Genomic DNA, 56,546 nt, shown 5'->3' with positions numbered 1-56,546 from the left:
GCCGCGCAGTCCGGCAAGAACCTCGCCGCCGTCGAGCTCACCCTGGACGCCTCCGGCGAGGTCACCTCGGTGACGCAGCAGATGCTGGAGCGCTCCACCCAGGATCCCGCCGAGGCAGCCGCCGAGTCGGCCGTCACCGCCGAGGTCTACGAGATCGAGCAGGAGGCCGTGAAGGTCTTCGAGGAGATGCAGTCCGAGGTCGTCGCCGACCTGGACGGCTCGATCACCACCGACTACCGGAAGCTCATCGAGGCCGGGAAGCCGTGGAAGGCCGGCGGCACCCGCATGGCCGAGACCACGCTGGGCAACTGGGTCGGCGACGCCGTGAAGCACGCCGCCTCCGCCGTCAACCCCGAGGTGGACCTCGGCGTGACCAACCCCGGCGGCCTGCGCTCCGAGCTGCTCGAGGACCAGTTCAACGACGGCGGCACGTTCACCTCCAAGGGCGACCTCACCGGCCAGCTGACCCTCGGCGAGCTGCTGGACGTCGCGCCGTTCGGCAACACCATCGCCTACTTCGACATCCCGGGCTCCTCCATCAAGGAGGCCATCGAGCAGAACTGGCGCGACGGCGAGCGCCGCTTCACCCTCGGCTGGTCCGAGAACCTGACCTGGACCTACGACGACTCCCGCGCCCAGGGCGACAAGGTCACCGGCATCTGGATCGACGGCGAGCCGATCGACATGGACGCCATGTACACCGTGGCCACGCAGTCCTTCCTGGCGGACGACACCTGGGTGGCCCTCGGCGACCCGGCCAAGGCCCCCGACGGCTACTCCGCCTTCGCGCAGGGCCGTGAGAACTTCGTCAACACGGGCCTGCTCGACTCCCAGGCGGTCGAGGACTACGCGCGGGCCCAGGCCGCCGAGGACGGCGCCGTCGCCCCCGACTACGCGAAGAAGAGCGTGCCGGTCACTGGCGCCCCGGCCACCGTGACCGCGGGCGAGGAGATCGTCCTCACCCTCGGCGACCTGGTGATCGACTCCGACGGCGCCCCCGCCGCCACCGCCGTGGACGTCGCCTTCGTGGGCACGGACGGCACCGCCGTGGAGCTGGGCACCGTGGAGGTGCCCGCCGGCGCTGAGACCGTGACCCTCTCGGGCATCACCGCCCCGGCCACCGCCGGCGCCGGTGAGCTGCGCATGACCGTGCGCTACGCCGACGGCACCGAGACCGTGGTGCGCCACGCCCTCGAGGTGCTGGCCGCCGAGGTCCCCGCCGAGCCGACCGACCCGACCGACCCGACCGAGCCGACCGAGCCGACCACCCCGGCTCAGCCGGCCGAGCCGGCCGTCCCCGCGAACCCCGGCAAGCCGGGCGAGCCCGCCGAGCCTGCTCAGCCCGCCAAGCCCGCGCAGCCCGGCCACCCGGAGAAGCCGGCCAAGCCCGCGCAGCCCGGCCACCCGGAGAAGCCGGCCAAGCCCGCCAAGCCGGCCGAGTCCGACACCGCCGAGCACACCGTCCCCACCAAGGTGCAGACCGGCGATGAGGCCGCGTGGTGGCTCGCCGGGATCGCCGCGCTCGGTGCGGGTGCGCTCGTGCGCTTCCGCAAGGCCTTCGGCACCGCCCCCACCGGCCGCTGAGACGACGACAGACTGAGAAGAGAGACAACGATCATGCCGATCTCCCTGCGCCGCACGCGCCCCGCCGCCGTCTTCGCGGCCCTCACCCTGCTGGCCCCCGCCGTGGTGGCCGGCCCAGCCATGGCCTCCCCCTCCGGCGACAGCCTCGTGATCAACGAGGCGTACACCAACGGCGGCTCCGCCAACGCGGTGTACACCGACAAGTTCGTCGAGCTCTACAACCCCACGGACGAGCCCATCTCGCTTGAGGGCTGGTCGCTGCAGTACCGCTCCGGCACCGGCACGGGCGCCACCAACAACACCGTCGCCCTGAGCGGCGTGGTCCCGGCCCACGGCCACTTCCTGATCCAGGGCGGCTCCAACGGCACCTCCGGCGAGGCGCTCCCGACGCCGGACCTCAACGCGGGCGGCTCGTTCAACCCCGCGGGCACCAAGGGCACCATCGTGCTCGCGGACCAGGCCGGCACCCTGGCGGGTCTGCCCGTCGGCTCCGTGACCGACGAGACCGCCGGCGTCGCCGACCTGCTGGGCTACGGCGCCACCAACACCTACGAGACCGCTCCCTCCGGCGCCCCCTCGGCCAACACGGACCCGAAGTCGCTGACCCGCGCGGACGGCGTGGACACGAACGACAACTCCGCGGACTTCACCGTCACCGCCGACGTGACGCCGATGAACTCCACGAGCTCCTCCACGGAGCCCACGGATCCGACCGACCCCGTCGATCCGGTCGACCCGGTCGAGCCCGCCCCGGTGGAGCGCGTCACCATCGCCGAGATCCAGGGCACCGGCGCCGTGTCCCCGCTCGAGGGCCAGTCCGTCGCCACCACCGGCGTCGTCACCGCGGTGTACTCCACGGGCGGCTACAACGGCTACTACATCCAGACGGCGGGCACCGGCGGCGACGCCGTCGACGCCACCCCGGGCGCGTCGGACGGCCTGTTCGTGTACTCCCCGGACACGGTCGGCACCGTCGCGATGGGCGACCACGTGCAGGTCACCGGCACGGTCTCCGAGTACTACGGCCTCACGCAGATCCGCGTGGACGCCGGCGGCGTGACCGCCCTGGCCGACGGCGCCGGCGTCGCCCCCACCGCGGTGGAGTTCCCCCTCACCGAGGCCCAGCGCGAGGCCCACGAGGGCGAGCTGCTCGCCCCGCAGGGCGAGTGGACCGTGACGGACAACTACAGCCTGAACCAGTACGGCTCGCTCGGGATCGTGCCGGGCACCGATCCGCTGGACAACCCGACGTCGGTCGCGCTGCCCGGCGCCGACGCCCAGGCCGTGGCCGCCGCGAACGCGGAGAAGCTGATCGTCCTCGACGACGGCTCGACCGTGAACTTCTTCCGCTCCCCCGGCAATCAGAACCCGCTGCCCTACCTCGACGCGGACCAGCCCGTCCGCGTGGGTGCCGGCCTCGAGTTCACCACCGGCGTCATCCTGGACTACCGCTTCGGCGCGTGGTCCTTCCAGCCGCTGGGCCACCTCACCGACGCCACGGCGTCGACCGTGCAGCCCGTCTCCATCGAGAACACGCGCGTGGAGGAGGCGGCCCCGGAGGAGCTCGGCGGCAACGTGACCGTGGGCAGCTTCAACGTCCTGAACTACTTCACCACCCTCGGTGAGGATGTGCCGGGCTGCTCCGCCTACTACGACAACGACGGCGACCCGGTGGCCACCAAGGACTGCCTCCCCCGCGGCGCCTACACCGATGAGGCCTTCGCTCGCCAGCAGGCCAAGATCGCCACCGCGATCAACGGCATGGACACCTCCGTGGTGGCCCTCGAGGAGATCGAGAACTCCGAGAAGTTCGGCCTGGACCGCGACCACGCGCTCGCGCACCTGGTGGACGCCCTCAACGAGCAGGCGGGCTACGAGAAGTGGGCGTACGTCGCCTCCCCCGCGGACCGTCCCGCCGTCGAGGACGAGGACGTCATCCGCAGCGCCTTCATCTACCAGCCCGCCGAGGTCACCCCGGTCGGCGAGTCCGTGATCCTGGACGACCAGGTGAACTTCGACAACGCCCGCGAGCCCATGGCCCAGGTCTTCCGCGTGGCGGACGCCTCCGGCGACGGCGTCGAGGGCACCGAGTTCATCGCGATCACCAACCACTTCAAGTCCAAGGGCGGCTCCGGCGCCACCGGCGAGAACGTGGACTCCGGCGACGGGCAGGGCGCCTACAACGCGGACCGCGTCGGCCAGGCCGAGGCCCTCGTGGCCTTCGCGGAGCAGATGAAGGTGCTGGCCGGGACCGACAAGGTCCTGCTGATGGGCGACTTCAACTCCTACGAGAAGGAGGACCCCATCCGCGTCCTCGAGGAGGCCGGCTACATCTCCCAGGGTGCGCTCACCGACGAGTATTCGTACGTCTTCGGCGGCAGCGTGGGCAGCCTGGACGGCATCTACGCCTCGCCCGCGGCCTCGGCCGCGATCACGGGCCAGGACATCTGGATGATCAACGCCAACGAGTCCGTGGCCCTCGAGTACGCGCGCCACGACTACGTGGAGGAGGACTTCTACTCCCCGGACCAGTGGCGCTCCTCGGACCACAACCCGATCCTCGTGGGCATGCAGCTCGACGCCCCCGCGACCGAGCCGGTCGACCCCGTGGACCCGGTCGATCCCACGGATCCCACGGATCCCACCGATCCGGCCCCGGGCGGCCAGTGCGAGGACGTCACGCACCCGTCCAAGGGCAAGGGCAAGGGGAACGGCGGCTTCTCCGCCGCCGAGTGGATGCGCTGCACCGGCATGCACCCCGGCAAGGGCCACGACGGCTCCCACCCGGGCAAGGGCAAGGGCCGGGTCCTCGTGCCCGCCGCCGGCTGATCGGCTGACCCCTCGCACGACGGCGGGGCCGCCCGGGAGATGATCCCGGGCGGCCCCGCCGTCGTCGTCGGCCCGCCCCACCGCGTCAGCGCGGGGACCGGTCCCCCGTGCTCACCCCGCGGGTCGGCCTCCGAGCAGGACGCGGGCCGCCGCATCCGCGTCCCCGAGGAAGAGGGCGCGGCCGTCCGGGTCCGCACCCGCCTCCGCGGCGATCGCGGTGCCCCACTGCACCCCGGAGAGCTGCAGGCCGAGCACGAGGATGCGCTCGTGCACGCGGCCGTCAGCGGCGCGGAGCCGGTGGGGCCGTCCGGTCACGTCGAACCCTGTCGAGGGGAGCCGGGCGCCCTCCTCGTCCTCCCAGACGCCGGTGGCCGCCACGCCGTCGGCCAGCATCTGGCGCACGAGGGGCGTCGAGGCGGAGCGCACGCGGTTGGGCGGCATCATGGCCTCCACGAGCCACGTCCCCGAGGCCGCCGCCGGCACGCGGGAGTCCGCGGCGCCCACCTGAGGGCTGTGCACGCGGAAGGCGTCCTCGCCGTCGGCCTCGACCGTGGGCCACGGCCCCGACCAGGTCAGCAGGCCCGCCCGGTGCACGGCCAGCATCTGCTCCACGCGCCACAGGGGCGGGCCCGAGGCCAGCCCCTCCACGAGGGGCTCGAACCAGCCCTGCACGTCCTTGATCCTCGACGCCTGGGTGATCCGCCCCTGCGCCACCCACTGCTTGATGCGCAGTCGCCCGGCGTGCAGAGCGCCGACCGCCATCATGAATGGGGAGCCCTCGCCGCGCGCCGCCTCCCCGCAGGCCTGCCCCACGTAGTGGGACACGGCCGCCTGGTACTCCTCGTCGCTGTCGAACACCTGGTCCCGGAAGGGCTCGGCGTACGCCAGGATGTCGAGGAAGCCGCGGCCGGGCGCGTACTGGCGGAGCAGGTCCGCCGCATGCATCGACGTGACGGGGGCGCCCCGCCCGGCCTCCTCCAGCAGGCCCACGAGCTCCCCGAGGAAGCGGCGGGCCGCCACGGGCCCGCCGAGGATCTCCGGCTGCGTGCGCGCCATCGTCGCGTAGTAGTGGCGCACCACGTCCCGGTGAAGCAGCGGCCAGACGTGCTCGGCGAGGTCCAGCTCCCCGTGCTCGGCCAGCAGGCCGTCGACGACGGCGTCGGAGAGGTAGGAGAGCGCCACTCCGCGCGGAACGAACGCGTCCACCTCCGCCTTCGGCAGGTACGGCACGCCGCGCCGCGACATCAGGCGCAGGGAGGGCTCGCGGCCCGAGGGCTCGTAGCGCAGCGCCAGGCCGGCCCCGTCTCCGGTCCGGTGGAACGCGCCGCCCCGGCCGAGGGTCAGCTGGGCCATCAGGTCGAAGGCGTTCAGGCCCATGCCGCGCACCAGCACGGACGCACCGGGCTCCACCGCGGACCAGTCCACGTCCGAGGGGATCTGCGGGCCCTGGTAGTGCAGGTGCGGCGATGCCTCGGCGGCCTCCGCCATGCGGCGCTGTCCCGCGCTCAGCTCGGCCGGCTGGTGGCCCAGGCACAGCACGACGGCGTCCGCCTCGAGCCGGCTCTCCTCGCCGCCGGCATGGCGCAGGGTGAGCTGCGCCCCGCCGTCGGGCCGCGGGTGCAGGGCGGTCGCCTCGGCGCGGTGCTCCCGGACCTCCACCACCTCGGGGCGGGCCCGCAGCATCTCCACCACCGTGTCGTAGAGGTGGCGCAGATAGCGCCCGTACGCGGCGCGGGCAGGGTATTGGTGCCGCTGGACGCCACGACTCTCCTGCGGATTCACCCGGCGCCACTGGTCGAAGGAGAGGGCGGCCGTCGAGGGCCGCAGCCCGGGGTTGTCGGCCGCGCTCGCCGTGGGGTAGAAGGCCGGCGTGTTCATGAAGTAGAGCTCGGACTGGTCCGTCCGCCATACCCGTCCGGGTCCCGGCCGGTACGGGTCCACCACATGGATGCTCAGCGCGGGAGAGCGGTGGAGGCTCCCCTGCTCGAGGTGCGCCAGCAGCCGCTCGAGGAGCATGACGCCGCGCGGCCCGGCGCCCACGATCGAGAGGCGACGGACGCCCTCTCTAGAATCTTGCACACTGCCTCCTGGGATTCCTTCCGGACTCGTCCGAAGCCTCGCCCGCGTAAAACCACACCCTATCGCCTTCCGTCAAGGCGTGGGATCCGCCGATCCTCGAGGTCGAGCCGAGAGGCGATCTCGCGGCGAATCCTTGACAGATCGCGGAATGAGGGGGGTGCTTCCCTCCCGGCTGTGAGAACCCTGGGAATAACCGCAAGTCGTGGATCGACGGTTGACGCGGAGGACGCTCGTGAGGAATTGTTCTTGTCGTACGGGAAAGAAAAAGCCCAACCCAGAAGGAGAAATACCATGGACCGCAACATGCTTGATCAGCTTCAGAACGCTTCCGTGTACGCCACCGATGGCGACAAGATCGGTTCCGTCGGCCAGGTCTACCTGGACGACGTCACCAACGAGCCGACCTTCGTGACCGTGAAGACCGGCCTCTTCGGCGCCAACGAGACCTTCATCCCGCTGCAGCAGGCGCAGACCACCGCCGACGGCATCACCGTCCCCTACGAGAAGGCCTTCGTGAAGGATGCCCCGAACGTGGACGCCGACGGCTCGCTGACCCCGCAGGAGGAGCAGCGCATCTACGAGTACTACTCCATGGAGTACACCGCCACTGAGGGCCACGTGGAGGACCGCCGCGACGTGGACACCACCGCCGGCGTCGTCGGCGACCGCGACGTCGTCGACACCGACCGTGACGTCGTCGACACCGACCGCCGCGAGGTGAACGACGCTGACGGCGTCGTCGTCCGTGACGAGCACCTGAACGTCGGCACCGAGCGCAAGGCCTCCGGCCGTGTGCGTCTGCGCAAGCAGTCCTACACCACCACCGAGACCGTGGAGGTGCCCGTCACCCGCGAAGAGGTCGTCGTGGAGCGCGAGTCCGTGGATCCCAACTCCGCCGAGGCCCGTCGCGCCGACGCTGACGGCGAGGTCTCCGTGACCACCTACGAGGAGACCCCGGTCGTCGAGAAGACCGTGGAGGCCGAGAAGGTGTCCCTGGGCAAGCGCCAGATCCAGGAGACCGAGACCGTCTCCGAGGAGCTGCGCCACGAGGACGTCAAGATCGACGGTGACACCACCACCGATCGCGCCGACCTGAACGATCGCAACGACCGCATCTGAGTCACGCGACGCCCGGCCGCTGAGGTCGAGTGAGGCCGAAAGGGCCCCGGATCACCACGGTGATCCGGGGCCCTTTCGCCTGAGCCCTCTCTGTCCCGGCAGGGGAACGGGCGCCCGGCGGCGGTGCAGACGGTGCACGACGATCCCCGGCGCAGAGCCTTTGCCCTCTCTCCCCCGCGCAGGCTAAGCTGACCGGGTTCCCTGAACGCCGTCACGGCGCCGACGGAACGGATGGAGACGTGCCAGAGCGGCCGAATGGACTTCACTGCTAATGAAGGGCTCGGCGAAAGTTGAGCCGGGGGTTCAAATCCCCCCGTCTCCGCCAGGAAGGGCCGGAACCCGCATGGTTCCGGCCCTTTCCGCATGTCCACGCGGATTCTGGCCGGTCCCTCGTGTGGCTTAGACGTTCACGAGTGGTCACAACGTACCATAGGTGTAGACCACTGGAAGACTAGACTTGAGAGGGGGGCGCATGGCGGACCGTCGAAAGCTGCCCCAGGGCATCACCCGGAACCCCGGAGGCATGTACCGGGCGCGTCTGGGCGTTGACGGCGTGCAGCACTCGCTGGGCACGTTCGCCACGCTGGGAGACGCCCGCGCCGCCCTGGACATCGCCCGCGCCGAGAAGGCCCGTGACACGTTCATTCCGCCGGCCGAGCGTCGCGCCCAGCTCAAGGCCGAGCGGGAGGCCCGGCGCGCCCAGGCGGCGGCTGACGCCCGGACCGTCCGCGAGCTCGCCGAGGCGTGGTTGTCCTGGCAGGAGGCCCGAGGGCTCAAGCTCGGCAGCGTCTACACCTACCGGCGCCACCTGGAAGCGCACTTCCTACCCACATTCGGAGAGCGGCCCGTGGGCGACGTGACCGCCCTGGACCTCAACGCATGGCTGGACCACCTGGAAGAGTCCAAGAGTCCCGCCGGTGCCGCCCAGGTCCACCGGGTGGTGGCCGCCCTGTTCAAGTGGGCCACCGGCGACGCCGCCGAGCTCCCCCGCACGTTCACCCCGTGGCTGCTGACCTCGCCCGTACCCCCGCTGGCCGCCCGACGTCTGCGCCGCCCGAACCTGCCCCAGCGCAACCGGGAGACGTTGACGGACGCCGAGCTGTCCGCCCTGGCCGACCTGATGCCCGAGGCCGACCGCCTGGCCGTGCTGCTGTCCGGGTGGTGCGCCCTGCGGATCGGGGAAGTCCTCGCCCTGCGCCGTCGTCACGTCACCACGGAGGCCGAGGGCACCACGTGGATTCGCGTCGAGTCCCAGGTCCAGGCCCGCGGGTCCGGGGTGCGCGAGGAGTCGCCCAAGTCTGAGGCCGGCCGCCGGGAGATCCCCGTGCCGACCGTGATCGCCTCCGACCTCGAGGCGCACCTCGAGGCGCACGCCACCGAGGGCGCGGATGGGCTGCTGTTCCCCCGCGTGGGCGGCGGGAACTGGCTCAACAACCCGAACACGATCCGCAAGCGGTTCAACGCCGCGCTGGCAGAGCTCAACGCCCAGCGCCAGCGGGACGGGCTGCCGACCGTGGAGAACTTCACCTGGCACGGGCTACGGCACACCGCCCTCACCCGTCTGGGCCAGGCCGGCGCCACCACGGCCGAGCTCAAGGCCTACGCCGGCCACAGCGACGGCAAGTCCGTGGAGGTCTACCAGCACGCCGAGCGGCGGCGCCTGGCCGCGCTGACCGCTGAGCTGGGAGCCGCGCCCCAGTGAGCACGTAATGGCGCACTTGAAGGGCGATGGTGCCGCATGTATCCTTAGCTCTACGGCGTAGTATGCGCCGCGCGTAGCAGAGAAAGGCATCGCCTGTAAGAGTTCACGACGGTCCACCCGGACCGGCGGCCTAACGGCCCCACTTCCATCATGGAAGGCATGTCGTGACTTTGCGAGCCTCTGCACACTCCCAGGGCCGCGGATCGAGTCCCCTCTCTCCGCTCACTGCCCAACTCACCATCTCTGATGCTGCCGCGTTGCTGGGGGCGTCTCCCAACACCGTCCGCCGCATGATCGCGCGCGGCGACCTCCGCGCCTACCGGTACGGTCCCAGGCTCATCCGCATTGATCCTGCCGACCTACACGCCCTGCGCGTGCCGGTCACCTCCCTGGCCGAGCTGCGGGGAGCTGATGCCCGTTGAGCGCCCCCACCGAACTTCAGACCCGCGTCACGCGCGGGGCCGGGCAGGGGGTGACCCTCTACGCCTTCCAGCACGAGTTGAAACAGCGCGACAAGCGCGCGGCCGTGGACGTCATCTGCGCCACGTTCCCCAGCGTCAGCCGCTCGTGGGCCAAGCGCCACTTGTCCCGCATTCAGACGATGGACGGTGCCGCCCTGGCCCAGTTCATCGCCTGCACCGATCCCGTGACCTACGTTCGCCGGCTGGGCTGGATTGATCCGACCGGAGACACCGCCGCACGCAATGTGGATCGTGAGCGCCGCACCGCCATGAAGGCAGGTGCACGCGCGTGAACCTGGACATGAAGAAGGGCCGCCCCGTCGCCCACGGAGCGGCCCCCTCGAAGAAGATCACCACCGCCATTCTACCCCGACCCGCCGACCTTTTGAACGGCGTTTTCGTGGTCCTCGTGGCCCGACAGAGCGCCGGAGAAGTCCGCTATCGCCGTTCGGTCTACTTCAACCTTCCCGCCGCCCAGCGCGCCCAGGATCGGGCCGTCATGCGCGGACAGGCCGCGTCCATCACCCTGTGCAGGTTGACCCCTGCCCACGAGTTCGACGGGGGGTGGGCCTCTTGAGCGCCGCACTGATCGACGCCGCCCGCGAGCTCCACGCGCACGGCGTGAACGTGATCCCCGTCCGCGACGACGGCAGCAAGGCCCCGGCCCTGCGCGCCTGGCAGACGCACACCACGACCGAGGGCGACCTCGTGCAGTGGTTCGGCGGGGACGATCCCCGCTACCGGGCTCTCGGGGCCGTCTGCGGGGCGCCCTCCGGCGGTCTGGAGCTGCTGGAGATTGAAGGCCCCCACGTCGGGGAGCTGGAAGCTGTGGGCCGCGCCGCCGGTGCTGCCGGTCTGCTGGCCCTGTGGGAGCAGGTGAACGGCGGATGGTGCGAGAAGTCGCCCTCCGGTGGGGTCCATTGGCTCTACCGGGTGCAGGGCATGGACGTGCCCGGCAACACCAAGCTTGCCGCCGACGCGGACCGCGCCACCATCGCGGAGACGCGCGGCACGGGCGGGCAGGTGGTCCTCGCCCCCACGGGCGGGACCGCCCACCGAACGGGCAAGCCCTGGACCCGCTTGGACGGTGGACCGGCCACGGTGCCGACGCTGAGCGCCGAGGAGCGGGACGCCCTGCATGGGCTGTTTCGCACCCTGGACCGCACCCCCCAACGCCAGCCGGCCCCTGTACCGGCCACGCTGCCCCAGCGTGCCGAGGGTCCACGCCCGGGCGATCTGTGGGCGGCCCGCACGACGTGGGCCGAGCTGCTGGGCCCGCACGGCTGGCAGGTGCACCACACGGGCGGGGTAGAGACGCATTGGACCCGTCCGGGCAAGTCCACGACGGAGGGGCCGAGCGCCACCACGCGCGAGGACGGCGGGCTGTACGTGTTCAGCACCTCGACCGCATTCGACGCCGAGACGCCCTACAGCAAGTTCGGGGCGTATGCGGTGCTGGAGCATGGCGGGGACCATTCCGCCGCCGCCCGTGCGCTGGCCGCTGAGGGCTTCACGGACCGCCCGATAGGCCCGGCTGCCCCCACGGTCTGCGAGACCGTCACGGAGGCACCGGAAGCCCTCACGGAGGCCGAGCCGCCGTCCCGGCCCTCGTGGTCCCCGGTAGACCTCTCGGCCTACCTGAACGGGACGGCGACCGCTGTTGAGCCGACCCTCATGGCACGGACGGACGGGGTGAAGCTGCTGTATCCGGGGCATGTGCATTCGGTGGCCGGAGAGTCCGAGTCGGGGAAGTCCATGCTCATGCTCGCCGTGGCCGCTCAGGTGCTCACCGACGGCGGGCGGGTGCTGTTCATGGACTACGAATCGGACCCGGCGACCGTGCTTGACCGTCTCGTGAAGCTGGGCGCGCCTGTGGACGCGGTGGCCGAACGGCTGGACTATGTGCAGCCCGAGGCAGACCCCGAGAACGGGGGATGGGCGGACGTGTCCGCGTTCCTGGCGCTGCTGGGGCGCCGCTACGCCCTGGCCGTCCTGGACGGGGTGACGGAGGCGCTGAGCGTGTCCGGTGTGCCCTCGATTGACAACGATGAGGTGACCGGGTGGATTCGCCGTCTGCCGCGTCGGATCGCCCGCACCACGGGCGCCGCCGTCGTGATGGTGGATCACGTCACGAAGTCCACGGAGGGGCGGGGACGGTTCGCCATTGGCGCCCAGGCCAAACTCTCCGCTCTCGACGGTGCCTCATTCCTCGTGGAGCCGCTGGCCCCGCTGGGAGTGGGCATGGCGGGCAAGCTCGCTGTTCGGATCGGCAAGGACCGGCCCGGACGGGTGCGCCCCCACGGTGGCGCGTGGCGCAAGTCGGACCGAACACAGGCCGTCGCCGTTGCGCTGATCGACTCGACGGACCCGAGGCGGATCGCTTTCACCTTGGAGGCGCCCGCCCGAGAGGTGGACCCCGAGGTCCACGCCGTCCAGGTGGACGACGGGCGACGCCGGGCAATCGTGGAATGGATCGCGGATCGACCCCAGCCGCCGACGTTCAACCAGATCGCTGAGGCAGTTGCGGCCCGTCGCCCGGCGGTGCGGGAAGCCCTTGACGCGCTAATCGCTGACGGGACCGTGATCGCGACACCTGGCGCGCGCAACTCGACGTTGCACCAGCTCGCACCAATCCCCGCTGCCTGAGCGGTCCCGCGACTGGTACCGGTTCCCACTCTAAAGAGTGGGACCGGGAACCAGTCACGGGAACCAGTTCCCACTAATACCGGAACCACTGGGAACCAGTGGGAACCAGTCAGACCCCATTTAGACGGCCCTGGACTCACACGAGTTTGGGGCCGTCCTCATGCCCCCTGAAGGACGTGCAGAAATGACCGCCATCACCACCCGCCCCGAGCCCAAACACGCCGCGTGCACCCCGGCCGAGAGGTTCACAGCATCTCTCGACGCCGTTGAAGCCCGCCTCGACAGCCTGCGCCGGCTGATCGCTGACCACCGGGAAGGACTGCGATGAGCACCCCCACCACGGAGGAGAACAAGACGTTGGACAACGCCCTCCAGCAGGTCCGCTTCCACATGGACCGCGCCGAACGCTTCCAGCGCCGTGCTGAGAAGGCCGAGGCCGAACTCGCCCGACTCAAGGACGGCGACGCATGGTGAGCCGCCGCCGCCCGAACTACGCGCGCGAGGACGTGGCCGTCTTCCTGGCCGCCCTGCAAGCCCGCCACGGGCTGACAGACCCCGAGCCCGTCACGACGCGCCCACGGCCCACCCTGACCGCCGCAGACGGCACCCATGAGCCGCCCCTCCCCGCGTCCGATCCCAGCGAACCGGGGGACCAATGAGGCTGCTCCGTTTAGACGCCGTGCGCCCCTGGCAATGGCGCATCGGCACCCGCACCGAACCCGGTGTCGGCCTGTTCTACCAGGGCCGATTGGTCGGCCACCTGAATACCGCTGAGGCCCGGCAGATCGCCGACGCCCTGCACGACGCCGCCGACGCCGTAGAGACCCCCGCCCCTGACACCAACCCCGAGGACTGAACACCATGACTGAGAAGCAGATCCCCACGCCCGCCGACCTGGAGCGCATGGCCCGTGAGCACGGGTTCCGCCCCCGCGTCGCGGAGACCCCCGAGCCCGCGCCCGAGCTGACCGCCGAGCTGCGCCGCGAGATGTTCGCCGCCTACTTCACCGCCGACGCCGCGAAGGCCGGCTTCGACGGTGAAGCCCTGGCCCCGTACTTCAACCCGGCATCGTTCGCCGGTGAGGATGGACGGCTCGACCGGGAGAAGGTGCGCGCGTTCGTGGCCAGCATGCCCGCTGCCGCCCAGGGCCCCGCCTGGTGAGGGCGCGCCCCGGATCGTCCATCGCTCGGGCCATGACCGCCGGAGTGCCGGGCGCAATGCCTGGCCCCGGCGCCAACGCTGCCCGGGATGCCCTAATCCAACGGCGGATCGCAGACGGCTACGCCCGCCAGGCTGCCACCCGTGAAGCCGAGCATGAGCGCGCCCACGCCGAGACCCCAGCCGAGCGTGCCGCCCGTGTGAAGGACCAGTACGCCGAGCAGCTGGACCGTGCCGCTGAGCAGAAGCGGGCCACGCGCGCATGGGAGGCCGTGCACGGGCCGACCCCGACCGGACTGCCCGAACGTGCGCCCGGCTCTGTGGAACGCGGCCGCGCCCTGTGGGCCGACCAGCAGCGCAAGCACGCATGAGCCCCGACCGCCCGACCACCATCACCCCGACGTCCGAGGAGGACACGTTGACCACCACCACGCGCACCAAGCGCACCACCAAGACCGCCCCCGAGTTCCCCACCGCCGAGGACATCGCTGGCGCCGTCCATGAGCACGGCGCCGAGGAACGCCGCGACCAGGAGGCCGCCGAGGCCATGCACCGGCTCGCGCGCAAGGCCCACATGAGCGCCACCGATCCCGAGCCGGACGTGACGGCCGCCTATGAGGACGCCCGCGTGTCCGGCGACTGGGACGCGTTCGAAGCCGTCATCCGTGAGCACGTCGAATGGACCGAGCGGGACAACAAGCGTCTGCGCGTGGTCCGTGCTCTCACGGACCGCACCCGCCCTGTGGACCCTGAACGGCGCATCGCACTGCGCGCCGACGCCGGACGGCTCACGCTGGACTACCTGGCCCAGACGCTGCCCTCCATCCTGGCCGCCGCCCAGGCCCTCGACCTGGCCGGCATGCCCGCCTCTGCCGAGGCCGTGCTGAACTCTGGCCCGGAGATGGTGGAACGGTTCGGCAAGGCCCGCGCCGTCGTGGACGCCTACTCTGCGCTCCGTCGTGCTCAGGCCGTCGCCGTGCGGAACATCGCCGCGCGCGAGGTGGGCGGCGGAACGGACATGGGCGTAAGCAGCACGGGGCAGTTCCGTGACGCGCTCCACCTGGACGCGACATGGCTGAGCAACCGCCGCAACGGCATCACGCTGCTGAACAAGGACGCCACCCGCAACCATGTGCGCCGGTTCGCGCCGGGCGCGGAAGAGTTCTTCGACAACGCTCCCGACCCGCTGTTCGGTTCCATCACCGCAGACGGCTTCCCGGCCGAGTGCAAGACCATCCCCGCCCGGGCCGCATGGCTGAAGAAGTGGGCCGGGCGACTCGAGTTCTTCGTCCCGGACTTCGACCAGCTGCACATGCTGCACCGGGCGTACTCCGAGGCCCTTGACGTGCGGAACTGGAAGGACCGGCGCGGTCTGGTGGTCCAGGGCGACATCAACAAGACGCCGCTTCCCGATGACGTGGACCTCACGGCGCTGGTGAACCTCACCTACGTCCGCCCGGACTGGGACGCCACGCCCGCCGAGGACGTCGCCCAGGTGGCCGACGCCGCCGAGGCGAACCGTCAGGCCGCCCGCCTGGCCCAGCATCCCGGCCTGGTCAACGACTGATCCCACCCGTTGCATGGGGCCGCGTGGTCTCTCGACCACGCGGCCCTGTGTGGCCCTGTGAGGCACGCAGACGAGACAGACGACTAAGACCACGGCGGCACGGAGAACGCGCGCCAGAGGTGGCACGCAGGGGCGCTGGCCGCTGCTGCATAAGTATGCATGCCCCTGGGGCGCCCAACCCCCCTGCCCCGGTCCATTCTGGGGCCCCGCCTCTGTCTGTGGCTGTCTGTGTGCCGGGTTCAGCCCATTTCGCTAGGACACGTAAATATGACGTATTTGACCTGTTTGATGTGCGGAAACCGCATCATTCCGGCCGGCATCGGGCGCCCTCCACGCTGGTGCTCGACGCCCTGCCGATACCGGGCCCACAACCGCCTACGTCACCTGCGCGTCAAGCGCGCCCGGGCTCAGGCGGACGGCCTGGAACGACGCGCCGCCTACCTCACCGAATGGATCGACCGATTGGAGACCACTAATGCCTAACTACCCGAAACCGCAGAACCGCCGATCCCGCCAGCGGCCGGGACCGGAGTTCCGCGAGATGGAGATCATCCCGGCCGTTCAGCCGGACCTCCCGCCGCGTGATCGGCCCTGGAGCGCGGCCACGCTGCGTTTCTGGGAGCGTCTGGGGGAGTCCTCCATCGCGCCCGAGCTGACCGCGACGGAGTGGGACGTTCTCATGCTGGCGGCTGCGGCGTATGAGGAGATGTGGACGGAGAACAAGCTCACGCGGATTGACGGGTTCATGTCGATCATGGGCCGGTTCCCGTTCACTCCACGCGACCGGCTGGCCCTGCGTGTGCAGGCGTTGACCGGCGTGCAGATGGAGCAGCGCGTGCAGGACGGGATGGACCGCGCCCACGAGTCGCAGAAGGTCCGGGCTCGCGCGTCGTATGCCGGGCTGCGGACCACGAGCAACGGTCGGCAGTAGGTGCGACGGCGCCCCCAGCATGAAACGGGATCGCTGGGGGCGTCTGGCGCGGCCCACGCGGAGGGGGGATGGGTGGGCGGCGCCGCGGGCTGGCCGTTGAGTGGGGAGTCCATACCTCAGGGCCCGGGCCGAACGGAGACGAGCAGTCGTGTGCAGTCGTGTGCAGTCGTGTGCAGTCGCGTGCAGTCGCGTGTGTAGTACATTCGTCCTACGTGTTGTACAACGGCTCGTACTACCCGTTGTACGACGGCTCGCACTACGAGCATGCGAGCTCGAACGCTGGATCGGTAGAGGAGGAACGAGAAAATGTCCGCACATGTCGCAGAGAGCCGGCAGGCCTGGGAGCGAGATTCTCGTCCGACTTACCGCGAGTGGCTTCCCTCCTCCCCAGAGCCTCGAAACGATGACCGCCAGCCGCAGGGACTCTCCCACCTCTATCTGACGCATGTGCGGTCCCTGGTTTTGCACCCGGAACATATTGAGCGCTCCACCGAGGTCGAGCCCACATTTACGTTCTGATTTACGCATGCCCTTAGTCCCCGGAGCGCTTGGTTTTGGAGAAGCGGGCTTTCAGCATCGCGCGTGTCTTCAAACATTCAATTGCGCGGCGCTCCCTCTTCGCCAATTGAAGAAGACCCCCTTTGCGACCCGAGTTGACGGACGAATTCAATGGTCCTCCGACTCTGGCGCTTGGCATTCGCTGGTGCAAGGCGTCATCCGGGACTTGCGAGTGCCCTTCACTCCTCCCTCCTATGCCTACCTGGCTATTGATCTCCCTCAGGCCGCAAGGATTGGAGAATGCGCTTCCATTGCAGGCGTAGTGGTCTGGAACGATTGCTGTCAGATCGATGGGGACACTTTAAGGGCCAGCCTTGACCTATTGGGGGTGGATCGGCGCATGGCTCGCCAGGGAGTAGGTACGGCAATGGTGACCCACGCTATACAAGCGTGTGGCTCGACTGCGCGCGCATTAGGCGCCTCAACCTTGATTGTTACTTCCGTGGTCCATAATAACAATATTGAATGCCAAGCCCTCTTGCATAAGAATGGCTGGAAAAGGACCGGCCGGGTCCCCAGTCAGCCGGATTGTTCATATTGGGTGATTTCGGGCTCCCGGGGTTCTTAGCCGCAAGGGTGAGCAGCCCGAGTGCTACATGCGCCCTCTGATCCCTACGGTTGTTAGACGAGCAAATGGCCCCGGCCCCCATCGTGGGAGGCCGGGGCCTTTTGTCGTTCCAGGGGCGCGAGCACTATCCGTACCCTGCCGACGTGACTACTGCTCACGTCATCGGCACGGAGGGTCGGCGCTGAGCGCCGAACCTGCGCCCATGCGAACCTCGCCCGCCGTCGTCGCGCAGCTCTCTGCCGCCGGCATGTCCACCCGGGCGATTGCGCCGGTGGTGGGGGTGAGTCAGCCGCAGGTTGTCGCCGACAAGCGAGCAGGTGATCAGGGGCTGATCACCTCACCTGCCCCCACCCCGGAGCCTGCCGAGGTGGTACCCGAGGTACCACCTGCCCCTGCCCCGGAACCTGCCGGCGACGACGGCCCCGGCCCTCCCGCGGTGGGAGAGTCGGGGCCGTTTCGTGTTTCCGGGGGTACCCGCTCAGTGGGTACCCCCGCCGGTCAGGCGCGCGCGAGAGCCTGATACGCGGACATCACGGCGACGACACTCACCCCGGCGTCATGGGCACGCTGCCCCAGCTCGTCCACGGTGGCCCGCTTGCCACGCGCGTGCAGCTCGCGGGCGATCCGCTCGACCTCGGGGCGCTGCAAGTCGTCCAGACGCTCGACCACGGCGGACAGATCGCGGGCCAGACGGCGGGCGTCCTCATAAGTCAGGTCCAGTCCGGTGGACAGGTCTTTGTCGTAGCCGTCCACGGCCAGGACCACGGAGCCGTCGCGCTCGTCAATGAAGGTGGTCACCCCGCCGGAGCTGGGGCCGGCAATGGTGGTGATCGTGTCGTCGCCCTGGGTATCGACCTCGACGCGGAAGCCGGTGGGAACGGTGGCGGTCTGCTGCTGGGTGTTCATGGTGTCTCCGTTGTTCGTGGCCGTGCTGGCCGGTGGTTGGTGTGGTGGTTGCCTCTAAGGCGTCCCCTGCGGGGACTAGCGGACCTACGGGCGGGCTTGTTCAAGTCCCCTGCCCCAAAGCTCCCGACGCCCCCGCCCTCACTCAGCGCCATTCGCCCACGCCGACTAGACCCCCCGAGTTTCGGGGTGTCTGCCGTTATGGCCCTAGGACGTGGCCGAGCTCGTGGCCGTTCCTCGCCCTGGCAGTTCAGGACGTTCGGGGAGGGTGTTTCGACTGCGCCGGAGCCTTTGGATCAGGTAGGCCGGCTGTCCCGCCTGGATAGTCACGCTGTGACCTCGTGCCACCCACCGGCGTTATGACGGTGGGCAGGACGCGGCCCCGCGTGCGGGGGCCGGTGGATCACATGGGGCCAGTCCAGAGGGACGGCAGAGACAGCACGACAAAGCCCGCCACCGTGAGCGCCACCGATGTGGCGGCGCGGGCGACGGGCTGGAGAAGCTGGGGGAGGGTGCGGGTAGGCTGGGACATGGCGACACGCTCGATTCGTGTTGTCCGTGCCCCGGAGGATTGCCGTCCTGCCGGGGCACTCGTTTACGGGTGGACCGGACCACTAGAGGACTAGTGGACCGAGCTACTCGCAAACGCCCATGTCAACGCGGGATTGACGGAGATTCCCCCCGTCTCCGCGAGGAAGGGCCGGGAACCGCGTGTTCCCGGCCCTTTTCGCGTCGAAGGACCCTCAGGCCCCGTGGCCCTCGCGGCGCTCCCGCATGCGGCGCAGGAGCTCGAACGCCTCCGGGACTGTGAGCTCCGAATGGGTGGACAGCTGCACGGCCGCGGACTCCAGGTTCCCATCCCGCACCATGGCGGCCAGCTGATCGCGCAGCCACGGCGGGAGGTCACGGGAGGAGACGCGCACGGATCCCTCGCCGCGCAGCACCTCCACCTCGAACGGCTGTTCCTCCGGCGCGGGATCGCCCATCCACTCGGTCGGGATCGTGAGGGGTTCCGCGCCGGCCGACGCCTCCGCGGGTGCCGGGACGGCGTCGGCGGAGCCGTCCGCCTCGCGCGGCGCCCCGGACGCCGCGCCCGGGGCCGCGGCGTGGGACCCAGCGCCGCCGCCGGCCTTGTCCGGGCCCTGGGTCTCCCCGACCCGGCGGGGTGCCCCACCCCTCTGCGTCCCGCCCCTCTCCTGGGGGGCAGACTCGGGCACCACGGGCTCGTCCCCACCTGCGGACGGCGTCGAGGCGTCCGGGCCGTCGATGTCCTCGAGCCCTGCGGGCGGGCGCGTCGGGTAGACCTGCGGGTAGGCGGCCAGGGACTGCACGTCCAGGACGGCGTCCTTCAGGCTCCGGCCGGTGATGCCCCGGTAGGCGCGGATGGCCTCCATGACGCGGCTCTGGGCGATGTGCCCGTAGACGGCGCGGTGGCCCCCCTCGTCGAGCAGGGACACGGCTTCCCTGGCCCGGGCCTCACTCGCCTCCGCCCGCTGGGTGGACGCCGGCGCGGCCGTCCTCCCGCTGTGGGCGCTGCGCGCCATCCGGTTGCCGACCGCCAGCGTGAGCACGCCGATCGCCAGCACGGCCAGGGCGGGAACGAGGTATTCCATGCCCGTCAGTCTAGGTCGGCGCTCCGGGGCCCCGGCGGCCGAAGAGCCCGCCGCGGCGAGGGGTCACACCTCCGTCACAGTTCCCGGGGAATCGCCCGCCGGGGCCCTCGGGTGTGCCTAGGGTGGACAGGCGGCCGCTGGACGGCCGCGGCACCGCGCGCGCGACCTCGCCCGCCCCGAACAGCAACGACACCACCGGCAGCACCGGCCACCACGCAGGAGATCACCATGGCCCTTCCCCCTTCGTCCCTCACCGAGCGCTCCGGGTCTCGGCGGCACCGCGTGTGGGGTGCGACGGCGGCCCTGGCCCTGCTCCTGAGCGGCTGCTCCGCCCCCCAGAGCGACGGCGCCTCACCCGGCGGTCCGGCTGCTCAGGGCGGCGATGCGTCCGCCTCGGCGACGACCGGCACGGGGCCGAGCGCGGACTCGAGTGCGGCGTCGTCCTCGGAGGCGGAGACCGAGGGCCCCTTGGCGGCCCGGTCCAACCCGGACGTGCCGATGCGCGCATACGGCGCGGACGAGCGCCCTCCGCAGTTCGTCCTGTTCTCCTTCGACGGCGGCAACCAGGACGCCCGCTGGAAGTCGTTCATGGAGACCGCGGACGAGGCCGGCGCCAAGTTCACCGTGTTCCAGTCCGGCATCAACCTGGTGGGCAGTGCGAACAAGGAGATCTACAGCGCCCCGGGCAACGAGCCCGGCGTGGTGCAGACCGAGTTCGGCGGACCGGAGGCCGAGGTGGCCCAGCGCGTGGAGAACATCAACGAGGCCCACGCCCGCGGCCACGAGATCGGCACCCACTACAGCGGCCACCTCTGTGCCTCGGCGGAGTACGGCGCGAACAAGTGGTCCACCGCCGAGTGGGAGCAGGAGATCGGGACGTTCTACGAGTTCCTGGACGACCCGCGCCGCGTGAACGGCTACGGGGAGGACTTCCCCGAGCTCGAGGTCGAGGCGGAGGACGTCAAGGGCGGCCGCCTGCCCTGCCTGGACGGGGAGTGGGACGCGCTCGTGCCGGTCTGGAAGGAGCACGGCCTGGAGTACGACACGTCGCACTGGGAGCGCAAGCCCGGGGTGGCCTGGCCCTACCAGAAGGACGGCATCTGGGAGTTCGACATGCCCACCGTCTACTCCCCCGTGCTCGCCGAGGAGGGCAAGAAGTACCCCATGGTCCTGGCCATGGACTACAACTTCTGGATGGACGGCAACGGCGGCAAGGAGGTCCCCGCAGACAAGGAGCGCCTCGGCAGGTTCCAGCGGGAGACCTACCTGTACGTGTACGAGTCGGCGTTCAACGGCAACCGCGCCCCGCTCGTGTTCGGCAACCACTTCAACACGTGGAACGACAACACGTTCAACCCCGCGGTGGACCAGGTCATGCGCGAGGTCTGCCAGAAGGAGGACACGTACTGCGTGACCTACCAGCAGATGGTGGACTGGCTCGAGCTGCAGGACCCGGCCGTGCTCAAGCAGTGGCAGGAGCAGGCCCGCTCCGCCGACGGCACGGACGCCGCCGGCCGCGGCAGGTGACCGTCCGCCGCACCCGCCCGGCCCCGGCTCATCGAGCCGGGGCCGTCTCGTCTCCGCGCAGGACGACGACGGCGACCACGGTGGCGGTGAGCACGAGCGCCACCACCATCACCACCGGCCCGGGCCAGCCGTGGGCCTCGTGGAACACCCCGCCCAGCCAGCCGAAGAGGCTCGATCCCGCGTAGTAGGCCAGGTTGTACAGCGAGGTGGACTGCGCGCGGCCCGTCACCGCGGCGGTGCCGGCCCATGCCGAGGCCACCGAGTGCGCCGCGAAGAACGCCCCGGTGGCCAGCACCAGTGCGGGCACGAGCACGAGCGGGTGGGGCACCAGGGTGAGGGCCACGCCCACGGCCATCGCCGTCGTCGCCGCGACCAGGACCCGCAGCCGGCCATGCCGTGCGGCCAGCCGGCCGGCCCACGGCGACGCCCAGGTGCCGGCGAGGTAGGCGAGGAACACGAGTCCCACGGCCGAGGGGTCCCAGGAGAACGGCGGGGCCAGGAGCGTGTATCCCACGTAGTTGTACAGGGCCACGAAGCCGCCCATGAGCAGCAGCGCCTGCGCGTACACCGCCACGAGCGCGGGCGCGTGCAGGTGCGCACGGACCGTGCGGGTGACCTGCCGCACGGAGGTGCGGGAGGGGACGAAGCGGCGGGCCCGCGGGGTGACCCAGAGGAACCCCAGGGTGCACAGCACGCCGACCGCGCTCACCGCGAGCATGCCCGCGCGCCACGAGGCCGCCTCGGCGACGGGCAGCGCGATGAGCCGGCCGGACAGGCCGCCCAGCGTGGTCCCGGCGATGTAGGTGCCCGCCGCCGCGGTGACCGCGCGCGGAGCCACCTCTTCCGCGAGCAGCGCCACGGCGAGGCCCGCGACGCCGCCGTGCGCCATCCCCTCGAACAGGCGCAGCACCATCATGGCCTCGAGCGAGGGGGCCAGCCCGCTAGCCACCGCGAGCGCGCTCGCGCCGGCGAGCGAGACCCCCATGACCGGTCGACGGCCCCACCGGTCGCCCGCGAGCGACCACGGCACCACGGAGACGGCCAGGCCGAGGGTGGCGGCGGAGACGAGCAGCGCCGCCTCGTGGGCCGGCACGCCCAGGTCGGCGCTGACGAGGGGGAGCAGGCCCTGCGGCGAGTAGAGCTGGGCGAACGTGGCCACGCCGGCCAGGAAGAGGCCGAGCAGCAGCCGGCGGTAGGCGGGCGTGCCGGGCGAGAGCGGCTCCGGGGCTTCCGGCCACGGGCCGCCCGGCACGCCGCCGGAGCGCGGGAATCGGTTTGCGGAGGCCACCAGCCCACTGTATCCAGGGGTCCACTACCATCGGTCGCGTGACTACTTCCTCTGGACCCATCGACCTGCGTGACTCCTTCAAGGCCTATGACGTGCGCGGCATCGTGGGCGAGACCATCACGGCGGAGTCCGTCCGAGCCGTGGGCGCAGCCTTCGTGGACGTCCTCGAGCTGGCCGGGCAGACCGTGCTGGTGGGCGGGGACATGCGCCCCTCCTCTCCCGAGTTCATGGACGCCTTCGCGGCCGGCGCCACGGCTCGCGGCGCGAACGTGCTGCTGCTGGGCCTCATCTCCACGGACATGCTGTACTACGCGGCCGGCGTGAAGCAGGCCGCCGGCGTGGTGTTCACGGCCTCGCACAACCCGGCCGAGTACAACGGCATGAAGATGGCCAAGGCCGGCGCGGTGCCCGTCTCCTCGGACACCGGCCTCTACGAGATCCGCGACGTGGCCCAGCGCTACCTGGACGGCGGCGAGATCCCCGCGGTGGAGGCCCCGGGCTCCGTGTCCGAGCAGGAGATCCTGGGCGCCTACGCCGAGTACCTGCGCTCCCTCGTGGACCTGCGGGGAATCCGCCCGCTGAAGGTCGTGGTGGACGCGGGCAACGGCATGGCGGGACGCACGACTCCGGCGGTCCTGGGGGACACGCTGCTGCCGGGCCTGCCGCTCACCATCGAGCCGCTCTACTTCGAGCTCGACGGCACCTTCCCGAACCACCCGGCCAACCCGCTGGAGTCGGAGAACCTGCGCGACCTGCAGGCTGCCGTGACGGACCGCGGCGCGGACCTCGGCCTGGCCTTCGACGGAGACGCCGACCGCTGCTTCGTGATCGACGAGAACGGCGACCCCGTGTCCCCGTCCGCGGTCACCGCCCTCGTGGCGCGCCGCGAGATCGCCCGCGCGAAGGCGGACGGGGAGGAGACCCCCGTGATCATCCACAACCTCATCACCTCCCGAGCGGTGCCCGAGCTGGTGGAGGCCGACGGCGGCCGCGCCGTGGTGACCCGTGTGGGCCACTCCTTCATCAAGGCGGTCATGGCGTCCGAGGGCGCCGTGTTCGGCGGCGAGCACTCCGCGCACTACTACTTCCGTGACTTCTTCAACGCGGACACCGGCATGCTGGCCGCGATGCACGTCCTGGCCGCCCTGGGCGAGCAGGAGCAGCCCCTGAGCGAGCTGGCCGAGGAGTACGAGCCGTACTTCGCCTCGGGCGAGGTCAACTCGAAGGTGGAGGACAAGGACGCCGCCGTGGCCGCCGTGCTCGCGCAGTTCGCCGCGGGCGCCGAGGACGGCGGCGACGCCGGCCAGGCCACCCACGGGGACTTCGCGGGCGTGGCCACGCGCGTGCTCCGCATGGACGGCACCACCGTCTCCGCGGCCGACGGCTCATGGTGGTTCAACCTGCGCCCCTCCAACACGGAGCCGTTCCTGCGCTACAACGGCGAGGCCCGGACCCCGGAGACCATGGAGGCCATCCGCGACGCGGTGCTGGAGATCGTCCGCACCGAGCGCTGACGGACGGCGGGCGGACCGCCCTCCACGGGCCCGAGGGGGCCGGAGCATCCGGTCCGGCCCCCTCGGCGTGTCAGCCCTCGTCACGTCGGGTCCCGGCGAATCAGCCTCCGCCGCCTCAGCTCTGTCGAATCAGCCGGACTGGGCGAGGACGAAGGGCAGCACCCCCTGGGCACCGGCCTCGCGCAGCACCCGCGTGGCCTCGGCCAGCGACCACCGGGAGTCCACGAGGTCGTCCACGAGCAGGACGGGGCCGACGTGCCCCGCCTCAGGCGCCGTGCGGAGCATGTGGGCCATGGCCTGCGGGACGGCGAAGCGGCCGTGGACCGAGGCCAGCCGGTAGGCGCTGTTGCCGCCCGGGCCGGCCGTCGGGCCGCCGCCCACGAGGTCGAGGGTGCCGAGGAACGGCAGGCGGCCGATCCGTGCGACCCCCTCGGCGAAGGAGCCCACGAGCTGTGGCCGCCCCCTCGAGGGCATGGCCACCACCGCGATGGGGCGGTCCTGCCAGCCCCACCCGGCGAGGACCCCCACGGCGCCCTGCAGCACGTTCTCCGGCACCGGGGCATCCGGCGCGGCGAGCAGCTCGCGCAGGACTCCGCCCCAGCCCAGGTCCGTCAGACGCGCGAGGGCGCGCCCCTCCTCCGCCTGCGCGCCGGCGGCCATGCGGCCCGTCACCGGCACGCCCAGCCGGTCCATCCCGGAGGGCCACATGCGGCGCGGCTCGAGGGGGACGCCGGCCCGGTGCAGGGCGTGCTCGGCGCGCTCCCGAGCGGCACCGTCCGAGCCCGTGGGGTACCACGGGCCGGCGCAGACGTCGCACCGCCCGCACGGCGCGGCCGTGGGATCGTCCAGGGTCCGCGCCAGGAACTCCATGCGGCACGTCTGCGTCGTCTGGTAGTCCAGCATGAGGCGCTCCTCCGCACGGCGGGCCTCGGCCACGCGGGCGTAGCGCTCGCCGTCGTAGGTCCAGGGGCGGCCCGTGGACCGCCAGCCGCCGCCCACGCGCTCCACCGCACCGTCCACGGCGAGCACCTTGAGCAGCAGCTCGAGGGCGGTGCGCTTGATGCTCACGGCGGGCTCCAGCGCCGCCACGGACATCGCCCCGCCGTCCGCGGAGAGCGCCGCGAGCACCGTGTGGGCCTGGGCCTCGTCCGGCATGGAGGCCGTGGCGAAGTACTGCCAGATCTGGCGGTCCTCCGCGCCGGGCAGCAGGAGCACGTCCGCGTGGTCCGTTCCACGGCCCGCGCGGCCGACCTGCTGGTAGTACGCCACCGGGGAGCTCGGCGCCCCGAGGTGCACGACGAACGTGAGGTCCGGCTTGTCGAACCCCATGCCGAGCGCGGACGTGGCCACCACCGCCTTCACGCGGTTGGCCTTGAGGTCCTCCTCGATGCGGGCGCGCTGCTCCGGGTCCGTGCGGCCCGTGTAGGCCACCACCTCGTGGCCGGCCTCGCGCAGCACCCGCGCCGTGTCCTCCGCCGCGGAGACCGTGAGCGCGTAGACGATGCCTGAACCCGGCAGCTCTCCCAGGTGGGCAAGCAGCCACGCGAGGCGGGCCGCGGGGTTCGGCAGCCGCAGCACGCCGAGGCGCAGCGAGGCGCGCGCCAGCGGACCGCGCAGCACGAAGACGTCCTGCGCCGAGTCCACGCCGAGCTGCTCCACCACGTCCTGCACGACGCGCGCGTTGGCCGTGGCGGTGGTGGCCAGCACGGGCACCGCCCGGGGTCCCTGGGAGGGCAGCTGTCCGATCAGGTCGCGGATGCGCCGGTAGTCCGGCCGGAAGTCGTGCCCCCAGTCGGAGATGCAGTGGGCCTCGTCCACCACGAGCAGGCCCATGCGGGCCACGAGGTCCGGCAGCTGCTCCTCGCGGAAGCGGGGATTGGTCAGCCGCTCCGGGGAGATCAGCAGCACGTCCACCTCGTCCGCCGCGAGCTTGGCCCGGACCTCGTCCCACTCGGTGGAGTTCGCGGAGCTCACGGACACGGCCCGCACGCCCGCGCGCGCCGCCGCCGAGACCTGGTCCCGCATGAGGGCCAGCAACGGGGAGACGATGAGCGTGGGGCCGGCGCCCCGCGCCCGCAGCAGCAGGGACGCCACGAAGTACACGGCGGACTTGCCCCAGCCGGTGCGCTGCACCACCAGCGCCCGCCGGCGGTGCGCCACGAGCGCCTCGACGGACTCGTACTGGCCCTCCTTGAACTCGGCGTCCGGCCGGTCCACCAGGCGGCGCAGGACCTCCAGGGCCTGGGAGTGCAGCTCCGGGTCCGCCGCGGGCTCACGCCGCGGGCCGCCCGGGGCGGCGACGGGAGGGAGGGGCGGGCCGGCGTCGTGCCTGGGGGAGGTCATGGCGCCAGTATGCCAACGGAGGCGGACAGGATGAGGCGGGCGCCGGGACGCCGGGGACGCAGGCCTCCCGTGGGGCGCCTGTGCAGGAGCGTGCCCCCCGATGGGAGAATCGGCGCCATGAAGTTGAACGCGTTCACCGACGTGAGCCTGCGCGTCCTCATGGTGCTCGCCCGCGCCGAGGGGCGCCAGCTGACCAGCCAACGGATCGCGGACGAGATCCACGTGCCGTACAACCACGTCATCAAGGCCGTGGCCGAGCTGCGCCGCCGCGGGACCATCCAGGTGGCCCGCGGCCGGCTGGGCGGCGCCCGGATCACGGAGGCGGGGCTGGACCAGCGCGTCGGAGAGCTCGTGCGCGACCTGAGCCCCCGCGCCGAGGTCCTCGACTGCGCCGGCCACGAGACGGGCGTCCCGTGCCCGTTCGCGGCGGACTGCCGACTGCGGGAGGCCCTCGCTCGCGCCCGGGAGGCCTTCATGGCCGAGCTCGACCTCCTGACGGTCCGTGACCTCGTGCGTCCGGGCGGAGCGGGCGCCGCGGGGCCGGTCTCCCTGGGCCTGCCCGCGATGGGATCCCACGCGGCCACGGTGTAATCTTGCATCGACAATGCACATATAAGGCTCCCGAGGAGACCCCCATGCTGTCCGAGAAGTCCCGCCCCGTCATCGAGGCCACCGCCGCCGTCGTCGCCGAGCACATGCCGGAGATCACGCCGAAGTTCTACGCCCACATGTTCGAGGCCCATCCGGAGCTGCTGGACGGGCTGTTCTCCCGCGCCAACCAGCGCAGCGGCGAGCAGGCCCAGGCCCTGGCCGGCTCGATCGTGCGCTTCGCGGTGCACCAGCTCGAGCACCCCGACTCCCTGCCCGAGGCCGTGCTCGCGCGGATCGCGCACAAGCACACCGCCCTCGGCATCACCGAGGACCAGTACCAGATCGTCTACGAGAACCTCTTCTGGGCCATCGCCGACGTCCTCGGCGACGCCGTGACCCCCGAGGTCGCCGAGGCCTGGACCGAGGTGTACTGGCTCATGGCCGACGCCCTGATCAAGCTCGAGAAGGGCCTCTACGCCAAGCAGGCCAACGACAAGATGTGGCTCGACTGGAAGGTCGTCTCCAAGGAGCCCACCGGCAACGCCGCCGTGACCTTCCGCTTCGAGCCGGCCGACGACACCCCGCAGACCCCCGGCGAGGCCGGCGGCTTCGTCTCGGTGCGCGTCAAGGTGGCCGACGGCCTGCGCCAGGCCCGGCAGTACTCGCTCTCGGACCACGCCGCCTCCACCACCGAGCGCGTGATCACCGTGAAGCTGGACGAGGCCGGCGAGGTCTCCCCCACGCTCATCAACGCGGTGGAGGTCGGGGACGTCGTCGAGCTGTCCAACCCCTACGGCGAGATCACCCCGAAGGACGACTCGGCGCCCCTCATGCTCGCCACCGCGGGCATCGGCATCACGCCGGCCGCCTCCATCCTGAGCTCGCTGGCCGAACAGGGGTCCGACCGCGAGGTCGTCGTCCTGCACGCCGATGCCTCCCTGGAGTCCGTGGCCCTGCTCGGGCAGCTCACGGAGTCGCTCTCCGCGCTGCCGAACGCCCAGGCCCACCTGTGGCTCGGCGTGGCCCCGGAGCAGGCACCCGAGGGCATCACTGTCCACGAGGGCCGCATGGACCCCTCCGAGATCGAGCTCCCCGCCGGCGCCGAGGTCATCCTCTGCGGCCCGCTGGCCTTCATGCAGGCCACCCGCTCCGCGCTGATCGACGCCGGCGTGCCGGCGACCGGGATCCGCTACGAGATCTTCGGCCCGGACCTCTGGCTCGCCGTCTGAGCGGAGCCGCCCGCAGGACGACGTCGGCCCCCCACCTCCTTCTTCGCGGAGGTGGGGGGCCGACGTCGTCGGTGGCGGGGCTCAGAGCGCGAAGCGTGCCTTCTGGGCCTCGTAGCGCTCGCGGATGGAGGCGGGCAGCGAGTCGCCGAAGCGCTCCAGCCACTCCTCGATGAGCTCGGACTCCTTGGCCCACTCCTCACGGTCCACCTTGAGGGCGTCCTCGAGGTCCGCGTCGGACACATCCAGGCCGGTCAGGTCGAGGGACTCGGGGGTGGGGGTGAAGCCGATCGGGGTCTCCACGGCGTCGGCCTTGCCCTCGAGACGCTCCGCGACCCACTTGAGCACGCGGGAGTTCTCACCGAAGCCGGGCCACGCGAAGCCGCCGTCGCGGTTGCGGCGGAACCAGTTCACGAGGTAGATGCGCGGCAGCTTCTCCGCGTCGGCCTTGCCGGACTCCTCGATCCAGTGGGCCAGGTAGTCGCCGGCGTCGTAGCCGAGGAACGGCAGCATGGCCATCGGGTCGCGACGCACCACGCCCACAGCGCCGGCGGCGGCGGCGGTGGTCTCCGAGGAGAGGGTGGCGCCCTTGAGGATGCCGTCCTCCCAGTCGAAGGCCTCCGTCACGAGGGGGACGGTGGTCTTGCGGCGGCCGCCGAAGAGGATCGCGTCCAGCTTCACGCCGGCCGGGTCCCGGTACTCGTCCGCGAGCATGTCGGTCTGCTCGATCGGGGTGCAGAAGCGCGAGTTCGGGTGGGCTGCGGGGGTGTCGGACTCGGGCGTCCAGTCGTTCCCGCGCCAGTCGGTCAGGTGCGCGGGCACCTCGTCCGTCATGCCCTCCCACCACACGCCGCCGTCGTCCGTGAGGGCGACGTTGGTGAAGATGGAGTTGCCGCGGGCGATCGCGCGCATGGCGTTCGGGTTGGTGGACCAGCCCGTGCCGGGGGCCACGCCGAAGTAGCCGGTCTCGGGGTTGATCACGCGCAGCTCGCCGTCGTGGCCGGCGCGGATCCACGTGATGTCGTCGCCCAGGGTCTCGGCCTTCCAGCCCTCGATCGTGGGGTCGATCAGCGCGAGGTTGGTCTTGCCGCACGCGGAGGGGAAGGCGCCCGTGATGTGGAAGGCACGGCCCTCGGGGTTGGTGAGCTTGAGGATCAGCATGTGCTCGGCCAGCCAGCCCTCGTCCCGCGCCATCACGGAGGCGATGCGCAGCGCGTAGCACTTCTTGCCCAGCAGGGCGTTGCCGCCGTAGCCCGAGCCGTACGACCAGATGGAGCGCTCCTCGGGGAAGTGCACGATCCACTTGGTGGCGTTGCACGGCCACGGCACGTCCTGCTCGCCGGGGGTGAGGGGGGCGCCCACGGAGTGCACGGCGGGCACGTAGAAGGCCTGCTCGCGGGACATCTTCTCCAGCACGTCGGCGCCGATGCGGGCCATGATGCGCATGGACATCACGACGTAGGCGGAGTCGGTGATCTCCACGCCGTACTTGGGGTCCTCGGCGTCGAGGTGGCCCATGACGAACGGGATCACGTACATGGTGCGGCCGCGCATGGAGCCGCGGAAGGCGTCGTCGAGGATGCCGTGCATCTCGGCGGGGGCCTTCCAGTTGTTGGTGAAGCCCGCGTCCTCCTCCTTCTCGGAGCAGATGAACGTGCGGTCCTCCACGCGGGCGACGTCGGCCGGGTCGGAGAACGCGGCGAACGAGTGCGGGAAGAGGTCGTCGTTCAGCTTCGTCAGGGTGCCGGCCTCGACGAGCTCGGCGGCGAGGCGGTCGTACTCCTCCTCGGAACCGTCCACCCAGTGGACCTCGTCCGGCTGCGTCAGCTCGGCGATCTCGGCGACCCAGTCGCGCAGCTGGGCGTAGTCCGTGGGCGCGTCCTGCACAGCACGCTCCGCGAAGGTGGGGGTGGCGTTGTCAGCCATGGAGAGTCCTCCCGTAGGGGTCCTGTACCGTTCCGTCCCACCACAGACGTGCACACCGATCATGGTGCGCCACGCCGTTGTGGTCGCACGGTCTTGGGGCCATGGTACCCGAGGGGCCTGCGGCGAGGCCGCCCAGGGCGGCCTCACCCGAGGGCGGCCCGGCCGCCCACCGGGCCCGTTTTGCACGTGCCGGGGAAGGTGTGTATAGTTCTACGAGTTCGATCCGCTCCGGCGGAACGGAAGATGCGCCCATAGCTCAGCTGGATAGAGCGTCTGTCTACGGAACAGAAGGTCAGGGGTTCGAATCCCTTTGGGCGCACCACAGGGAAGGCCCCCGCTCCTCGGAGAGCGGGGGCCTTCGTCGTCCCCGAGAGGTCCAGCGACGTCGGGGCCCGCTCCGGCGGCGTCAGCGGCCCGGCACCACGAAGTGGGTGAGGGCGGCGTCGCGCCCGTCGAGCTCGGCCCACGGCTTGTCGACCCGGAAGACCTGCAGCCCCAGCGTGGGGTAGTGCTCCGTCATGGCCAGCGCTGCGTCCTGGTCCGAGTCGAGGCTCATGAGGCGCATGCCGAGGTTCTGCACCCACGGCATGTGACCCACGACTAGGAGGCAGCGGACGCCCTCCTCGGTCTCGTTGACGATCGAGAGCGCGCGGGCGGCGTCGGCCTCGTAGAGCCGTCGGTCCAGATAGGGGGTGGGGGCGAGCTCGCCGAGCTGCTCGCACACCCACACGCAGGTCTGCCGGGTGCGCAAGGCGTCCGAGCAGACGATGCCGTCCGGGACGAGCCCGTTCTCCCGGAGCCAGCGGCCGGCGGCGGGCGCCTGCTCGTGCCCGCGCGCGGCGAGCGGGCGGTCGTGGTCGTCCGCCCCCTCGGGCCAGCCGGCCTTGGCATGCCGCAGGACGATCAGGGTCTTCGCGTCGGAGCCGCCCATGGCGCCGCGGTCAGATGGAGTACTCGGGAGCGGCCCACACGACGACCTCGGGGTGCCGGTAGAAGCGGTAGCCCTGGCCGCGCACGGTGCGCACGGTGTTGGCCAGGCGGCCGAGCTTGGCGCGGAGGCGGCGGATGTGGACGTCGATCGTGCGCTCGTTGGGGACCTCGTCCGAGGTGCGCCACAGCGCCTCGAGCAGCTCGTCGCGGCCCACCGTGCGCTCCCCGTTCTCCACGAGGTAGTTGAGCAGCTCGAACTCCTTGAACGTGAGGTTCAGCGGCTCCCCGTCCAGCTGCACCTCGCGACGGGACAGGTCGATCAGCACGCCGGGCTGCCGCGTGGACACCGGGGCGGGCGCCTGGGCCAGGTCGGGGCGCAAGGCGCCCTGCACGGTGGGGTCGCCCAGCACCTGGCGGACCACCTCGAGGTCGTCGCCCTCGGCGCCGGCCGGGGCCAGGGCGACGGCGGCGTGGGACTGGGAGCCCGGGACGAGCGACTCGACGTAGTGGCGCAGCTCGTTGGCGAGGCGGGTGAGCGAGGTGCCGGCGGCCGAGGCCGCGAGCTCGTCCATGCCCACGTAGATCACGAAGCCGCGGGCCTCGTTCTCCCGGGCCACCGCCTGGGGACCGGGGACGCCGTTGGGCGCGAGCACGGGAGTCGGATCGGTCTGTGCGGGGAGCGGGCCCGGCGCGGGCGTCCCGGCGAGGCGGAGGTCGCCGCGGCCTGCCGCGCCCCGCACCCGGTGGCCCGGGGTCCGGCGCTGCGCGTTGCGCACCGAGACATGCACGTATCCGGCGGACTCACTCATGACCGTCACTCCTCAGTCGGTTCCCCGCCTGCTCGCGAGAACGCGGGCGGGATCGTCATATGACGACTATGTGACGTCGCCCGGCGATCTGGCAAGTAACACTGAGTGATTCGTCTCGCATATCGGACGCCCTGGATCCATTTGTGTCTAAGATCACCATTCGTCGCCCTGCATAACCCCGCCGTGTCATTTTCGACCCGACGCCGCCCCCATCGATGGCATCGCATATGTATGCCGCATCTTCTCACAGCCGGCTCCCAGTTCAGATCGCCCACGTCGGGTTGCCTCCGACGTCGCCCCCCGCCCGTCCATCTGGTGGACGACACATTCGACATGGTGGTCACCGAAAGCACGAGACCCCCGCCGGAGCGGGGGTCTCGGGGAGCGGGCTGCAGCGCCGGGACCGGCGGTGCAGCCGGTTCACTCGGCCAGGCCGTAGAGGCGGTCTCCCGCGTCGCCGAGTCCCGGGACGATGTAGGAGCGCTCGTTGAGCCGTTCGTCGAGGGCCGCGAGGTAGAGGTCCACCTCCATGTCGCCCAGGGACTCCTCGAGACGCGCGATGCCCTCCGGCGCCGCAAGCAGGCAGAGGCATGTCACCCGTGCCGCACCGCGCTCGTAGAGGAAGCGGATGGCCTCGACCAGGGTCCCGCCCGTGGCGAGCATCGGGTCCAGGAGGAAGACGTGGCGTCCGGTCAGGTCGGCGGGCAGGCGCTCGGCGTACGTGACGATGTCGAGGGTCTCCTCGTTGCGCGCCATGCCCAGGAAGCCGACCTCCGCGGAGGGCGCCATCTTGACCATGCCCTCAAGCATGCCGAGGCCCGCGCGCAGGATGGGCACCACGAGGGGACGCGGGCGGGCCAGGCGGGTGCCCGTCGTCGTGGTCACGGGCGTCTCGATCGTCACGGGCTCCACCGCGACGTCGCGCGTCGCCTCATAGCCCAGGAGCATCACCAGCTCCTCGGTGAGCTGGCGGAAGATCATCGAGGGGGTCTCCCGCTTCCGCAGGACGGTGAGCTTGTGGGCGACGAGGGGGTGGTCGACGACGTGAACGCGCATGCTCCCACGCTACCGTCCCCCGTACGCTGGAGCCGTGCCCTCCTCCGTGTCCTCCGTGTCTGCCCCCGCGCCCACCTCTGCGCAGGAGCACGCCTGGATGGGCCTGGCCCTCGGGGTCGCCCGCGCCGCCGGCGAGGCCGGAGACGTCCCGATCGGCGCGGTCCTCGTGGCCGGGGACGGGACCGTCCTCGCGGCGGGGGGCAACGAGCGCGAGCAGCACCACGACCCCACCGCCCACGCCGAGGTCCTGGCGCTGCGCCGCGCGGCCGAGGCCCTGGCGGCCTCGGGCGGCGGCGACGGATGGCGCCTCACCGACTCCACCCTCGTGGTCACCCTCGAGCCCTGCCCCATGTGCGCGGGGGCCTTGCTGCTCGCCCGCGTCCCGCGCGTTGTGTTCGGGGCATGGGATCCCAAGGCGGGCGCGTGCGGCTCCGTGCTGGACGTGGTGCGGGACCCGCGCTTCAACCACACGGTGCAGGTGCGCGGCGGCGTCCGCGCCGCGGAGTCCGCCGCCCTGCTGCGCGGGTTCTTCGCCGCGCACCGGGAATGAGCGGATGGCCGGGCACGGCCGGCTCCGGGGCCGACGACGACGACGGCCCGCGGCCGGTTTGGGCGCGTCGCGGCCGCTCGGGTAGAGTGTCCCAGTCTGGTGACGTGTCCGAGCGGCCGAAGGTGCAGCACTCGAAATGCTGTGTACGGTAACCCCGTACCGTGGGTTCAAATCCCACCGTCACCGCCAGATGTGAAGGCCCCGAGTCCCGCGTGATCCTGCGCTGACCGGGGCCTTCGTCATGCACCCACATCGGGCGCACAGACTGTTCACGGGCCGTTCCCCGCCCTCCACTAGAGTGCGCGGCGTCACCGCCGCTCCCTCACCGCCCTGGAGGCCCCCCTTGTCCCCCACCACCGATCCCGCCGCGGGCCCCACCCCGCCGGCGAACGCCTCATCCCTGGACCGCCGTGCCCCTCACCTGCGCTACCCGTGGGCGCCGCTCGCAGCGGTCGCCTCCGCCCTCGTGTCCCTGCTCGCCCTCTTCCTGCCGGCCGCGAGCGTGAGCCTCTTCGGCGGCCGGATCAGCCAGAGCTTCCTGGAGGCGAGCGCGGACGAGGCCGGGATCATCCTGGCCCTGCTGCTGCTCACCATCGCCCTGTGCGTGGCGGCCTTCCTGGTCTCAGCGGCGTGGGCGCGCATCGCCGCCGGCGTCCTGGCTGTCCTCACCGGCCTGTTCCTGATGGTGGACGGCTTCGCGAACATCGGGAGGGTGGCCGGCCACGGCGCCAGCCCCGGCATCGGCCTGGTGCTCATGGGCCTGGCCGGCCTCGCGCTCGCTGCCGCCGGCGTCCTGATGTTCCTGGCCCGCAGGGGCGGCACACCCGGCGAGCGGGCGAAGGTCACGCAGCGCGTCGACTGACGTCACCGGGTCGTACGACCGGGGTCGGGTGCCTGGCGCGTCCGGCCCCGGTGCCATCATGGACCCCATGTCAGTGAAGGTGCTCGCCGTCGGCAAGAAGCATGAAGCGTGGGTCTCGGACGGGATCGCACGCTACGAGCGGCGCCTCAAGAGGCCCTACGACCTCACGTGGCAGCTCCTCCCCCACTCCGCGCGGCAGGAGGACGCGGCCCGGACCGAGGAGTCGGACCGCATCCTGGCCAAGGTCGGCGGGGACGAGCACGTGATCCTCCTGGACGAGCGCGGCAATGGCTTCGACTCCCCCGGCCTGGCCCGGCACCTGCAGGCGCAGTTCGACGTCGGCGCACCCGTCACGCTCGTGATCGGCGGCGCGTACGGGGTGGACCAGCGCGTCCACGCGCGGTCCGACCGCGTGTGGTCCCTCTCCGGCCTCGTCTTCCCGCACCAGCTCGTGCGCCTCATCCTGGCAGAGCAGGTCTACCGCGCGCAGGAGATCTCCGCCGGCCGGCCGTACCACCACGCATGAGCGGCGCCGAGGGGGCCGGGGCGCCCGCCCCGAGCGCCGCCGCCGTCCTCTCCCGCTTCAGCGAGCCCACCCGCGCGTGGTTCACGGGTGCCTTCGAGGGGCCGACGCCGGCGCAGGTGGGCGCGTGGGACGCGATCTCCTCGGGCCGCCACGCCCTCGTGATCGCCCCGACGGGCTCCGGCAAGACCCTCTCCTCCTTCCTCTGGGCGCTGGACTCGTTCGTGCGCGAGCCCGCGGACCCGGAGGTCTCCGCCACCCGCGTCCTCTACATCTCCCCGCTCAAGGCGCTCGGCGTGGACGTGGAGCGCAACCTGCGTGCCCCGCTGATCGGCATCACGCAGACCGCACGCACCCTCGGCCGGGCAGTGCCGCGGGTGCGCGTGGGCGTGCGGTCTGGGGACACCCCCGCGGCAGAGCGGCGCCTTCTGCTGCAGGACCCGCCGGACATCCTCATCACCACGCCCGAGTCCCTCTTCCTGATGCTCACCTCGAAGGGTCGCTCGGCCCTGGCCGGCGTGCGCACCGTGATCGTGGACGAGGTGCACGCCGTCGCCGGCACGAAGCGCGGCGCCCACCTGGCCGTGTCCCTCGAGCGCCTCGATGCGCTGCTCGAGAGGCCCGTGCAGCGCATCGGCCTCTCCGCCACGGTGGAGCCGGCCTCCGAGGTCGCCCGCTTCCTCGGCGGCGTGCAGCCGGTCACCATCGTGCGGCCCGCCTCGGCCAAGCAGTGGGACCTCACGGTGAGCGTCCCCATCCCGGACATGACCGACCTCTCCGCCCCCTCGGGTGCCCAGGACACGGGTCCGGGATCCTCTCCGGCGGGCGCCCCGGGCGGGGCCGACGGGGGCGCGGCGATGGGCGGCTCCATCTGGCCGCACGTGGAGGAGCGGATCGTGGACCTGGTGTCCGAGCGCCGCTCCACCCTGGTGTTCGCCAACTCCCGCCGCCTCGCCGAACGTCTCACGGGTCGCCTCAACGAGATCTGGGAGGCCCGCCAGGAGGCGGCCGCCGCCGCGGACCTGCCCGACGCCGTCCCGGGCTTCCGCGAGCCGGCCCAGGCGGGCGACGTCGTCGCCGGATGGCTGGCGCAGCGGGACGCGGCCCCCGCGACGCCGCGCACCCCGGTCCACGGACCCGCCCAGGTGGCCGGGCAGACCGGCACCGGCTCGGGGACGGTCTCCGACTTCGCCCGCGCCCACCACGGCTCCGTCTCCAAGGAGCAGCGCGCCATCGTGGAGGAGGCGCTGAAGACCGGGCAGATCCGCTGCGTCGTGGCCACGAGCTCGCTCGAGCTCGGCATCGACATGGGCGCGGTGGACCAGGTGATCCAGGTGGAGTCGCCGCCGTCGGTGGCCTCGGGCCTGCAGCGCGTGGGCCGCGCGGGCCACCAGGTGGGAGAGGTCTCCCGCGGCGTGTTCTTCCCCAAGCACCGCGGGGACCTCGTCGACACCGCCGTGGTCGCCGAACGCATGGTGGCCGGGTGCATCGAGTCCCTGCGCGTCCCCGCCAACCCGCTGGACATCCTGGCCCAGCAGACGGTGGCCGCCGTCGCGATCGAGGACGTGGAGGCCGAGGCCTGGTTCGACCTCGTGCGCCGCTCCGCCCCGTTCTCGGCCCTGCCGCACTCGGCCTACGAGTCTGTGCTGGACCTGCTCGCCGGCCGCTACCCCTCGGACGAGTTCGCCGAGCTGCGCCCGCGCATCCTGTGGGACCGCGAGGAGGGCACGCTCTCCGGCCGCCCCGGCGCCCAGCGTCTGGCCGTCACCTCCGGCGGCACCATCCCGGACCGCGGCCTGTTCGGGGTCTTCCTGGCCACGGACTCCTCCGGCGCGGGCGGCGGCCGGGACGGCGCGGCCGCCGACGGGGACACCGGCGAGTCCGCGGCGAAGTCCTCGGCCGGCTCCGCGCGCTCGGGCGGCCGCCGCGTCGGCGAGCTGGACGAGGAGATGGTCTACGAGTCCCGCGTGGGCGACGTGATCCTGCTCGGTGCCACGTCATGGCGGATCGTGGACATCACCGCCGACCGCGTGCTGGTGCTCCCCGCCTACGGCCAGCCGGGCAAGCTCCCGTTCTGGCGCGGCGACGCCGCCGGACGCCCCGCCGAGCTCGGCGACGCCGTCGGGCGCTTCCGCCGCGAGGTGGACGCGGACCCGCAGTCCGCGCCCGCCCGCCTCGAGGCCGCGGGCCTTGACCCCTGGGCACGGGACAACCTGCTGGCCTATCTGAAGGACCAGCGCGAGGCCACCGGCACGCTGCCCACGGAGAAGACCCTCGTGGTGGAGCGGTTCACGGACGAGCTCGGCGACTGGCGCGTGGTGCTCCACTCCCCCTTCGGCATGGCCGTCCACGCGCCCTGGGCGCTCGCGGTGGGCGCCCGGCTGGCCCAGCGCTACGGCCTCGAGACCGGCTCCGGCGCCGCGATGGCCGCCGATGACGGCATCGTCCTGCGCATCCCCCTCATGGACACGGAGCCGCCGGGCGCAGAGCTCTTCGAGTTCACGGCGGAGGAGCTGGACGAGATCGTCACGGCGGAGGTCGGCGGATCCGCGCTGTTCGCCGCCCGCTTCCGCGAGAACGCCGCCCGCGCCCTGCTGCTCCCCCGCCGCAACCCCGGCCGGCGCTCGCCCCTGTGGCAGCAGCGCCAGCGCGCCGCCCAGCTGCTGGACGTGGCCCGCAAGTTCCCGCAGTTCCCGGTGATCCTGGAGACCGTCCGCGAGGTGCTCCAGGACGTCTACGACCTCCCGGCCCTCAAGGACGTCGCCGCCCGCCTCGCGTCGCGTGCGATCCGCATGGTCGAGGTCACGACGACGGCGCCCTCGCCCTTCGCTCAGTCCATCCTCTTCGGGTACGTCGCCCAGTTCATCTACGAGGGCGACTCCCCCCTGGCCGAGCGCCGCGCGGCGGCCCTGTCCCTCGATCCGGCGCTGCTGTCCGAGCTGCTCGGCACGGAGGAGCTGCGGGAGCTCCTGGACGCGGACGTCATCGCCGGCGTCGAGGCGGAGCTGCAGCGGCTCGCCCCGGACCGGCGCGTGCGCGGGGCCGAAGGCCTCGCTGACCTGCTGCGGCTCGTGGGCCCGCTCACCGTGGTGGAGGCGGCGCGGCGGACGCTGCCGGAGGTCGAGGCAGGGGCGGCGGACCCTGAGCCGGCCGCCGGTGAGACACCCGCGTCTGAGCCGGACTCCGCCGCGCACGAGGCCGCCGTCGCCGGGATGCTGGACGAGCTCGTCCGCGCCAACCGGGCGTTCCGCCTGCGCCGCGAAGGCGGGGAGGTCTACGCGGCGGTCGAGGACGCGGCCCGCCTGCGCGACGCCCTCGGCGTGCCGATCCCCATGGGCGTGCCGGTCACGTTCCTGGAGCCGGTCGAGGATCCCCTCGGCGACCTCGTGGGCCGCTACGCCCGCACCCACGGGCCCTTCACGGCCGCCGAGGCGGGCGCGGCGCTCGGACTGGGCGGCGCCGTCGTGCTGGGGGTGCTGCAGCGCCTGGCCTCCGAGCGCCGCGTCAGCACCGGCGCGTTCCGCCCGGACGGCGCGCCCGGCGCGACGGGCCTGGACGCCGAGTGGTGCGAGTCCGAGGTGCTGCGCCGCATCCGCCGCCGCTCCCTCGCCGCCCTGCGCGCCGAGGTGGAGCCGGTGGAGCAGGCCGCCTACGGCCGGTTCCTCGCCGACTGGCAGCACCTGCGCCCCCGCCCCGGGCACCCGTCCCCGGCGTCGCTCGAGGGCGTGGACGGCGTGGCCGTCGCCCTGGACCAGCTGGCCGGCATGCCCCTGCCCGCGAGCGCGTGGGAGTCCCTCGTGCTGCCGGCGCGCGTGCGGGACTACGCGCCCACGATGCTCGACGAGCTGCTCTCCACGGGCGAGTACGTGTGGTCCGGGACCGCGGAGGCCGCCGGCAACGACGGCTGGGTGGCGATCCACCCTGCCGACGCCGTGGACCTCACGCTCCGCCTTCCCGAGGCCCAGCAGGGGCCCGCCCCCGCGGACGCCGCGCTGCGCGAGCGGATCCTCGCGGTGCTCGGCTCGGGCGGCGCGTGGTTCTTCCCGCAGCTCGTGGAGAGGGTGCTGGCCCTCGGTGCCGAACAGGGGGCTGAGCCGGTCCGTGGCCCCGCGGTGCTCGAGGCCCTGTGGGCACTCGTGTGGGAGGGCAAGGTCGGCAATGACACGTTCGCCCCCGTCCGCGGACTGCTCTCGCTCGGCAAGACCGCGCACCGCACGGGGAGGCAGTCCCCGCGGGCGCGAACCGCTCGCACGGGCGGTGCGGGCCGCGGGCTGGGCAGTCGGCTGGCGGGGGTGCGCGGGCGCGGCCGGTACGCGGGCCTCGCAGCCGGCGACGGCGCGGCGGGGTCGGCGAGCGCGGGCATCGCCCCCGGCGTGGGCGGGCTCTCCGCCGCGGAGCAGGCGCGCGCGGCCGGCCGCTGGTCCCTGCTGCCGGAGGCGGAGCGGGACCCCACCGTCCGCGCCCACGCCACCGCCGAGCTGCTGCTGGACCGCTACGGCGTGATCACGCGCGGCTCCGTGGTGGCCGAGGAGGTGCCCGGCGGCTTCGCGGGGCAGTACCAGCTGCTCACCCGCATGGAGGACGCCGGCCAGGTGCGCCGCGGCCACTTCGTGGAGGGCCTCGGCGGCGCCCAGTTCTCCACGGGCGCCGTGGTGGACCGGCTGCGCGGCTTCCAGCGCGCGCAGGAGGAGGGCGGGGACGACGACGGCGCGGACGGTCCCGGCGCGATCGGCGGTCCGCCCTCTGGCTGGGTCAGCCCGCTCGGACCGCCGCCCGGCCGCCCGGCCGTCAACCCCCATGCCCAGCCGGAGGAGCCGGACCCACCGGCGCTGGCGCTCGCGGCCACCGATCCCGCGAACCCCTACGGCGCGGCCCTCGACTGGCCCTCGGTGCCGCCGGGCCCGGGCGGGGTGGTCCCCACGGGGCACCGGCCGGGCCGGAAGGCGGGCGCCGTCGTCGTGCTGATCCGCGGCCGGCTGGTGCTGTACATGGAGCGCGGCGGCAAGACCCTGCTGTGCTTCACGGAGCACGCCGCGGAGTTGCGGGCCGCCGCGGCGGCGCTCGTGTGGGCGCTGCGCACCGGGAGGACGGAGCGGCTGAGCCTCGAGAAGGTCAACGGCGCGCCCATCCTCGGGACGCCCCTCTCCGGGGCGATGCTCGACGCGGGGTTCTACTCGTCGCCGTCGGGCATCCGGTACCGCAGCTGAGGCAGGCCGTCGTGGGGAGGCCCCACCGCAGCCGCGGCGCGTCATCATGGCGTCACGCGGGAGGCGTGGCGGCTCGGGCGGCGGGCGCACGACAGCACCGGGCGGCGCCGGGTAGGTTCGCGCCCATGAGCGAGAACCCGAGCACCGCCGAGGACACCCTGACGCACGACCCCGCGAGCGGACTGGCCGGCACGGATCCCGTGGCCCCGTCCGAGCCGGACGGCCCGTTCGGCGCCGACCCCGAGGCCGAGCTCCTCGGCGAGTCCATGCCGCACCCCTCCGAGCCCTCCGTGACGCCGTTCCTCATGTTCGAGGGGGACGCCGGCGCCGCCATGGACGCCTACCTCACCGCGTTCGTGGAGCACCTGCCAGTCACCGAGGTCCGCCGCGACCTGTTCGACGACTCGACGCCCCGCGGCGCCGAGTGGGCGGGCAAGGTCTCGCACGGCGAGCTCGAGATCGCGGGCCAGCGGCTGCGCTTCTTCGACTCGTTCACCCCGCACGGCTTCTCCTTCACCCCCTCGATCAGCCTCTTCGTGGAGCTGCCGGACCCCACGGCGGTGGACGCGATCCACGACGCCCTCGTCTCCGGCGGCGGCGCCGACCTCATGCCCCCGGACGACTACGGCTTCTCCCGCCGCTTCGCGTGGGTGGCCGACCGCTTCGGCGTGACGTGGCAGCTCAACGCGGTGTGAGCGCCGCCGTCGTGGCGGTGGCCTGACATGCCCGAGGGCGACTCCCTCGTCCGCGCCGCGCACCGCCTGCGCCCCCTGCTCGCGGGACGGGTGCTGCGGCATGCTGACCTGCGCGTGCCCCGGCACGCCACCGCGCGCCTCGAGGAGTGGACGGTGGCCGAGGTGCGGCCGCTGGCCAAGTACCTGCTGATGCGGCTCACGCCACCCGCCGAGGACGACGGCGCCGCGCCCCTCACGCTGATCTCCCACCTGAAGATGGAGGGGCGCTGGCTCGACTCCGGCCTCGACGCGCCCTGGGGCGCGCCCGCGTGCCAGGTGCGGTGTGTGCTGGAGACGGACGAGCACCGCGTGATCGGCGCGCAGCTGGGCCTGCTCGAGCTCGTCCGCACGGATCGCGAGCACACGGTGGTGGGCCACCTGGGCACCGACCTGCTCGACCCCGGGTGGGCCGACCCCGCCACCGCCGCGGCACTGCTCGCCGAGGGCGTGCGCCGCCTGACCGAGCGGCCCGGGCGTCCCGTGGGGCTGGCCCTGCTGGACCAGCGCCTCGTCTCCGGGATCGGCAACATCTACCGCTGCGAGACGCTGCTGCTCGCCGGGATCGACCCCCACCGCCCGATCGGCGAGGTCGACGACGTCCCGGGACTCGTCCTGCTGGCCGGGGACCTGCTGCGCGCCAACGTCCCGCCGGCGTCGCCGGTGATCGGTTCACAGCGGGCCACGACGCATGTCCGCCGCAACGAGTCCCGGCCGTTCGCGATCGAGGTCCTCGACGGACCGCCTCGCGGCCGGCAGCCGAGCTACTGGGTCTACGGCCACGATCGCTTCCCGTGCCTGCGCTGCGGCGGGCGCGTGCGCAAGGAGGACTACGGTTCCCCCGAGGACGCCGAGCGGCAGCTGTGGTGGTGCCCGAACTGCCAGTGGTGACTACGGTGGTCCCATGGCCGACCCGTTCCCGAAGGACCCGGAGGGCGCCACGGTCGCGCTCGTGCTCGCCGGCGGCACCGGCGGGCGTCTCATGCCGCTGACGCAGGCCCGTGCCAAGCCGATGGTCCCGCTCGCGGGCCAGTACCGGCTGATCGACGTCGCGCTGTCCAACCTCGCGCACTCGGGGCTGCAGGACGTGTGGATCGTGGAGCAGTACCGCCCGTTCACGCTGAACCAGCACCTGGCCGGCGGCCGCCCCTGGGACCTCGACGGCACGCGCCACGGCCTGCGGATCCTGCCTCCCGCGCAGGGCCGCGCCGAAGAGGGCTTCTCCCGCGGCAACGGCCACGCGATCGCCCAGCAGGTGCCCGTCCTGGAGCAGTTCGGGGCGAGCACCGTCGTCGTGATGTCCGCGGACCACCTCTACCAGCTGGACCTGCGCCCCGTGCTGGCCGAGCACGCGGCCTCGGGCGCGGAGCTCACCGTCGTGACCACCCGGACGGACGAGGACCCCTCCCGCTTCGGCGTGGTCCAGGCCGACGACGACGGCGCCGTCACCGCCTACGACTACAAGCCCGAGGACCCCGAGGGCTCGCTCGTGGCCACGGAGGTGTTCGTGTTCGACGTCGCGGCGCTCTCCGAGGTGGTGGGCGAGCTCCTGGCCGCCGAGGACGAGGCCGGCACCAAGGAGGACGGCGAGACCGACGAGGACGGCGATCCGGTCGGCGGCTCGCTCGGCGACTACGGGGAGAGCATCATCCCCGCGTTCGTGGACCGCGGGCGGGTCCGCGAGCACCGCCTCGAGGGCTACTGGCGGGACATCGGCACGCTCGACGCGTTCTTCCGGGCCCACCGCGAGATCCTCGACGGCACCGGGCTGGACCTCACCGCCGAGGGCTGGCCGCTGCTCACCAACGCACGCCAGTCGCCCCCGGCGTGGGTGGCCCCCGACGCGCGGGTCACCGGCTCACTGCTCGGCCCGGGCTGCCGCATCGCGGGCGAGGTCGTGGACTCCGTGGTCGGCCCGGGCGTGGTGGTCGAGGCCGGCGCCACGGTGCGCGGATCCCTTCTCCTCGGCGACGCCACGGTCCCCTCCGGCGCGGTGCTGGACACGGTCATCGTCGACGTCGGCGGGCACGTCCCGGCGCGCGAGGTGTTCGGAAAGACTGAGCCGGCCGACGAGGTCGTGGTGCTGGGCCCGCGCGACCGCTCCCCCGAGAGCGGCGACGAGACCACCGGCACCGGCTCCCCCGTGAAGGGCTGACTGCGCGGGCCCGTCCACCCGGCCTGGAATGATGGGGCCGTGGCCGTGACCTCCCCCCTTCCCCTGCGCGACGGCGTCAACGCGACCCGACTGCGCCTGCCCTCCTCCGGGCCCTGGGCGAGCGTGCAGGAGTACGTGCTGGACCGCTTCGGCCACGTGGACCCGGACGGCATCCGGCGGCGCTTCGCGGCGGGCGAGGTCGTGGCCGTGGACGGCGCGCCCATCCCCGCGGACACCCCGCTCGGCGCGCACGAGGACCTCTGGTACTACCGCGATCTGCCGGACGAGCAGCCCCTGCCGGTCGCCCACGAGATCCTCCACGCGGACGAGCACCTCGTGGTGATCCACAAGCCCCACTTCCTGCCCACCACGCCGGGCGGGCGCTTCATCCAGGAGACCGCGCTGGTCCGCCTGCGCAACGAGCTCGGCCTCGACGACCTCGTGCCCCTGCACCGCCTCGACCGGGCGACGGCCGGCGTCGTCATGTTCTCCGCCAACCCCGCCACGCGCGGCGCCTACCACCTGCTCTTCGAGCGGCGCGCGGTGGCCAAGCGGTACGAGGCGGTCGCCGTGCTCCCGGAGTCGCCCGCGGACCCCGACGACGACGCGGCCCGCCCCGACGACGACCCCCGCCTCACGCGGTTCCCCCTGACCATCCGCAGCCGCATCCGCAAGGACAGGGGGATCCTGCGGTCGGTGGTCGAGGAGATCCCGGCGGCGGCCTCGGGCCGGGCCGCCGGGGCGCCGGTGCGCACGAAGAAGTCGAACGCGGCCCACGCCGGGGCCAACGCGGAGACGCGCGTGGAGGTGCTGGGCGTCGGACGCTCGGCGGGCATGCTCGCGGGGCGGCGTGTGGTGCACCTCGGGCTCACCCCGCGCACGGGGCGGACGCACCAGCTGCGGATCCACCTCGCGTCGCTGGGCCTGGGCATCGCCTTCGACCCGTTCTACCCCGAGCTGCTGGACGCCGCGCCGGACGACCTCGCCCGCCCGCTCCAGCTGCTCTCTCGGTCCCTGAGCTTCACCGACCCGGTCACGGGCGTGCCGCGCACCTTCGCCTCCCCGGCACAGCTCCAGGAGCGTCCGCGATGACGGCCATGACCGCCCTGACGGCGGCCTCCACGGAGACCGGACCCGCGGACCTCCTGGACCGCCTCGGCGCGTGGTTCCACCCGCTCACGGCGCTGCTCGTGGCCCTCGACGCGCCCGTCCCGCCGGTGCCGTCGGAGATCCTGGTGATCGGCTCGGGCTCGCTCGCGCTGGCGGGCCGGGTCAGCCTGTGGGCGTCCGTCCTCGCCGCGTGGCTCGGCTGCTGGGCGGGCGACATCGGCCTGTACGCGCTCTTCCGGCACGGGCTGGCCAGGCGCCTCGACCGCTGGGCGTGGGGCCGCTGGGTGCACCGCGGGATCCGCTCCCTGCTGGTCAAGGCCGGGCCGGCCACGGGCCTCGCGGGGCTGTTCGTGCTGCGGTTCGTCTCCGGCGGGCGCACCGCCTCCATGGCCGCGGCGGGGATCGCGGGCATCCGGTGGCCCGTGTTCCTGTGGCTCTCCGGCCTCGGCTCGCTGACCTGGAGCGTCTACATGGTGGGGCTCGGGTGGGTGTCCGGTCAGACCACCGGGCTCCCCTGGTGGGCGTCGGCACTGGTGGGGGTGGCGTTGGGTACCCTTGCAGGGATGATCATCGCGGGGATCGTGGCATGGCGCCGACGATCCGGGAAGGGGGCAGCATGACCGGCGCGTCTCCCGAGCCCGCGGAGTCCTCCGAGAGCCCTCGCTCGCGCCCGCGGCACGCGCTCGCCGCCCCCGGGGAGATCTCCCGCCGGCAGATCAAGCGCCACGCGCGCGCCCTGCGCGGCACGCCGACGCGCCCGGAGACGCCCGCCCAGCGCACCACTCGTGAGGGCCGCCGCGCGGACGTCAACGCCGCCATGGACAGCCTGCGCGCGGAGGGCTCGCCGGCGGGCCAGCGCTCCCACGGAGACCTGCGCGCCATCCTCGACCGGATCGGCGGCCAGGACCTCGCCCGCTTCACCACGCCCCTCGTGGGGACCCTCGGCCACCGCCCGGTGGAGCCCGAGGCGGCCCCGACGGTCGACCCCGGGCGCGCGGCCGAGGCCCTGGCGCTGGAAAAGGCCGAGGAGCAGGAGCGCCGTCGCCGCGCCGCCGAGCTCGCCCGCCGCCGCAAGGGGGAGCAGCGGGCCCGCCGGCAGCGGGAGGCCGAGCGCCAGCGCCGCGCGAGCGCCGAGCAGAAGGCCCGCCAGGCCGAGGAGGCCGCCCGCCACCGCCAGGAGCGGGAGGAGAGGCGCCGCCGCGAGGCGGAGGTGGCCGCCGAGCGCGCCCGCGTCCAGGCCGAGCGTCGCGCCCGGGAGGAGGCGGAGGCCGCCGAGCGTGAGCGCCGGCGCGCCGAGGCCGAGCACGCCCGGCTCCTGGCGGAGGAGGAGCGCCGGCGCCACGCGGCACGCGTGGAGGCCGAACGCCTGCGCCGCGAGGCCGACGAGCGCGAGCGCGCCCGCCAGGAGGCCGCGGCCGCCAAGGAGGCCGAGCGCCGCCGCCGCCGCGCGGAGGAGGAGCGTCTGCGCCGGGAGGCGGAGGAGGCGCGCCGGCGCTGGATCGAGCGCGCGCGCCGCTACGCCGGGCACTCCGCGGACCGCGCCCTGAGCCAGGCTCGCCTGCTCGCCGACCGCGAGCGCCACCTGGGCGACCAGCAGGCCCTCGAGGAGGCGAGCCGGCTGCGCGCCCACCAGGACCGGGAGTCGCAGGCCCTCTACCGGGCGGCGCGCGAGCTCGAGGGCCCGGAGATCATCCCCGTGGCGTCCCAGCGGCCCTTCCTCGCCCACCCGGACGAGGACGTGACGGACGAGGAGCTGTTCGCCCGCGCCCGCGTCGCGCTGCCCGAGTGGCGCCGCCGGGACCGCCTGAGCACGAAGGCCGAGGCCATCCGCTCGGCGGCCGCTCCTGCGCCGGCACCCGACGGCCCCACGACCGCGGCGATCCCCCTGATCCCGTCCTACACTGCGCCCCTGGGTGCGCCCGAGCCGCGCCGCGCGGCGACGGCCAAGGACCGCCGGCGGCAGGCCGGCCTGACGCTCGCGTGGCTGGTGTTCGTGCTCGCCGGCGCGTGGGGCCTGGGCCTGTTCGGCCGCCTCCCCGGGCTGGACGCCCTGGACTTCGGCTCCTACCGCGCCGCACACGACGGCCGCTACGGCTTCACCACCACCGTCTTCTCCCTGTATCCGCTGCACCCGCTCGTGTGGCCGGGGCTGTGGGCGGCGGTGGGCGTGCACGTGCTCCACCAGTGGGCCCCCGGGCAGGCGGCCTCCTCACGGCAGCGGGAGGTCGGCTGGCCCCTGGCCGGCGCGCTCCTGGCCGTCAGCACGTGGTTCCCGCTCGCCGTGCTCGTCCCGTGGGGGCTCGAGGTGCTGGTGTGGCTGGTGGCCCTGGCGCTGATGGTGCGCGTGATCCGGCGTCTCACGGACCGGCCCGCGCGCACGGGCGCGGAGCGGGTGGTCACCGACGGCGCCGCCGGTCTGCTCGCCGGTGTCCTGCTGGCCGGCCTGCCCACCACGCTGGGCTCGGCGCTGAACGCGTGGGGCGTGGCCCTGCCGTGGTTCCCCACTGAGCTCTTCGCCACCCTCCTGCTGCTGGCCGTGCTGGTCCTCGGCCTGCACCTGGCGCTGACGGATCGCGGCCGCATGGGGGTCGCGCTGGGCATGGGCTGGACCCTGCTGAACCTCGGCCTCCCGCGCCTGCTGCCGCCCCCGCTCGGTGCCGAGCAGAGCGCCTGGGTCGGCCTCACCGCGGTGTTCGGGGCCCTCGCCCTCGTGCTCGCCGTCGCCGTGCGCCGCTCGTGGGTGCGCCAGGTGGAGCGGGACGCGAGCCTCACCCCCTGAGCCCCGACCGGCGTCGCGCGGCCGGTCGACGGCGCAGCGCGGTGTCCCCCGTGCGCTCAGGGCGCGTCACCCTCACGGCGCGGCGTGCACCGGGACCCAGCGGCCGCCGTCGCGCCGCAGGACGTCCAGGCGCCCCGTGACGGCGACGCCGGACACCGCCTCCGCCATCCGCGCGCCGACGCCCACGGCCTCGGCGTCCTCCCCCGCGCGGTGCGAGGCGGGGACGGTGAAGCGCAGCACGATGCGCGGCACCCGGGAGACGACCTCGACGTCCTTCGCGGCGAGCACGTGCGTGGCCTGCACGGCGGCCTCGGCGAGGTCCATGACCTCCTCGGGGCGATGGCCGGGGCGGAGGTCGCCGATCTGCAGACGGGTGCGGTAGGAGGGCATGCCGCCAGGGTAGCGAGGCGGCGCCGCACGGCCTCCGGGGTCCGGGGTCCGGGGTCCGGGGTCCGGGGGCCCTCGTAAGGTGAGGCCATGACCGACGCGACCTCTCCCGCCCTGCCCGCGATCCTCGAGCCGCTGACGATCAACGGCGTCGAGGTGCGCAACCGCCTGATCCTGCCGCCCATGTGCATGTACGCGTGCGAGGCCCGCGACGGCGTCCCCCACGGCTGGCACTTCCAGCACCTGGGGGCACGGGCTGCGGGCGGCTTCGGGATCGTGGTGGCGGAGGCGACGGCGGTGACGCCCGAGGGGCGCATCTCCGCGTGGGACACCGGCCTGTGGAACGACGAGCAGCGGGACGCGTGGGCGCCGATCGCCGCGTACGTCGCCGCCGAGGGCGCGGTGCCCGCGGTCCAGCTGGGCCACGCCGGAGCGAAGGCCTCCACCGTGCCCATGCACCCGGGCGTGCCCGCGGGCGAGCCGATCCTGGAGGGCCCCGACGCGTGGGCGACCCTCTCGCCCTCGGGCGTGCCCGCCACCTCGATGCCGGCGAACGTGCGCGCCATGACCGAGCAGGACGTCGCGGGCACCGTGCGCGCCTTCGCGGACGCCGCCCGTCGCGCGGACGAGGCCGGGTTCGGCGCCGTGCAGCTGCACGCCGCACACGGCTACCTCATCCACCAGTTCCTCTCCCCGCTGACCAACACCCGCACGGACGGGTACGGCGGAGACTTCGAGGGGCGCACGCGGTTCCTGCGCGAGCTCGTGGCGGCCGTGCGCGAGGTGTGGCCCGCGGACAAGATCCTGGGCGTGCGGATCTCCGGCTCCGACTGGGTGGAGGAGGGCTGGGGCATCGAGGAGACGGTGCGCCTGGCCCGGATCCTCGAGGAGGAGGGCGTGCACTGGATGGACGTCTCCTCCGCGGGCCTGGGCGACCGGTACCACGGCCCCAAGGGCCCGGGCTACCAGGTGCCCCTGGCGCGGGCGGTGAAGGAGGGGACGCAGCGGATGGTGGTGTCCGCCGTCGGCTCCCTGACCACGCCGCAGGAGGTGGAGGAGGTGCTCGTCTCCGGCGCGGCGGACGCCGTGTGCGTGGGGCGGGCGGCCCTCGCGAACCCGAACTGGCCGGTCGAGGCGGCCCTCGAGCTGGGGGCGAGCGCGGAGCAGGCCCCCATGGCCCGGCAGTACTTCCGCGCGACGTGGGGCCCGGGTGCGCACTGAGCCGCGCCGTCGTCGTGCCCCTCGCCGAGGGCGGAACGCGCCGGCCCGACGTGCCCCGAGCCCGGAACTCCGGTAGAACAGAGCCATGAGCGTGCGCACCCCCGACCCGAATCCGGGATGGCTGTCCGAGGAGGACCTCTACGAGGCCCGCCGACGGCTGCCCATGGTCTACGTGGAGGCGATCCCGGTGCGCCTCGACGCGCTCGGCTACGTCTCCGAGATCGGCCTGCTCTACGTGGCCGACGACGAGGGCCGCTTCCAGCGCACCATCGTCTCCGGCCGCGTGATGTACCGCGAGACGATCCGCGCCGCGCTCATGCGCCACCTCGAGAAGGACCTGGGCCCGCTCGTGTTCCCGCAGCTGCCACCGTCGATCGTGCCGTGCACCGTGGCCGAGTACTTCCCTGCGCCGTCCGAGACGGGGCTGACCGACGACCGGCAGCACGCCGTCTCGATGGTCTACGTGGTGCCGGTGACGGGCGAGTGCAGCCCGCGCCAGGACGCGCTGGAGCTGACGTGGCTCACGCCGGACGAGGCGCTGAGCGAGGACGTGCAGGCCGAGTTCATCGGCGGCCGCGGGAACCTGCTCCGCCAGGCGCTCGCCCACGTGGGCTGGGGGCGATGAGCGTGGCACCGGTCAGCGGCGGCTACCTCCGTCACCTCAAGGCCCAGGAGGTCCAGCCGGGCGACTCCTTCCTCACCCGCCGCGGCGAGCCCGCCCCGGCCGTGGCCTCCGTGCGCACCGTGCGGGACGACTTCGGCACGCCCGCACTCGTGATCGCCACCCTGGAGGGCGGCCGCGAGGTGAGGATCGCCCACGGCTCCGTGATCCGGGTGCGCACCGAGCGCCCCGAGGAGCGCAAGGCCGCGGCGGACACGGCCTTCTCCCCCGTGGACGCGGGCTCCCCCGAGTCCCGGATCGTGGCCGTCGGCCAGCGCCACCTGGACGACCCGGAGCTCGTGGCCACGGCCGCCCGCCTCTCCCACGGGCTGAACCTGCGCTCCGGATCCCAGCTCGAGGACCTCTTCGACATGGCCGCGCGCATGTACCTGCTGCACGAGGACGTGGAGGGCGCGCTGGCCACGCTCGGCCTGCTGACGAACCTGCCGTGGGACGGGGCCGTGGGCCGCTGGAAGTCCATCCAGGCCGCCCTCGCCCTGGCCGCGCAGATCCTGCGGGAGGAGGGCGAGCACATCACCGCCGCCAACCTCGGCAAGCGCCTCCTGGAGGCCGACGAGGTGCCCAGCGAACCCGGCCGCGCCGCCCGCGTGCTCGAGGTGCGCCAGCGCCAGCTCAACGCCCCGCCGCTGTACGAGCGGGAGATCTCCAAGGCCCTGCAGGCCCGGGACGCCGCCGCCGAGTTCCAGTGGCGCAGGGCCCGGTTCGCCCAGCTGCTCTACCTGCGGGCGCGCGGCGGCTCCGAGACCCTCACGGACGCGGACCTGGACTCGCGGATCTCCCGGGAGCTCGGGACGCTGCGTGAGCTGGCCCGCACGGTGGAGTCCAAGGCGGCGGCGGGACGCTGAGCGGGGCGTGCCCGGCCACGGGACGCGGCCCGCGAGGCAGAGGGACACGCGCGGCGTCCCATGACGACGACCCGGCGCAGACCCGCCCGCGGCCGGTTAGTCTGCTCCGATGACCTCCACCCCGCAGCGCCCCTTCCTCCTGGTCCAGACGCGCCCCGAGGTGGACGCCGCGCTGGCCGAGGCCGAGGCCGTGCAGCGCCTCGGGGGCTTCGCGGACGGACAGCTGACCGCGATGCAGCTGGGCCGCGATCTCGGCGCCGCACCCGACGCCCGCCCCGACTGGGGTGACCTCCTGGCCCGGCACGCCGGCGTCATCCTGCCCGGCAGCCCCTACACCACCTCCGACCCCGAGGACACGAAGTCAGCACTGCAGCGGCGCGTGGAGTCGGAGCTCGCCCGGATGCTCGAGGTGGTGCTCGCCGAGGACCGTCCGTTCTTGGGCTGCTGCTACGGCGTCGGCACGCTCGGGCGTCACGTGGGAGCGCTCGTGGACGGCACGTACGGCGAGTCCGCCGGGCCCGTCACGGTCACCCTCACGGACGAGGGCGCGGCAGACCCCCTCCTCGCGGGGATGCCGGCCGACTTCACCGCCTACGTGGGCCACAAGGAGGCCGTGACGCAGCTGCCGGAGGGCGCCGTCGTGCTGGCGTCCGGCGTCACGTGCCCGGTGCAGATGTTCCGCCTCGGCGAGCACCAGTACGCCACGCAGTTCCACCCCGAGCTCGACCAGGCCGGGCTCCTGGAGCGCCTGCGGATCTACGCGCACCACGGGTACTTCGCCCCCGAGGAGTCCGATGCCACGTTCGCGCGCATCGCCGCGACGACCGCGCCCGAGCCGCCGCGGATCCTGGAGAACTTCCGGCGCGCCTACGAGGGCTGACGGGCCCGACGTCGGGACGGCCGGGTCACACCCAGCCGCGACGGGCGGCCTGCACCCCGAGCTGGAAGCGCCCCTCGGCGCCCATGCGCCGTGCGAGCTCAGAGACGCGCCGCTGCACGGTGCGGCGGGAGACCTCGAGCGATCGGGCCATGCCCTCGTCCGTCATCCCGGTGCTGAGCATCGCGAGCAGGCGGCGGTCGTGGGGGTCGAGCGCGCCGTGGTCCCCCGAGGAGACCGGGAGGGCCAGCTCCCACTGCTGCTCGAACAGACGGACGAGGGCGTCCACGAGCAGGGCGCCGCGCACCACGAGACCCTCCCCGGAGCCGGGGCTGGGGCCGACGAGTCCCACGAGCGCGACGGCGTCGTCCGCGATCAGGAGCTTGAACGGCAGGTGCGGCATGACGCGCCCCGTCTCGCCCGGCGTGGACCCGATCAGCTCCCATCGCTCGGGCGGTTCGCCGCGGAGCGAGTCGCCCTCGTAGATCACGCGCCACTTCACGCCCCGCGCGGAGGAGCGGGACTGCGCGGACTCGGGCAGCGGGTCGGCGTGGAAGTAGGGCCCGCGGTCGAAGCCGCGCACGGTGTGCCGCGCCGTGCGCGCGATCCCGACGGCGGCCTCCACGATCTCCGCGGCCCCCACCACCACGTCCAGCGACTCGCGCCCCGCGCCGGCACGACGTCGGAACTCGGCGTGCAGGGACTCGGCCGCCTCGCGCAGGGCGTCGGCCCGGGCCTGCGCTCGGTTCGCCTCGGCCGTCAGCGGCCGGTGCGGCGACTGGACCGCAAGGGACCCGTCGTCGTGCCGCCGGACGAGCCCGAGCGCCTCCAGGTGCGCGAGCGCGGCGGCGTCCACGTCATCGGTCCGGGTCTCGGGCCGCGCGAGGAGCGCGCGGAAGGCGGCGAGCTCCTCGGGGTCGAGGGCGGGGGGAGCGGCGTGGCGCAAGGGCGTCATGGCACGTTGACGCTACCTCACAGGGGTGCGTGATGCACCTCACGGTGGTGGGATGGCGGGAACGTCGCCCAGGCGCCGTCCCGTCACTCACGGAGGATCCTCATGACCCACTCGCCCACTCGTCGCCACCGCGCCCTCGGGGTGACCTCGGCCCTCGCCCTGGTCCTCTCCGGCGCCGCCGCCGCCGGGGCCGCCCCCGAGCAGGGCTCGGCCGCCCCCGATCCCGACGCGGTCACCGCCGTCACCGGGGCCGCGGCGGACACGTCCCGCACCGCGCCCGCCCCCGAGACCTTCGAGGACGGCGCCTACGTCGTCGTCCTGGCGGAGGCCCCCGTGGCCTCCTACGACGGCGGCACCGAGGGGTACGCCCCCACCCGCCCCGGCAAGGGCAAGGGCCGGGACAACGGCTTCAACCCCAAGAGCGCGAACGCCCGGGCCTACGCCAAGCACCTGACGAAGAAGCAGGACACGGTCCTCGAGCGCACCGGCGCCGGCGCCCCGCACACCCGGTACACCACCGCCCTCAACGGATTCTCCGGCACGTTCACCGCGCAGGAGGCTGCGGCCCTCGCCGCCGACCCGGCCGTGCTCGCCGTCGTGCCGGACGAGATCCGCCAGATGGACACCGTCTCCTCCCCCGACTTCCTCGGCCTCACGGGCAAGAAGGGCGTGTGGGCGGGGCTCCTGGGCAAGAAGGGCGATCAGGCGCAGGCCGGCCGCGGCGTCGTCGTCGGCGTGATCGACAGCGGCATCCGCCCGGAGGCCGCCTCCTTCCAGGACCGCGGCCACCCCGCCGCCCCCGCGGACTGGGCCGGCGGCTGCGAGACCGGTGACGCGGAGGCGTTCCCCGCCGACTCGTGCAACGACAAGCTGATCGGCGCCAAGTACTTCGTGCAGGGCTTCGGCGCCGCCCGCCTGGCCGAGGTCGAGACCCTCTCCCCGCTGGACGCCGGCGGCCACGGCACCCACACCGCCTCCACGGCGGCCGGCAACAAGGACGTGACCGCCACGGTGGACGGCCTCGAGCGCGGCACCGTCTCCGGCATGGCCCCGGGCGCCCACGTGGCCGCCTACAAGGCCTGCTGGGAGGGCGTCACCGGCGGCGGCTGCGCCACCTCGGACACCGTGGCCGCGATCGACGCGGCCGTGGCCGACGGCGTGGACGTCGTGAACTTCTCGATCTCCGGCACGAGCACCAACGTCGTGGACCCGGTGGAGGTGGCCTTCATGAACGCCGCCACCGCCGGCGTGTTCGTCGCGGCCTCGTCCGGCAACTCCGGCCCCACGGTCTCGACGACGGCGCACCCCTCGCCGTGGATCACCACCGTGGCGGCCTCGAGCCACGCGGTCTACGAGCACACGCTCGTGACCGGCGACGGCCAGCGCTTCATCGGCTCCTCCGTCACCGCCCCGCTGCCCGCCTCCACTGCCCTGGTCTACGCCGGCGACATCGCCGCCGCGGGCGCGGACCCCGCGAAGGCCGCCCTGTGCCTGCCGGGCACCCTCGACTCCGCGAAGGCGGCCGGGAAGATCGTGGTCTGCGACCGCGGCGAGAACGCCCGCGCCCAGAAGTCCACCGTGGTCAAGGACGCCGGCGGCGTCGGCATGGTGCTCGTGAACGTCACCGACGCCGGCCTCAACGCCGACCTGCACGCGATCCCCTCCGTGCACCTGGACCACACGAACCGCGATGCCCTGCTGGCCTACGTGCGGGCCGGGAACGCCACCGGCCAGATCCTGGCCACGAACGAGGGCACCACCACCCTGGTCCCCGAGGTCGCGGGCTTCTCCTCGCGCGGCCCGTCCCTGGCCGCCGAGTCGGACCTGCTGAAGCCGGACATCTCCGCCCCCGGCGTGGACGTGCTCGCCGCATACTCGCCGGAGGAGGCGGGCGAGGACTTCGCCTACGTCTCGGGCACCTCGATGTCCTCCCCGCACATCGCGGGCCTCGCCGCGCTCGTGAAGCAGGGACGCCCCGAGTTCAGCCCCATGGAGATCAAGTCCGCCATGATGACGACGGCGCGCGACCACGCGTCCGAGACGTCCCCGTTCGCGGGCGGCGCGGGCTTCGTGGACCCCACGACGATGATGGACCCGGGGCTCGTGTTCGACTCGGACCGAGAGGACTGGTTCGACTACCTCGCCGGCCAGGGCATCACGTTCGCGGCCACCGGCGAGCCGGTCTCCGAGAACCCGATCGACGCCTCGGACCTCAACGTCCCCTCGATCGCGATGGGCGAGCTCTACGGCTCGCAGACCGTGACCCGCACGCTCACCAACGTGGGTCGCTCCAACGGCGAGTGGACCGCGCACGTGGAGGGCCTCGAGGGCCTCGACGTCTCCGTCTCCCCACAGGTCATCAAGCCGCGCCGCGGGGCCGACGCGGACGTGGACATCTCCGTCACCGCCGCGGGCGCTCCCGCGGGCGAGTGGGCCACCGGCCACATCGTGTGGACCGGCCCGGCCGAGCAGCGGGTGCGGATCCCCGTGGTCGTGCGCCCCGGCGTCGCCGACGCCCCGGCCACCGTGACCGTGGAGCGGGACGCCGACTCGCTCGAGCTGCCGGTCCTCTCCGGCGTGGACGGGACCTTCACCACCCGCGTGAACGGGCTGACCCGCGGCGAGGAGCACACCGGCACCACGGTGCGCCGCCCGTTCTTCGACAAGGCCGACGCGGCCCTGACCGCTCACGACTTCGCGTACCCGCGCGGCTACCCCACCGTGCGGATCGAGGCCGAGACCACCGCGCCCGACGTGGACCTGGACGTCTACGTGACGAGCTCGTGGTCCGGCTACCCCGTGGCCCGCTCCACGACGCGCGGCACCGGCACGGAGGTCTACCAGGGCCGGATCTACAGCTCGGCCCCCGAGCACCAGGTCTACGTGGTCGCGAAGCCGGGCGCGGACGGCCTGCCCTCCGACGCGCCGATCGACTACACGCTGCGGGTGTTCTTCCCGCAGGAGGGCGGCGGCGACAACGGCGTGCTGACCTTCGACCCGGCCTCCGCCGCGGTGAAGCCCGGAGAGACGCACGTCTTCCACGGCACCCTGGAGACCGACGGGGTCAGCCCCTACATGGGCACCGTGGACATCCTGCACGACGGCAGGGTGGTGGACACCACCACCGTGCGCGTGCAGTGATGCGCGGATGAGGCGGGCCCGCCGGCGAGAGCCGAGCGGGACCCCCGGAGACGAGGCGGCCCCCTGACGGGGGCCGCCTCTTCCGTGCCATCCCTTCCGTACCGTGGAGGCCATGACCGCGAACGACGTCCCCCCGTCCTCCCTGCCCTACGTCCCCGGCCCCGCCGTCCGCGCGGCGCTGACCCCCACGCAGGCCGTGGACGCCCTCGAGGCGGCGCTGCGCTCCGGCGTCGATCCGGAGCACGACGCCCCGCGCACCCGCCTGGACACCGCGCACGGCCAGCTGCTGCAGATGCCCTCGACGGCGGGCACGGACACCGGCACGAAGCTGCTGACCGTCTCCCCGGACAATCCCGCGCGGGACCGGCCGCTCATCCAGGGCGTCTACGTCCTCTTCGGCGGCGAGGAGCAGTCCCCGCGCGCGGTGATTGACGGGCTCGAGCTCACCAACCTGCGCACCGCGGCGGTCTCCGCGCTGGGTGTCCGGCTGATGGGGACGACGGCGCCGCGTCACCTCGCGGTGTTCGGCACCGGGGTGCAGGCGTGGGAGCACGCCGTGGCGTTCGCGGACGTGTTCACGCTGGAGCGGATCACGGTGGCCGGGCGGAACCGTCTCAAGGCCGAGGCCATGGCCGCACGGATCGAACGGGAGCTGGGCGTCGACGCGGACACCGGCGGCGCGGAGGCCGCCGCCGAGGGCGACGCGGTGGTGTGCGCCACGTCCGCGACCCGGCCCTTCTTCGACGGCGACCTCGTGCGGGACGACGCCGTCGTCGTCGCGATGGGCGCCCACACCCCGGACGCCCGAGAGCTGGACGACGTCCTCATGGGGCGCGGCTTCGTGGCCGTGGAGTCCCGGGACTCCGCCCTGCGGGAGGCCGGGGACGTGCTCCTGGCGATCGAGGCCGGCGCGCTGCGCGGGATCGAAGACGTGGCCACGCTCGCCGAGCTCGCGGCGGGGACGGCGCGTCGGCCGGCGGGCAGGCCCGGCGTGTTCGTGACCACGGGCATGCCGTGGCAGGACCTCGCGGTGGCCGTCGCCGTGGCCGAGCGCGCGGGGGCCTGAGCAGCCGCCCGCGCCGCACGCCGCCACTACGCTGAGACGCATGTCCGTCACCCCCGCACCTGCCTCCCGAGGGCGCCGCGCGCCGTCGTCGCCCGCCGCCGCGAGCGCCCCCGCCCATCCCACGCACTTCGGGTTCGAGGTGACCTCGCGCCTGGAGTCCGGGGGCGTCGACGGCGCCCCGCTGGGCCGCACCGGCGTGATCAGCACCCCGCACGGGCAGATCCAGACCCCGGCGTTCATCCCGGTGGCCACGCAGGCCACGGTCAAGGCCGTGCTGCCGGAGTCCATGAAGGAGCTCGGCGCGCAGGCCCTGCTGGCCAATGCCTACCACCTGTACCTCCAGCCCGGTGACGACCTCCTCGACGAGGCCGGCGGGCTGGGCGCGTTCATGAACTGGCCCGGCCCCACGTTCACGGACTCCGGCGGCTTCCAGGTGATGTCCTTGGGCTCCGGGTTCAAGAAGGTCATCGACATGAAGGGCCCGGACGCCCCGGCCGGCCAGGGCGCGGACGACGCCGTCGCCCCCG

The 56,546-nt window shown here is 73.0% G+C and carries 49 protein-coding genes and 3 tRNA genes (2 of these 52 only partly in view); 40 read left to right on the top strand and 12 right to left on the bottom strand.

Going from position 1 to position 56,546, the window contains the following annotated elements:
* Together AAG742_RS01880 and AAG742_RS01875 are read left to right on the top strand one after the other, a co-directional pair.
* On the top strand, positions 1–1,584 hold the 3' portion of the coding sequence (locus AAG742_RS01880; protein WP_298713534.1) for a 5'-nucleotidase C-terminal domain-containing protein. The gene continues 843 nt to the left of window position 1, outside the view; 1,584 of the gene's 2,427 nt are visible here — the last part of the coding sequence; the start codon falls outside the window, past its left edge; its stop codon occupies positions 1,582–1,584.
* 33 nt (positions 1,585–1,617) lie between these two features.
* On the top strand, positions 1,618–4,413 hold the full coding sequence (locus tag AAG742_RS01875) for an ExeM/NucH family extracellular endonuclease (protein WP_298713537.1): 2,796 nt from the start codon (positions 1,618–1,620) through the stop codon (positions 4,411–4,413).
* 111 nt (positions 4,414–4,524) lie between these two features.
* Here the strand turns inward: AAG742_RS01875 and AAG742_RS01870 are convergent, their stop codons facing one another.
* On the bottom strand, positions 4,525–6,492 hold the full coding sequence (locus AAG742_RS01870) for an FAD/NAD(P)-binding protein (RefSeq protein WP_298713540.1): 1,968 nt from the start codon (positions 6,490–6,492) through the stop codon (positions 4,525–4,527).
* Between the two features lie 291 nt (positions 6,493–6,783).
* On the opposite strand from AAG742_RS01870, the gene AAG742_RS01865 reads away from it, so the two are divergent.
* The 15 genes from AAG742_RS01865 to AAG742_RS01795 all read left to right on the top strand — a co-directional run bounded on the left by AAG742_RS01865 (position 6,784) and on the right by AAG742_RS01795 (position 16,076).
* Positions 6,784–7,611, top strand: coding sequence for a PRC and DUF2382 domain-containing protein (locus AAG742_RS01865; protein WP_298713543.1), 828 nt, complete (start codon positions 6,784–6,786; stop codon positions 7,609–7,611).
* A gap of 233 nt (positions 7,612–7,844) precedes the next feature.
* Positions 7,845–7,936: transfer RNA gene (locus AAG742_RS01860), tRNA-Ser, on the top strand.
* Between the two features lie 147 nt (positions 7,937–8,083).
* Positions 8,084–9,313, top strand: coding sequence for a site-specific integrase (locus tag AAG742_RS01855; protein ID WP_298713545.1), 1,230 nt, complete (start codon positions 8,084–8,086; stop codon positions 9,311–9,313).
* Positions 9,314–9,477: 164 nt separating this feature from the next.
* Entirely contained in the window at positions 9,478–9,735 is a 258-nt protein-coding gene (locus AAG742_RS01850) for a helix-turn-helix domain-containing protein (protein ID WP_298713548.1), read from the top strand.
* Positions 9,732–10,067 carry a hypothetical protein gene (locus tag AAG742_RS01845; protein WP_298713551.1) on the top strand — a complete coding sequence of 112 codons (336 nt, stop codon included), beginning with the start codon at positions 9,732–9,734 and terminating at the stop codon, positions 10,065–10,067. Before AAG742_RS01850 ends, AAG742_RS01845 begins: the two co-directional genes overlap by 4 nt.
* Positions 10,064–10,351 (top strand): hypothetical protein, encoded by a 288-nt coding sequence (locus AAG742_RS01840; protein WP_298713554.1) that lies wholly within the window; start codon positions 10,064–10,066, stop codon positions 10,349–10,351. Before AAG742_RS01845 ends, AAG742_RS01840 begins: the two co-directional genes overlap by 4 nt.
* Positions 10,348–12,420: a bifunctional DNA primase/polymerase gene (locus AAG742_RS01835; RefSeq protein WP_298713560.1), complete on the top strand. Its 2,073-nt coding sequence runs from the start codon at positions 10,348–10,350 to the stop codon at positions 12,418–12,420. Before AAG742_RS01840 ends, AAG742_RS01835 begins: the two co-directional genes overlap by 4 nt.
* Before the next feature lie 184 nt (positions 12,421–12,604).
* Entirely contained in the window at positions 12,605–12,748 is a 144-nt protein-coding gene (locus tag AAG742_RS01830; RefSeq protein ID WP_298713563.1) for a hypothetical protein, read from the top strand.
* A complete protein-coding gene (locus AAG742_RS01825; protein ID WP_298713565.1) occupies positions 12,745–12,894 on the top strand; it encodes a hypothetical protein in 150 nt (49 codons plus the stop codon). Before AAG742_RS01830 ends, AAG742_RS01825 begins: the two co-directional genes overlap by 4 nt.
* Positions 12,888–13,079: a hypothetical protein gene (locus tag AAG742_RS01820; protein ID WP_298713567.1), complete on the top strand. Its 192-nt coding sequence runs from the start codon at positions 12,888–12,890 to the stop codon at positions 13,077–13,079. Before AAG742_RS01825 ends, AAG742_RS01820 begins: the two co-directional genes overlap by 7 nt.
* Positions 13,076–13,276: a hypothetical protein gene (locus AAG742_RS01815; protein WP_248118110.1), complete on the top strand. Its 201-nt coding sequence runs from the start codon at positions 13,076–13,078 to the stop codon at positions 13,274–13,276. The genes AAG742_RS01820 and AAG742_RS01815 overlap by 4 nt, the downstream gene beginning before the upstream one ends.
* A gap of 5 nt (positions 13,277–13,281) precedes the next feature.
* On the top strand, positions 13,282–13,581 hold the full coding sequence (locus AAG742_RS01810) for a hypothetical protein (protein WP_248118107.1): 300 nt from the start codon (positions 13,282–13,284) through the stop codon (positions 13,579–13,581).
* A gap of 56 nt (positions 13,582–13,637) precedes the next feature.
* Entirely contained in the window at positions 13,638–13,949 is a 312-nt protein-coding gene (locus AAG742_RS01805; protein ID WP_298713571.1) for a hypothetical protein, read from the top strand.
* Positions 13,946–15,145: a hypothetical protein gene (locus AAG742_RS01800; protein WP_298713574.1), complete on the top strand. Its 1,200-nt coding sequence runs from the start codon at positions 13,946–13,948 to the stop codon at positions 15,143–15,145. The genes AAG742_RS01805 and AAG742_RS01800 overlap by 4 nt, the downstream gene beginning before the upstream one ends.
* Before the next feature lie 475 nt (positions 15,146–15,620).
* Positions 15,621–16,076, top strand: a complete 456-nt coding sequence (locus tag AAG742_RS01795) for a hypothetical protein (RefSeq protein WP_343282228.1) — start codon at positions 15,621–15,623, stop codon at positions 16,074–16,076.
* 1,624 nt (positions 16,077–17,700) lie between these two features.
* Here AAG742_RS01795 and AAG742_RS01790 read toward each other — a convergent pair.
* The 3 genes from AAG742_RS01790 to AAG742_RS01780 form a co-directional block, all read right to left on the bottom strand.
* Entirely contained in the window at positions 17,701–18,108 is a 408-nt protein-coding gene (locus AAG742_RS01790; protein WP_298713580.1) for a hypothetical protein, read from the bottom strand.
* 400 nt (positions 18,109–18,508) lie between these two features.
* Positions 18,509–18,637 carry a hypothetical protein gene (locus tag AAG742_RS01785; RefSeq protein ID WP_298713583.1) on the bottom strand — a complete coding sequence of 43 codons (129 nt, stop codon included), beginning with the start codon at positions 18,635–18,637 and terminating at the stop codon, positions 18,509–18,511.
* 211 nt (positions 18,638–18,848) lie between these two features.
* Complete coding sequence (locus tag AAG742_RS01780; protein ID WP_248118089.1) at positions 18,849–19,718, bottom strand: hypothetical protein; 870 nt, start codon at positions 19,716–19,718, stop codon at positions 18,849–18,851.
* A gap of 228 nt (positions 19,719–19,946) precedes the next feature.
* Between AAG742_RS01780 and AAG742_RS01775 the strand changes: the two genes are divergently transcribed.
* Positions 19,947–21,245: a hypothetical protein gene (locus AAG742_RS01775; protein ID WP_298713586.1), complete on the top strand. Its 1,299-nt coding sequence runs from the start codon at positions 19,947–19,949 to the stop codon at positions 21,243–21,245.
* 28 nt (positions 21,246–21,273) lie between these two features.
* Here the strand turns inward: AAG742_RS01775 and AAG742_RS01770 are convergent, their stop codons facing one another.
* On the bottom strand, positions 21,274–22,404 hold the full coding sequence (locus tag AAG742_RS01770; RefSeq protein ID WP_298713691.1) for an MFS transporter: 1,131 nt from the start codon (positions 22,402–22,404) through the stop codon (positions 21,274–21,276).
* A 167-nt stretch (positions 22,405–22,571) separates the two neighbouring features.
* On the opposite strand from AAG742_RS01770, the gene AAG742_RS01765 reads away from it, so the two are divergent.
* Positions 22,572–24,047 carry a phosphomannomutase/phosphoglucomutase gene (locus tag AAG742_RS01765; protein ID WP_248118085.1) on the top strand — a complete coding sequence of 492 codons (1,476 nt, stop codon included), beginning with the start codon at positions 22,572–22,574 and terminating at the stop codon, positions 24,045–24,047.
* 129 nt (positions 24,048–24,176) lie between these two features.
* On the opposite strand, the gene AAG742_RS01760 is transcribed toward AAG742_RS01765, so the two are convergent.
* Positions 24,177–26,390, bottom strand: coding sequence for a RecQ family ATP-dependent DNA helicase (locus tag AAG742_RS01760; protein WP_248118084.1), 2,214 nt, complete (start codon positions 26,388–26,390; stop codon positions 24,177–24,179).
* Between the two features lie 117 nt (positions 26,391–26,507).
* Here AAG742_RS01760 and AAG742_RS01755 point away from each other — a divergent pair, with 117 nt between their 5' ends.
* Both AAG742_RS01755 and AAG742_RS01750 read left to right on the top strand, forming a co-directional pair.
* A complete protein-coding gene (locus AAG742_RS01755) occupies positions 26,508–26,981 on the top strand; it encodes an Rrf2 family transcriptional regulator (protein WP_248118083.1) in 474 nt (157 codons plus the stop codon).
* A 44-nt stretch (positions 26,982–27,025) separates the two neighbouring features.
* Positions 27,026–28,210: a globin domain-containing protein gene (locus tag AAG742_RS01750; RefSeq protein ID WP_248118082.1), complete on the top strand. Its 1,185-nt coding sequence runs from the start codon at positions 27,026–27,028 to the stop codon at positions 28,208–28,210.
* An 81-nt stretch (positions 28,211–28,291) separates the two neighbouring features.
* Here AAG742_RS01750 and AAG742_RS01745 read toward each other — a convergent pair whose 3' ends face one another.
* Positions 28,292–30,133 (bottom strand): phosphoenolpyruvate carboxykinase (GTP), encoded by a 1,842-nt coding sequence (locus AAG742_RS01745; RefSeq protein ID WP_343282227.1) that lies wholly within the window; start codon positions 30,131–30,133, stop codon positions 28,292–28,294.
* Between the two features lie 245 nt (positions 30,134–30,378).
* On the opposite strand from AAG742_RS01745, the gene AAG742_RS01740 reads away from it, so the two are divergent.
* A tRNA-Arg gene (locus AAG742_RS01740) sits at positions 30,379–30,455 on the top strand.
* Positions 30,456–30,539: 84 nt separating this feature from the next.
* On the opposite strand, the gene AAG742_RS01735 is transcribed toward AAG742_RS01740, so the two are convergent.
* The 3 genes from AAG742_RS01735 to upp form a co-directional block, all read right to left on the bottom strand.
* Positions 30,540–31,064 (bottom strand): histidine phosphatase family protein, encoded by a 525-nt coding sequence (locus AAG742_RS01735; RefSeq protein ID WP_248118080.1) that lies wholly within the window; start codon positions 31,062–31,064, stop codon positions 30,540–30,542.
* Positions 31,065–31,074: 10 nt separating this feature from the next.
* Complete coding sequence (locus tag AAG742_RS01730; RefSeq protein ID WP_248118078.1) at positions 31,075–31,872, bottom strand: winged helix-turn-helix domain-containing protein; 798 nt, start codon at positions 31,870–31,872, stop codon at positions 31,075–31,077.
* A 420-nt stretch (positions 31,873–32,292) separates the two neighbouring features.
* Complete coding sequence (gene upp / locus AAG742_RS01725) at positions 32,293–32,928, bottom strand: uracil phosphoribosyltransferase (RefSeq protein ID WP_248118076.1); 636 nt, start codon at positions 32,926–32,928, stop codon at positions 32,293–32,295.
* On the opposite strand from upp, the gene tadA reads away from it, so the two are divergent.
* The 11 genes from tadA (at position 32,927) to AAG742_RS01670 (ending at position 46,845) form a co-directional block, all read left to right on the top strand.
* A complete protein-coding gene (gene tadA, locus AAG742_RS01720; RefSeq protein ID WP_282442796.1) occupies positions 32,927–33,478 on the top strand; it encodes a tRNA adenosine(34) deaminase TadA in 552 nt (183 codons plus the stop codon). The genes upp and tadA overlap by 2 nt on opposite strands.
* A gap of 98 nt (positions 33,479–33,576) precedes the next feature.
* Positions 33,577–33,667, top strand: a tRNA-Ser gene (locus AAG742_RS01715).
* Between the two features lie 154 nt (positions 33,668–33,821).
* Positions 33,822–34,340, top strand: coding sequence for a hypothetical protein (locus AAG742_RS01710; RefSeq protein ID WP_248118074.1), 519 nt, complete (start codon positions 33,822–33,824; stop codon positions 34,338–34,340).
* 67 nt (positions 34,341–34,407) lie between these two features.
* On the top strand, positions 34,408–34,866 hold the full coding sequence (locus AAG742_RS01705; protein ID WP_343282226.1) for a 23S rRNA (pseudouridine(1915)-N(3))-methyltransferase RlmH: 459 nt from the start codon (positions 34,408–34,410) through the stop codon (positions 34,864–34,866).
* The gene (locus AAG742_RS01700) at positions 34,863–40,070 is read left to right on the top strand and encodes a DEAD/DEAH box helicase (RefSeq protein ID WP_343282225.1); all 5,208 of its coding nucleotides are present in this window, start codon (positions 34,863–34,865) and stop codon (positions 40,068–40,070) included. The genes AAG742_RS01705 and AAG742_RS01700 overlap by 4 nt, the downstream gene beginning before the upstream one ends.
* A gap of 125 nt (positions 40,071–40,195) precedes the next feature.
* Positions 40,196–40,765, top strand: coding sequence for a VOC family protein (locus tag AAG742_RS01695; RefSeq protein WP_298713594.1), 570 nt, complete (start codon positions 40,196–40,198; stop codon positions 40,763–40,765).
* A gap of 27 nt (positions 40,766–40,792) precedes the next feature.
* Positions 40,793–41,692: a DNA-formamidopyrimidine glycosylase family protein gene (locus tag AAG742_RS01690; RefSeq protein WP_343282224.1), complete on the top strand. Its 900-nt coding sequence runs from the start codon at positions 40,793–40,795 to the stop codon at positions 41,690–41,692.
* Positions 41,693–41,705: 13 nt separating this feature from the next.
* On the top strand, positions 41,706–42,956 hold the full coding sequence (locus tag AAG742_RS01685; protein ID WP_343282223.1) for a sugar phosphate nucleotidyltransferase: 1,251 nt from the start codon (positions 41,706–41,708) through the stop codon (positions 42,954–42,956).
* Positions 42,957–42,995: 39 nt separating this feature from the next.
* Positions 42,996–44,048, top strand: a complete 1,053-nt coding sequence (locus AAG742_RS01680) for a pseudouridine synthase (protein ID WP_343282222.1) — start codon at positions 42,996–42,998, stop codon at positions 44,046–44,048.
* Positions 44,045–44,686 (top strand): VTT domain-containing protein, encoded by a 642-nt coding sequence (locus AAG742_RS01675; protein WP_343282221.1) that lies wholly within the window; start codon positions 44,045–44,047, stop codon positions 44,684–44,686. Before AAG742_RS01680 ends, AAG742_RS01675 begins: the two co-directional genes overlap by 4 nt.
* Positions 44,683–46,845, top strand: coding sequence for a hypothetical protein (locus AAG742_RS01670; RefSeq protein ID WP_343282220.1), 2,163 nt, complete (start codon positions 44,683–44,685; stop codon positions 46,843–46,845). The genes AAG742_RS01675 and AAG742_RS01670 overlap by 4 nt, the downstream gene beginning before the upstream one ends.
* 72 nt (positions 46,846–46,917) lie before the next feature.
* Here AAG742_RS01670 and AAG742_RS01665 read toward each other — a convergent pair whose 3' ends face one another.
* On the bottom strand, positions 46,918–47,235 hold the full coding sequence (locus AAG742_RS01665) for a hypothetical protein (RefSeq protein WP_248118058.1): 318 nt from the start codon (positions 47,233–47,235) through the stop codon (positions 46,918–46,920).
* Between the two features lie 87 nt (positions 47,236–47,322).
* Between AAG742_RS01665 and AAG742_RS01660 the strand changes: the two genes are divergently transcribed.
* The 4 genes from AAG742_RS01660 (at position 47,323) to AAG742_RS01645 (ending at position 50,860) form a co-directional block, all read left to right on the top strand.
* Positions 47,323–48,453, top strand: a complete 1,131-nt coding sequence (locus AAG742_RS01660; RefSeq protein WP_343282219.1) for an NADH:flavin oxidoreductase/NADH oxidase — start codon at positions 47,323–47,325, stop codon at positions 48,451–48,453.
* A gap of 85 nt (positions 48,454–48,538) precedes the next feature.
* Positions 48,539–49,078, top strand: a complete 540-nt coding sequence (locus tag AAG742_RS01655) for an NUDIX hydrolase family protein (RefSeq protein ID WP_248118053.1) — start codon at positions 48,539–48,541, stop codon at positions 49,076–49,078.
* Entirely contained in the window at positions 49,075–49,980 is a 906-nt protein-coding gene (locus tag AAG742_RS01650; protein ID WP_248118051.1) for a DUF6707 family protein, read from the top strand. The genes AAG742_RS01655 and AAG742_RS01650 overlap by 4 nt, the downstream gene beginning before the upstream one ends.
* 109 nt (positions 49,981–50,089) lie before the next feature.
* The gene (locus AAG742_RS01645; RefSeq protein WP_298713606.1) at positions 50,090–50,860 is read left to right on the top strand and encodes a glutamine amidotransferase; all 771 of its coding nucleotides are present in this window, start codon (positions 50,090–50,092) and stop codon (positions 50,858–50,860) included.
* Between the two features lie 25 nt (positions 50,861–50,885).
* Here the strand turns inward: AAG742_RS01645 and AAG742_RS01640 are convergent, their stop codons facing one another.
* Positions 50,886–51,812 (bottom strand): LuxR C-terminal-related transcriptional regulator, encoded by a 927-nt coding sequence (locus tag AAG742_RS01640; protein ID WP_248118045.1) that lies wholly within the window; start codon positions 51,810–51,812, stop codon positions 50,886–50,888.
* 102 nt (positions 51,813–51,914) lie between these two features.
* Between AAG742_RS01640 and AAG742_RS01635 the strand changes: the two genes are divergently transcribed.
* The 3 genes from AAG742_RS01635 to tgt form a co-directional block, all read left to right on the top strand.
* Positions 51,915–54,953 (top strand): S8 family serine peptidase, encoded by a 3,039-nt coding sequence (locus tag AAG742_RS01635; protein ID WP_343282218.1) that lies wholly within the window; start codon positions 51,915–51,917, stop codon positions 54,951–54,953.
* A gap of 112 nt (positions 54,954–55,065) precedes the next feature.
* Positions 55,066–56,019 (top strand): ornithine cyclodeaminase family protein, encoded by a 954-nt coding sequence (locus tag AAG742_RS01630; protein WP_343282217.1) that lies wholly within the window; start codon positions 55,066–55,068, stop codon positions 56,017–56,019.
* Positions 56,020–56,059: 40 nt separating this feature from the next.
* On the top strand, positions 56,060–56,546 hold the start of the coding sequence (gene tgt / locus AAG742_RS01625; protein ID WP_248118041.1) for a tRNA guanosine(34) transglycosylase Tgt. It continues 878 nt past the right edge of the window; only the first 487 of its 1,365 coding nucleotides appear in the window; it begins with the start codon at positions 56,060–56,062; its stop codon lies off the right edge, out of view.

It is taken from the genome of Micrococcus sp. 2A, assembly GCF_039519235.1.
Taxonomy (GTDB): Bacteria; Actinomycetota; Actinomycetes; order Actinomycetales; family Micrococcaceae; genus Micrococcus.
This window is presented reverse-complemented; position numbering and strand designations above follow the sequence as displayed.

Excerpts from the sequence above, each read along its gene's own strand:
- AAG742_RS01730 (WP_248118078.1), bottom strand. The coding sequence starts at position 31,872 with ATGAGTGAGTCCGCCGGATACGTGCATGTCTCGGTGCGCAACGCGCAG.
- AAG742_RS01760 (WP_248118084.1), bottom strand. The coding sequence starts at position 26,390 with ATGACCTCCCCCAGGCACGACGCCGGCCCGCCCCTCCCTCCCGTCGCC.
- AAG742_RS01750 (WP_248118082.1), top strand. The coding sequence starts at position 27,026 with ATGCTGTCCGAGAAGTCCCGCCCCGTCATCGAGGCCACCGCCGCCGTC.
- AAG742_RS01790 (WP_298713580.1), bottom strand. The coding sequence starts at position 18,108 with ATGAACACCCAGCAGCAGACCGCCACCGTTCCCACCGGCTTCCGCGTC.
- AAG742_RS01690 (WP_343282224.1), top strand. The coding sequence starts at position 40,793 with ATGCCCGAGGGCGACTCCCTCGTCCGCGCCGCGCACCGCCTGCGCCCC.
- AAG742_RS01745 (WP_343282227.1), bottom strand. The coding sequence starts at position 30,133 with ATGGCTGACAACGCCACCCCCACCTTCGCGGAGCGTGCTGTGCAGGAC.
- AAG742_RS01825 (WP_298713565.1), top strand. The coding sequence starts at position 12,745 with ATGAGCACCCCCACCACGGAGGAGAACAAGACGTTGGACAACGCCCTC.
- AAG742_RS01685 (WP_343282223.1), top strand. The coding sequence starts at position 41,706 with ATGGCCGACCCGTTCCCGAAGGACCCGGAGGGCGCCACGGTCGCGCTC.
- AAG742_RS01735 (WP_248118080.1), bottom strand. The coding sequence starts at position 31,064 with ATGGGCGGCTCCGACGCGAAGACCCTGATCGTCCTGCGGCATGCCAAG.
- AAG742_RS01650 (WP_248118051.1), top strand. The coding sequence starts at position 49,075 with ATGAGCGTGGCACCGGTCAGCGGCGGCTACCTCCGTCACCTCAAGGCC.
- AAG742_RS01810 (WP_248118107.1), top strand. The coding sequence starts at position 13,282 with ATGACTGAGAAGCAGATCCCCACGCCCGCCGACCTGGAGCGCATGGCC.
- AAG742_RS01780 (WP_248118089.1), bottom strand. The coding sequence starts at position 19,718 with ATGGAATACCTCGTTCCCGCCCTGGCCGTGCTGGCGATCGGCGTGCTC.
- AAG742_RS01665 (WP_248118058.1), bottom strand. The coding sequence starts at position 47,235 with ATGCCCTCCTACCGCACCCGTCTGCAGATCGGCGACCTCCGCCCCGGC.
- AAG742_RS01675 (WP_343282221.1), top strand. The coding sequence starts at position 44,045 with ATGACGGCCATGACCGCCCTGACGGCGGCCTCCACGGAGACCGGACCC.
- AAG742_RS01655 (WP_248118053.1), top strand. The coding sequence starts at position 48,539 with ATGAGCGTGCGCACCCCCGACCCGAATCCGGGATGGCTGTCCGAGGAG.
- tadA (WP_282442796.1), top strand. The coding sequence starts at position 32,927 with ATGCTCCCACGCTACCGTCCCCCGTACGCTGGAGCCGTGCCCTCCTCC.
- AAG742_RS01875 (WP_298713537.1), top strand. The coding sequence starts at position 1,618 with ATGCCGATCTCCCTGCGCCGCACGCGCCCCGCCGCCGTCTTCGCGGCC.
- AAG742_RS01855 (WP_298713545.1), top strand. The coding sequence starts at position 8,084 with ATGGCGGACCGTCGAAAGCTGCCCCAGGGCATCACCCGGAACCCCGGA.
- AAG742_RS01755 (WP_248118083.1), top strand. The coding sequence starts at position 26,508 with ATGAAGTTGAACGCGTTCACCGACGTGAGCCTGCGCGTCCTCATGGTG.
- upp (WP_248118076.1), bottom strand. The coding sequence starts at position 32,928 with ATGCGCGTTCACGTCGTCGACCACCCCCTCGTCGCCCACAAGCTCACC.
- AAG742_RS01700 (WP_343282225.1), top strand. The coding sequence starts at position 34,863 with ATGAGCGGCGCCGAGGGGGCCGGGGCGCCCGCCCCGAGCGCCGCCGCC.
- AAG742_RS01775 (WP_298713586.1), top strand. The coding sequence starts at position 19,947 with ATGGCCCTTCCCCCTTCGTCCCTCACCGAGCGCTCCGGGTCTCGGCGG.
- AAG742_RS01670 (WP_343282220.1), top strand. The coding sequence starts at position 44,683 with ATGACCGGCGCGTCTCCCGAGCCCGCGGAGTCCTCCGAGAGCCCTCGC.
- AAG742_RS01785 (WP_298713583.1), bottom strand. The coding sequence starts at position 18,637 with ATGTCCCAGCCTACCCGCACCCTCCCCCAGCTTCTCCAGCCCGTCGCC.
- AAG742_RS01645 (WP_298713606.1), top strand. The coding sequence starts at position 50,090 with ATGACCTCCACCCCGCAGCGCCCCTTCCTCCTGGTCCAGACGCGCCCC.
- AAG742_RS01820 (WP_298713567.1), top strand. The coding sequence starts at position 12,888 with ATGGTGAGCCGCCGCCGCCCGAACTACGCGCGCGAGGACGTGGCCGTC.
- AAG742_RS01640 (WP_248118045.1), bottom strand. The coding sequence starts at position 51,812 with ATGACGCCCTTGCGCCACGCCGCTCCCCCCGCCCTCGACCCCGAGGAG.
- AAG742_RS01635 (WP_343282218.1), top strand. The coding sequence starts at position 51,915 with ATGACCCACTCGCCCACTCGTCGCCACCGCGCCCTCGGGGTGACCTCG.
- AAG742_RS01805 (WP_298713571.1), top strand. The coding sequence starts at position 13,638 with ATGCCTGGCCCCGGCGCCAACGCTGCCCGGGATGCCCTAATCCAACGG.
- AAG742_RS01865 (WP_298713543.1), top strand. The coding sequence starts at position 6,784 with ATGGACCGCAACATGCTTGATCAGCTTCAGAACGCTTCCGTGTACGCC.
- AAG742_RS01830 (WP_298713563.1), top strand. The coding sequence starts at position 12,605 with ATGACCGCCATCACCACCCGCCCCGAGCCCAAACACGCCGCGTGCACC.
- AAG742_RS01630 (WP_343282217.1), top strand. The coding sequence starts at position 55,066 with ATGACCGCGAACGACGTCCCCCCGTCCTCCCTGCCCTACGTCCCCGGC.
- AAG742_RS01695 (WP_298713594.1), top strand. The coding sequence starts at position 40,196 with ATGAGCGAGAACCCGAGCACCGCCGAGGACACCCTGACGCACGACCCC.
- AAG742_RS01795 (WP_343282228.1), top strand. The coding sequence starts at position 15,621 with ATGCCTAACTACCCGAAACCGCAGAACCGCCGATCCCGCCAGCGGCCG.
- AAG742_RS01815 (WP_248118110.1), top strand. The coding sequence starts at position 13,076 with ATGAGGCTGCTCCGTTTAGACGCCGTGCGCCCCTGGCAATGGCGCATC.
- AAG742_RS01660 (WP_343282219.1), top strand. The coding sequence starts at position 47,323 with ATGACCGACGCGACCTCTCCCGCCCTGCCCGCGATCCTCGAGCCGCTG.
- AAG742_RS01705 (WP_343282226.1), top strand. The coding sequence starts at position 34,408 with ATGTCAGTGAAGGTGCTCGCCGTCGGCAAGAAGCATGAAGCGTGGGTC.
- AAG742_RS01800 (WP_298713574.1), top strand. The coding sequence starts at position 13,946 with ATGAGCCCCGACCGCCCGACCACCATCACCCCGACGTCCGAGGAGGAC.